The following is a 57,671-nucleotide window of genomic DNA, read 5'->3' on the forward strand; positions in this document are numbered from 1 at the left end:
AACCGAAAGGAAGTAAGACCCCTTGAAGACGACAAGGTAGATAGGTTAGAGGTGGAAGTGCAGCAATGCATGGAGCTGACTAATACTAATCGGTCGAGGGCTTATCCAGAGAGGAAGAGGTTGGGAAAGGTTGCTTTTGTTCAATATGTGGTTTTCAGGGTATGTAGTTCTATAATTTAAGATATATGTTATGCGCGAGTGGCTCAGTGGTGGAGTATCGCCTTGCCAAGGCGAGGGTCGCGGGTTCGAATCCCGTCTCGCGCTTTTTTTTATTTCCCGGAATTTTTTGGTTTTACAAGGAATTTCGGGCTTTCGTGTATTTGGAAATCTGTATACAGCTGTAGACAGGCATTTTTATAGGCCAGAGCCAGTTATATAGTGCCTTTTCATACGTGCTTGTATCCTGATTTTGGACTTCCTCACCTACAATATGCAGGTGGTTCAAATCGGAATAATCTTCTCATTTGACGGCAATAAGCTCTGATAGGAAAAAGTCCTGATTTTCGTTCTTAAAAATGACTTTAGAGGAATTGTGGCAGTTGTTTCCTATCTTTTTGGCAGAACATCAGACTTGTTGGGGAAAACGGTATTTAGAGGAAGAAGCTTTTTTGAAAAGCCTACTTTCTTATCTTATGGAGTATCCTGATGTCGCAAAGGAATATGAGAAAAACCGGAAAATTTAATGCTGTATTATAATAATAAAGTATTTTTTTGGTGGAAAAGAAAGAAAAGAGTAAAATATGCACATTTTTAATAGACATAGGCTGTTTTTATATGATATAATTTCGAATGTGTCCTGACCCTGTATCCAAAGGTTCAGAATCAGAACTAAGAGTACATGGTTGGATAAGAAAAAATGTTGTAAAAGGAGAGAGCGAATGAGAAAAAGATTATTGAGCATTACTCTGGCAGCTGCTATGCTCCTGTCGTTAGCAGGGTGCCGCAGTGCTGCGCCAACAGCAACCCAAGCTCCGGCAACCGCCGCACCGGCGGCAGATGAATCCCCGGCAGAAGGCGGCGGGACAGAGACGAAAGCAGAGGGAGAGACAACAGCTTCAGCAGCTGACTTTAAAATCGGAATTATTACAGGTACTGCTTCTCAGGGTGACGAGGAGATTACTCAGGCGAATACAATGAAGGAGAAGTATGGTGACATGATTGTTACCTCCACCTATCCTGACAATTTTTCTACTGAGACTGAGACTGTTATTTCAAACGCGGTAGCGATGGCTTCTGACCCGTCTGTTAAGGCAATCATATGGTGCCAGGCAGTTCCAGGTACAGCGGCAGCGATTGATAAGGTACGTGAGACACGCCCGGATATGATATTCATTGCAGGTACTCCGGGTGAGGACCCAGGTGTTATTAATCCAAAGGCTGATATTGTATTACAGGTAGATGAGCCGGGATGCGGCATTGTAATTCCTCCTCAGGCTAAGGCACAGGGCGCTAAGACAATGATCCATTACTCCTTTCCGCGTCATATGAGCTATGCGCTGATTGTTGAACGCCATGAGAATCTGAAGAAGTATTGTGCAGAGAATGGCATTGAGTTAGTTGACGTTACTGCTCCTGATCCCACAGGCGATTCCGGTATTACTGGAGCGCAGCAGTTTATTCTTGAGGATGTTCCGCGTCAGATTGAGAAGTACGGCAAGGATACCGTATTTTTTACAACAAACTGCGGTATGCAGGAGCCATTAATCCGCTCCGTATTTGAGCAGGGCGCTATTTACTCCTTACAGTGCTGTCCCTCTCCCTTCCATGCATTTCCAGCAGCTCTGAATATTGATATGGCCGGCCATGAGGCTGATGTTGATTACATGTTAGAGCAGCTCCAGGCGAAAGTTACTGAGGCTGATATGGGCGGAAGAGTGTCTACATGGGGCGTTCCATGTAATATGCTGTTCGTTGAGGCTGGTGTGGAGTACGCAAAGAAGGTATTAGAGGGACAGACCAACGGTGTTCTGGATGACGCGGTTCTGCGTGATACCCTTCAGGAGTGCGCAGGAGATGTTAAGATGACCATTAATAACTATGTAGATGATAATGGAAATAAAAAGGACAATCATTATCTTGTAATGGCAGACTTCGTAACATTCGAGTAATTTATACAGATTGCAGGGATTCTTGTATATGTGGTTTCGCCGTCCTGCTTAGTGCGGACGGCGAAATTTTTTTAAGGAGAAGTGTCAGCACAAAGCGCTAAGGAAAGAGGTTATGAACTTGGATAAAACACAGTATGTTCTGGAAATGGATAATATTACAAAGGACTATTCCGGCAACCAGGTGCTTAAAGGCGTAAACCTGCATATTAAGCCAGGTGAAATCCATGCGTTGATGGGAGAAAATGGAGCCGGAAAATCTACGTTGATGAATATTTTGTTTGGTATGCCTGTAATTCATTCTACCGGAGGCTTCGGCGGTAGTGTAACGATGGCAGGGGAATCGGTTAATATTGATAATCCCTTAAAAGCAATGGAAATGGGAATCGGTATGGTACACCAGGAATTTATGCTGATTCCTGGCTTTACTGTAACGGAAAATATAAAAATTGGACGCGAAATCACTACCCCGAATTTGGTCAGCCGTATCTTCGGCAAGTCCATGGAAACACTGGACTTTGATGCAATGGCAAAGGATGCCCGGAAGGCGCTTAAGACCATTGGGTTGCAGATAGAGGATTATGTGAAGGTTGCCGGCCTTCCTGTAGGTTATATGCAGTTTATAGAGATTGCGAGAGAGATTGACAAGACGGGGCTCCGACTTTTAGTCTTTGACGAACCTACGGCTGTGCTTACGGAGTCGGAGGCGGGGCGCCTGCTGGAAGTGATGCGTGTAATTGCCTCCCAGGGAATCGCTATCATTTTCATTACGCATCGATTGGATGAGGTTATGGCTGTGGCGGACAGCATGACCATCCTTCGTGACGGCGAGTTTGTAGCCCGAAGAGAGATTAAGGATACAAATGTGGTTGAGATTGCGGAGCTGATGATTGGCCGTAAGGTGGAGAAGCTGGTAGACGACAGCTTTAAGGATACCCGTGCCCTCAGTTATGATTCGATTGCTGTACGTCTGAGAAACTATCACGTAGAGATGCCTGGAGAGCGAGTAAAGGGGATTGATCTGGATATACGCAAGGGAGAGATCTTTGGGATCGGCGGACTTGCGGGACAGGGTAAGCTGGGTATTCCAAATGGTATTATGGGTCTGTATGAAGCTACCGGAGAAGTTGCAATCAACGGAAAGCCCTTAAGGCTGGAGAAGCTGGGAGATGCGCTGAATCACAAAGTTGCTTTTGTGTCGGAGGATCGTAAAGGTGTGGGACTTTTGTTGAACGAAAGCATTGAACATAATATTATGTTTTCCGCTATGGAGACGAATAATAAGTTCCTTAAAGGCTTCGCATGGATGAGGCTTTTTGACAGCAAGGCGGCTAAGGCGCATGCACAGGATATGGTAAAGAGGCTGGATATTCGCTGTACTGGCGTACGTCAGGCGGCAGGAAGCCTTTCTGGAGGAAATCAGCAAAAGGTTTGCCTGGCGAGAGCCCTGACTTTGGAGCCGGATATTCTCTTTGTATCAGAGCCTACAAGGGGTATCGACATTGGGGCTAAAAAGCTGGTTTTAGAATATCTTACCAAGCTGAACAGGGAGCAGGGGATGACGGTCATTGTAGTATCCTCTGAATTAGTGGAGCTTCGTTCTGTGTCTGACAGAATTGCCATTATCTCAGATGGAAGAGTTTCAAAAATATTAAGTCCTGATGCTTCGGATGCGGACTTCGGTCTGGCTATGTCGGGTACAAGGGTGAAAGGAGGGGAGGACCATGAGTAATAATCCGGTAAAGTATATGGTAAAGAAGTTTGGTTTGCCTCGTATTATTATCGTAGGCTTTTTTCTGTTTCTGGTGGCTGCGGCCGGCGGCTTCAAAATGGATTTAATGCAGCTTTTGAGCGATTGTGTGCGCAGATGGGGTATGTTTGGTATTCTAACTCTTGCCATGGTGCCGGCAGTGCAGTGCGGCATTGGTCTGAACTTTGGTATTTCTATGGGGATCGTGGGAGGACTTTTAGGGGGTCTGATTGTAATTGAGCTAAATATTGCCCAGAGCCCTGCTCTGGTAGCTGTAAGTCCTTTATTTGCTATGTGGGTGTCTATCTTGATTGCGATCCTGATCGGAGTTGTTCTAGCTGCTGGAATCGGCTATCTCTATGGCTTGTTGCTGAATCGCGTAAAAGGTTCTGAGATGACGGTTACTACTTATGTCGGCTTTTCTATCATCGCGTTTATGAATATGGGGTGGATGCTTCTTCCTTTCCAAAATGGGGAATTGAAATGGCCAAATGCGGGAAAGGGACTTCGCAATACGATTTCCCTGGCCACCTCCTTTAGCAATGTGATGAATGATACCCTGTCTTTTAAGCTTGGCGGATTTGTAGTGCCCACAGGCCTGCTGCTGTTCCTGTTTTTTATGTGCTTCCTTGTGTGGCTGTTTATGAGATCCAAAACAGGTATGGCTATGTCTGCAGCTGGTTCCAACCCTATGTTTGCCAAGGCGGCAGGTATCAATGTTAATAAAATGAGGCTGATTGGCACCACTCTTTCTACGGTACTGGCAGCCGTGGGCATTATCGTATATGCTCAGGGCTTTGGGTTTATGCAGCTCTATAACGGGCCTATGATGATGGGGTTTAATTCGGTAGCAGCCGTTTTAATTGGCGGAGCCTCACCGAAGCGGGCCAGCATTTCCCATGTACTGCTGGGAACCTTTTTGTTCCAGGGAATTCTAGCGCTGGGGCTTCCCGTTGCCAACCAGTTTATCCCGGAGAGCAATCTGTCAGAGGTCATGCGTCTGATAATTTCCAATGGTATCATCATCTATGCATTAGCACAGACGAAAGAAGGTGGCGGCCGTGAGTAGTAAGAAATTATGTGATATTTTATTTAAGAATAAGGTAGGGATTCTGTTTGTCTTTTTGTGTATAGGAGGCACCATTGCTTCCAAACAGCCTCTTACCTTTGTTATACCGGAGCTGTTTACACGTATTGCTCGCAATTCCTTTTTAGTGCTTTCCCTGATTATACCGGTGCTAGCAGGTATGGGCCTGAACTTTGGTATCGTTATCGGAGCTATGGCAGCCCAGGTGGCAATTTTTTTGACTACCTACTGGGGATTTACAGGTATTGCAGGCTTTATGCTGACCGCAGTGCTGGCTACCCCTATCGCGGTTTTCTTCGGCTTCCTGGTTGGTAAGCTGTTTAATCATATGAAGGGGGCGGAGATGATAGGAGGTCTGGTGCTTTCCTATTTTGCGGAGGGCCTGTATCAGCTGCTGTTTCTGTTTATCTTCGGCGGTGTGATTCCTCTGTATAACCCTACCCTTATGATAGCTACCGGAGTAGGCGTAAAAAACACCATTGACCTTAAGGATACGGTTAAATATGCCCTGGATACCGTTCCTATGCTTACGATTATTGAGATTGGCTTTTACGCCTATGTGGCGGTTGCTGTCATTTCTGTGTGTGTAAAGATGATTAAGAAGCAGGAAATTAAATGGAGCGTAGTTATCACGAAGCTGATCGCTGCTGCGGCAGTTTACGGCCTGACCTATGTGCCTGCGGTTGAAGCCTTTCTCTCTGCCGATCGCCTTCTGCTTTTAAGGGCGGTGGAGCTTGGCTGTGCAGGTACCCTGCTTTTGCAGCTTTGGAAGCTGCTTGCGGCCAGATTGATCTGCAAGAAGAGCTTCGATGGCAGGAAAGCTGCTGTAAACTGTGTGCTGGCAGCGATGGTGTACGGTCTTACCTATATTCCAGCTATTTTTAAGGTTTTAGTTATGGTTCAGCTTCCTGTTCTTACCTATCTGTGCATCGCTGCCCTGTGCTTTTTTAACAATGCTCTTATGCGTACCCGTTTGGGACAGAATATGCGTACAGTGGGGCAAAGCAGAACGGTTGCCAATGCGGCTGGCATCAATGTAGACAGAACCCGTATCATTGCCATGATTTTCTCTACCGTACTGGCCAGCTGGGGCCAGCTGATCTTCCTCCAGAACGTGGGAACCTTCTCTACCTACGGCGCACACACCCAGGTTGGACAGTTTGCCATAGCGGCTCTTCTGGTAGGAGGCGCTTCTGTACAGAAGGCGAATAATAAGCAGGCAATCCTTGGAATTACCCTGTTTCATACCCTGTTTATTGTAGCGCCTTTGGCGGGCAAGGAGCTTTTTGGAGATCCGGTTATCGGTGAGTATTTCCGCGTCTTTGTTTCTTATGGAGTAATCGCCATGGCTTTGGCTATGCATGCATGGAAGAAAGTGGTGAAGCCATCTGCGCTTCCAGCATCTCCAGCGGAGGCTTTAAGCGGCAGAGGGGGAAATCCAAGCTCTGGCGCCGGGGCTTCAGAATAATGCTGCTGCTTAGGAATGTCGTAAAGTGTAAGATAGGCATTCACGAACATGTTGCATAATCAAGGGGCGGTTGAAATTAGAAATCAGATAGCTCATGGAACAAAAATCAGCCTCTCTGAAATAAAAGAACACGGTTCTAAGTAACTTTTATAGCTGCTGGAACCGTGCTTTTTGTAGCTGATTTTCTTAACACGCTGCTTTGTAACAGCTCTGTTATGCTTAGAGAGGCTGATTGGGTTTAATCTGCTATCGCCTTTACCGTTCAGAACCTCTCTGCTGTTGAATACTGACCGGCCAATACGGAGGGTTTCCACGTCTCTGGCAGGTAATCCGCCTTTTTTGCTGGCTTGTCATATTCAGAAAAATGTACTATAATAGGCGAAATGAATCATTGGCCAATAAAAGAGGGAGAGTGAGGAGGGAGAATTTTGAAATTTGCAAAGAGGATGGATCATTTTGGAGAAGGAATTTTTTCAAAGCTGGCAGAGCTTAAAAAAGAAAAAATGGCAAGAGGCGAGGAGGTAATTGATCTAAGCATCGGGACTCCCAATATTCCTCCCGCCCCCCACATTGTAGAGGCCTTATGCCGTGGGGCTTCCAGGCCGGAGAACTATGTATATGCTATCAGTGACAGGAGGGAACTGCTTGAGGCAGCGGCCCAGTGGTATCAGAGACGCTACAATGTAAAGCTGAACCCTGAGACGGAGATCTGTTCCCTGTTAGGTTCCCAGGAGGGACTGTCCCATATCGCCTTCACCATAGTTGATGAGGGGGATACGGTACTGGTTCCTGACCCCTGTTATCCGGTATTTGGGGATGGGCCGCAGCTTGCAGGAGCCAGCCTTTATTATATGCCTCAGAAGAAGGAGCACAATTATGTGCTCCAGCTTGATGAGATACCGGAGGAAGTGGCAGAGAAGGCAAGGCTGTTGGTGGTTTCCTACCCTAACAATCCAACAGCGGCGATAGCTCCTGATTCCTTCTATGAGGAGCTGATTGCATTTGCAAAGAAATACGATATAATCGTTCTGCATGATAACGCATATAGTGAATTGGTGTTTGACGGGAGGACAGGGGGGAGTTTTCTTAGGTTTCCGGGAGCTAGGGAGGTGGGAGTGGAATTTAACTCTTTATCTAAAACCTATGGACTGGCAGGAGCGAGAATTGGCTTCTGTCTGGGCAATGAGGCAGTTGTGTCAAAATTGAGGCTTTTGAAGTCCAATATGGACTATGGCATGTTCCTTCCTATCCAGGAAGCTGCGATAGCGGCGATTACGGGTACCCAGGACTGTGTAACAGCTACCAGGGAAATTTATGAGAAGCGCAGAAATTTGCTGTGCGACGGTTTTACCTCCATCGGATGGAGGATGGATCGCCCCTGTGCGACTATGTTTGTGTGGGCTTCTATTCCAAAGAATTATGGCAGCTCTGAGAAATTTGCCATGGAAATGGTGGAGAAGGCCGGTGTTTTGGTAACTCCGGGTAGTGCCTTCGGGCCCTCAGGGGAGGGCTTTGTCCGCCTTGCTCTTGTGCAGAATGAGGCGGCTCTTAACAGGGCGATAGAGGCAGTTAGAAAAAGTAAAATCCTTAAAGCAGGTATAGATACGTAGAAATGAAACGTATTATGAAATAGTTTGAAGCATGGAAGTATGAGCCTTTGAGGAAGGCTTCACAGATGAGGGAGCAATGAATATTGTAATATGGCTGTCCTATGACGGCACACGGTATGACGGATGGCAGAAACAGGAGAATACGGACAAAACCATTCAGGGAAAATTGGAAGCTGTGCTGGAGCGTCTTTCAGGAGCTTCGGTTAAGGTGCATGGTTCCGGGCGGACAGACTCAGGCGTTCATGCCTTGGGACAGGTGGCGAATTTTCATCTGGAGCAGGAGCTGGAGGCCGGGAAGGTAATGGAATATCTGAACCGGTATTTGCCGGAGGATATTATGGTGTGGAACGCGCAGGAAGCTCCTGAGCGGTTTCACAGCCGTCTGAATGCAGTGAGAAAAACCTACCGATATCAGATTGAAATGGGGCCTAAGAAGGATGTGTTTCAGCGGCGCTACTATTACGGCCTGGGTCAGCGGCTGGATATTGAGAAGATGAAAGCGGCAGCGGTTCTTTTGACAGGAACTCATGATTTTAAAAGCTTCTGCGGCAGCCGGAGGATGAAAAAATCCACGGTTCGCACCATCGAAGAGATCCAGTTTATTCAACCGGAAGCTTTGCGGCTTCATATTTCCTTTACAGGCAACGGTTTTTTACAGCAGATGGTGCGGATACTGGCAGGCACGCTCATGGAAGTGGGGCTGGGGAAACGCAGACCGGAGGAGATGTCCCGGATTCTGAAGGCAAGGAATCGTCGGGAAGCAGGCTTTACAGCTCCCTCTGAGGGATTATTTCTGGAACAGGTAGAATACGGGGATTTTTTATGACAGAATTTTTAGTAAAACGGTTTATAAATAATTTTGAAAGAATCGAGGATATACAGGTAAGGACGGCTTATGGAACGCTCAGCAGCCTGGTAGGAATCTGCTGCAATTTTCTGCTCTTCGGATCGAAGCTAATGATTGGGATGCTGGTAAACAGTATTTCTGTCATGGCGGATGCGTTTAATAACCTGTCAGATATGGCGTCGGCCCTGATCGGTCTTGTGGGCGCTAAGATGGCGGAGAAGCCGGCGGATGACAACCACCCCTTTGGTCATGGAAGAATAGAGTACATTGCGGCCTTTGTGGTAGCATTCCTGATCATTCAGGTTGGATTTTCTCTGTTTAAGACATCGGTGGGAAAAATATTTCACCCGGAGGAGATGACTTTTAAGGGAATTTCTCTTGTGATTTTATTGCTGTCTGTAGGGGTGAAGCTGTGGCTGTCCCTCTTTAATAAAAAACTGGGGAAACGCATTAACTCTAAGGTAATGCTGGCTACTTCGGCAGATGCTATGGGGGATGTGGCGACTACCTCTGCCACAATATGCTCCATTGGAATATACGGAGCCTTTGGATATAATGTGGATGGGATTGTGGGAGTAGTTGTTTCTATCGTGGTAATGGTTGCTGGCTTGAATATTGCCAAGGATACACTTGCTCCTCTCATTGGGGAGGGGATTGACCCGGAGATCTATGAGCAGATTACAAATTTTGTGGAGAGCTTCGAGGGAATCGTGGGAACCCACGATCTGATCGTACATAATTACGGTCCCTCCAGAAGCATGGCTTCCATTCACGCTGAGGTGCCTAATAACTGCAGTGTAGAGATTACCCATGAGGTAGTGGATCGTATTGAGCGGGAGGCCATGAGACGGTTTAATCTTCTGCTGGTAATTCATATGGATCCGGTGGAAACGCATAATGAACGGGTGGAAGAGTTTAAGGATATGGTTGCGGATATCCTTATGGGCATTGACAGCCGGCTTACATTCCATGATTTCAGGATGGTAGACGGAGAGGAGCGCATCAACCTGATTTTTGATTTGGTTGTACCAAGAGAATATAAGCAGGCAGTTCTGGGCAAGCTAAAGGCAAGGATTAGCGACGAGGTGAGAAATCGGGACAGCCGGTGCGTCTGCGTTATTACTGTAGAAAACAGCTTTATGTCTACTGGGGGCTAGAGCGCGTTTTAAGTCTCCCTTCCTCCTGGGTGGATGGAGCAAACGGTAATAAGAAAGGCTTTACACTGGCTGATTCCCGCAAGGGGGGAATGTAAATGTCGCAGGAAGAGATGCTTCAGAAAATGGGAACAGGAGATCGCGAGGCTTTTCGGGAGTTTTACCAGGAAACGGCCCGTTCGGTCTACAGCTTTATCCTGTCCCTGACAAAAAGCCCTACAGAGGCCGAGGATTTGATGCAGGAAACCTATCTGAGCATTTGGAGCAAAGCAGGTTCCTATGTGCCACAGGGAAAGCCTATGGCCTGGGTCTTTACGATTGCTAGAAATCTTTGCTATATGCGGTTTCGTGAGCAGCGCCAAAGGGCAGATGTGACATGGGAGGAGCTGGAAGGACTGGAGGAAGGCAGGACCTTCTGCGATTCGTTGGAACAGGCAGCTGACCGGAAAGTGCTTTTGGATGCTTTAAGCAAAATAAGCCGAGAAGAGAGACAGATTGTGCTTCTTCATGCGGCGGCTGGTATGAAGCACAGAGAGGTGGCAGAGGCCCTGGAAATTCCCCTAGCTACGGAGCTATCCAAGTATAACCGTTCTATGAAGAAGCTACAGAATATTCTTCAAAGCAGATAAGTTTTAAAATAATTAAAAAACTATTGACGAAAAACTGTTTATATATTATAATGACTTTCGTTGTGTTAATGGGCTATCGCCAAATGGTAAGGCAACGGACTCTGACTCCGTCATTTCAAGGTTCGAATCCTTGTAGCCCAGTTTAAAGAAAGCCAGTAATTATGAGGAATGCCCTTATAGTTGCTGGCTTTTTAGCTTCTGTACGAATCCTTATATATAAGTTTCTGCGTTCTGATATTCCCCAATGCAACAAAACACAAGCTCTCAGCTTATGGAAAAAGAAGCGCTGGAGTTTTTTGCGCACATTGAATAAATTATTTCCTTAAAAAAGTGAAAAAATATGCTCTTTCGCCAGAATGAACGTCCGTTTATAATAATTATATTAAAAACACAGGGAAAGGAGAAGGAGAATGAAGATAAAAATTTTTGCAGACGGCGCAGACATGGCTGGGATATTAAAAGAATACAAGAAGGGAAAAGTGCAGGGCTTTACTACGAATCCTTCGTTGATGAAAAAGGCAGGTGTAACTGATTACAAGCATTTCGCGATGGAGATATTGTCTAACGTGAAAGACATGCCGATTTCCTTTGAGGTATTTTCTGACGAGCTGGAAGCGATGAAAAAAGAGGCTCTGGAAATTGCGTCGTGGGCAGATAATGTATATGTTAAGATTCCTGTAACCAATACCAAAGGTGAATTTACCGAACCGCTTCTAGCAGAGCTGGCAGAAAAGCATGTAAAGCTGAATGTAACGGCAGTATTTACCATGGAGCAGGTAAAGCAGGTAGCGGCTGCTTTGAGTGACACGGTACCGGCTATTATTTCTATTTTTGCAGGCCGTATTTCTGATACAGGAACAGATGCCACGAAGATAGTGAGAGAAAGCGTTCAGTATACAGTAGATAGAAAAAATATAGAAATTCTCTGGGCCAGCTGCCGTGATCTTTACAGTATCGTAGAGGCAGAAGCATGCGGCTGTCAGATTATTACAGTACCAAACGCCATTCTGGAAAAGCTGAAACTGTTTGGCAAGGACTTAACGGAATATTCCTTAGAGACAGTAAGGGAATTCTTCAGGGATGCAGCCAGTCTTGGATATAAAATTGTTTAAAAAGGAGATTTTTATGTTACGGGACTTGTTAAATGAACAGGTGGTTGCGATAAATCAAAAGGCAAAGAACTGGGAAGAAGCGATCCGGATTGCAGGCAGCATTCTTGTGAATACAGGAAAATGTAAAGAAAGCTATATTGAGGCTATGATAGATGTAGTAAAAACCTATGGGCCCTACATTGTAATTGAGGACGGCATCGCGATGCCCCACGCAAAAAGCAGCTTAGATGTAAATGAGGACGGCTTGGCTATTGTGACATTAAAAAAACCAGTGGATTTTCATAATAGGGATTTTGAAAATGTTTCTGTTTTATTTGCCATATGCGCTACAAATCCCGATGCTCATCTGAATTTTCTGCAGGAGCTGTCGGGAATATTTGAAACAGAGAATCTGGTGGAACAAATGTGCAGTTGTAAAGAAAAAAAAGAAATTATCAAAATTATAGAAGAAAATATTGCAAAATCAAAAGGAGAATCTGAATGCGTATTGTGACTATATGTGGAAATGGAATTGGAAGCAGCCTTATGCTTGCTACAAAAATAGAACAGATTTGTGAAGAAAACGGCATTGAGGTGGATGTAGAATCCTGTGATTTAAGCGCGGCAGGAAGTAAAAACTGTGATCTGTTTGTTACGGTAAAGGAACTTGCTCCACAGCTTGGCAAGGATAATGTAGTAATTGTCCGAAGCTATATTAACCGGAAGAAAATTGAGGAGGATGTGCTTCCGATTATTAAAAAGCTTTACGAAAAGATGAATTAGGGGAAAATGAGACAAAGAGGAGGATGTTATGGTAGCAGTATTAGATTTCTTTAAAAGCTTATTAAGTCAGCCTGCATGGATTATGGGTATTTTTGCCTTTGTAGGTCTGGTTGCTTTGAAAAGGCCTGGTCATAAGATTATGACAGGTACATTAAAACCAATCTTAGGGTACTTAATGTTAAGCGCCGGAGCTGATTTTATTACCGCCAACCTGACTCCTTTGGGAGAAATGATTCAGGAGGGATTCCATATTACTGGCGTGGTACCGAATAATGAGGTCATCACCTCTATGGCACAGACTGTTTTAGGTGTGGAAACCATGTCGATCCTGATTGTAGGTTACGTGATCAATATTCTTGTTGCCCGCTTTACAAAATTTAAATATATCTTTCTGACGGGACATCACAGCTTTTTTATGGCGTGCCTTTTATCTGCCGTATTACAAGCATCCGGATTGAAAGGCACCCAGTTAATTGTAATCGGAGGCTGGTTCCTGGGACTGGCAAGTGCGATTCTTCCAGCGATTGGACAGAAGTACACCTTGAAGGTAACAGGTGGTGATGATATAGCCATGGGACATTTCGGAAGTCTTGCTTACTATATTTCTGCCTGGGTAGGAAGCTTTTTTAAAGGAGGAGAGGAGAACAGTACCGAACATATCCAGGTGCCGGAAAAATGGAGCTTTCTCCGTGACACTACAATTTCAACAGCCCTTACCATGACAATATTCTATTTAATAGCAGCCATTGCGGCAGGTTCGGAATTTGTAGCGACCTTATCCAACGACAACTTTATTCTGTTTGCTGTTACCAGCGCCTTAAAGTTTTCTGTTGGTGTAGCGATTGTATATTCGGGTGTACGTATGATTTTAAGCGATCTGCTTCCTGCTTTTCAGGGAATTGCGACAAAAATAATTCCCAATAGTATTCCAGCAGTGGATTGCGCCGTATTTTTCACCTACGCCCCCACAGCGGTTGTGATTGGTTTTATTTCTAGCTTTATCGGCGGTTTGATCGGTATGTTCCTTGTAGGCGCTGCTTTTGGAGTGTTCATTATTCCTGGCATGGTTCCTCACTTCTTCTGCGGAGCAACTGCCGGTATTTATGGGAATGCAGCCGGAGGCAAGAAGGGCGCTGTTGTGGGAGCCTTTATCAACGGCCTGTTAATTACGGTTGCCCCGGCTCTTTTACTTCCTGTGCTGGATTCATTTGGCTTTGCAAATACTACCTTTGGTGATTTTGACTTTGCTGTTATCGGAATCCTCATTGGCAAGCTGTTTGAATACTTAGGAAGCGCTGGGGTCTATGGACTTCTTGCGGTTTTGAGCGCAGTTGTTATTGTGCCTAATTTAATTAAAACAAAAAGTGACGTTATCAATCATATAACACAGGAGTAAATGCCATATGTTAAATAAACGGATTGTAACGATACTTAGGGATATATGTATAGATGGAAAAGCTGCTGGTGTGGAAGCACTGGCAGCACAATATGGTATCAGCAATCGGATGGTTAGATATGACCTGAATCATATTAACGAGTTTCTGAAGGAAAACGGTTTTTCCACACAGCTTAAGGTAAAGAAATCAGAGGTGATGTTTGACACATCCGCGAAAGAAAGGGAAACAATCAAAGCATTGATTGACAGCTGGTATGATAGGGATTACATTCTGTCCCGGAAAGAACGCGCCGTATGGATTATTTTCAGGCTGCTGCATCCCAGCCTACAGGGAATCATTACATATGAAACTCTTTGCGAGGAATTAAAGATAAGCAGAAGCACCCTTATTTGCGATATTCGCTATGTAAGAAAACGGCTGGAAGGCTGGAATCTGAAAATGGTGAGTATTGGAAAGAAGGGTTTTTGCTGTATTGGAAAAGAAAAAGCGATCAGAAGCTGCATACGAAATTTTTTAACAGGAGAAAAAGCCTATGCGGCAGAGCAGCTTTTTGAATATCAGGTGAGGTTTCATTCGCCGGAAATGAATTTATACTCCTTTACAAAAGAAGAGATTGACTGGATCAAAGATGAGACAGATAGGATGCAAAAGAAGGTGGGAGTTATTCTTTCGGATATGGATCTCGTAAAATTTATATCGGTAATTTTAATTGCAGTTCGTAGAATAAGGATGGGCTGTCTGATTGATTCCTTTGAAGCTGTCCGGCCTGATATAAAGAACTGGAGAGAGTATGATTGCTGCCGTAGGCTCAGAGATCGTCTTTCAAAGCGTTATGATATTATGATTCCCGAAGATGAGATCATTTATCTGATGTCCTATTTTATCAGCGCCAGTAAAACCTATGGCTTGAAAGGAGAAAGGGAGGATTGCTTAAAGGAAGATTTGATTGCAAATAAAATTATTGCAAGATTTAATAAAATAACCGGAAAGCATATTTCTTTTTCTGAAGAAATGAATGAATATTTTATGAACCATGTGAAAAGTATGGTATTCCGAATGGAATTTGATATTTCTGTAACCAATCCCTTTCTGGATGAAATAAAACAGAAGTATCCTCAGATCTTTATCAGTATCCTGGATTCCTGCAGCTTTTTGGAGCAGTACTTTGGAAAACGGTTGTCTGAGCATGAAATAGGGTATATGGCGTTGTATTTTCAGATGGCTTTGGAGGATGAGGGAAAGGAAGAACATTTACAAGAAAAAAAAATAGTTATTACCTGTGCCTCTGGTGTTGTTACAGGAAAGGTGATAGCCAACAGGCTGAAAAAACGTTTTAAGTTTCACCTTCTGGGAACAACCTCCTGCCACCATATTCAGGAATTTCTGAAACAGGAGGAACCAGATCTGATTATCAGCTCCATTCCCCTCAAAGAGACTTTAGCAGTACCGGTAATCGTTGTATCTCCGATGCTTACAAAAGAGGATATAAATAACCTAAAGGATATGCTTCCGGCTGTGGAGAAGCAAAAAGATAACAAGCAACTGATGGAGGAAATCCTTTCTGTGGTAGAAGAACATGTTGAGCCTGTGCAGATGGAGAGAATCAAGAATATTTTGAAAATGAATTTTCATATAGAGCCAGTGACAGCCTACAAGGAAATTTCCAGAATCCTTTCGTTGGAAGATATTCTTTTAAATCTGCAGGTATCCGACTGGAGAGAAGGCATCCGCCTTTCAGCAGAGCCTATGCAGAAAAAAGGAATCATTGGTGACAGCTACATCACAAGGATGATTGAAACGGTAGAAAGGCTGGGAGCCTATATTGTCATAACAGATGATATCGCTATGCCCCATGCGGCTCCCGGTGACGATGTCTATTCTTTTGGAATTACTATGGCTGTTTTTAACGAGCCTATTGCTATTTTTAACCGCGACGGTATTAAAATGTTTATTGCCATTGCCATGAAAGAGGAGGAAAATTATCGAGATGTGATTATGGAAATTATGGAATTGGCAGAGGATAGGACATTTATTGAGCTAATGTATCATGCTAAATCACCAGAGAATATTTATCGATATATTGTATATGGGGATAGCGCTGAACAGTGACTATATAGCATATTTCTGCCTGGGGCGAAGCTGTGAAGGGTTCCGGGCGGATGTCTCTTAAAACAGTATCCCAGCTTTTTAAATATTCAATTATAACATATGTATTGTAATCTTACAAAGAGGAACATTCAGTTAAAAAAAGTGCTTGACTAAATATCATAATGTGGGTATAATGAAATCCGCAGCTGTAGTTCATGAGAATTTGCTGCGGTATTAATATTGCGGTGGGCTATCGCCAAATGGTAAGGCAACGGACTCTGACTCCGTCATTTCAAGGTTCGAATCCTTGTAGCCCAGCTTATCAAACCCTGCAGCCTGAGAGCTGTGGGATTTTTTGATTGTTTTAGATAATGAAAGCAAAAGCCTTGAAAGAAGGGCAGGTTTTAGCTTTGATACGGCAAAACCCAGTTAAACTGTTATATTAAGAAAATATTTGAAAAAAAGAGGCTATATGTATATATTTAACAGCAGGGTCCGGTACAGTGAGACGGACGAATTGGGACGGCTTTCAGTGACGGGAATGATTAATTATATGCAGGACTGCAGTACGTTCCAGTCGGAGGATGCCCAGGTAGGCGTAGTATATATGGAAAAGCGTCATAAAGCTTGGCTTCTGTCCTCATGGCAGATTATAATAGATCGGTATCCCAGGCTTGGAGAACGTCTTATGGTAGGAACCTGGCCCAATTCCTTTAAGGGGATTTATGGCTATCGCAATTTTGTTATAAGGGACGAGGCTGGCAACGATTGTGTGAGGGCGGAATCCGTATGGTTTCTCTATGACACAGAGAGAAACATCCCACTCCGGGTGCGGCCTGAGGATACGGCGCCCTACGGCACCCCAGAGCCAAGGCTGAGGATTAGTCCGGCTTCCAGGAAGATACCAGTGCCTGAAAGCTATGATACCGGCGAGTCCATTGTAGTTGCCCGGCATCATATTGATACCAATCATCACGTGAACAATGCGCAATATGTAGAGATAGCCAGGGAATCCATTCCACCGAGGCTTAAAATCAGAGAAATCCGGGCAGACTATAAAAAAGCAGCCTTGCTGGGAGATCGTATGATCCCCCATATCAGCCATGAGAACCAGGGAGAGAAGCAGGTGTGGACCGTTGCGCTGTCTGGGGAGAAGGGCGAACTATATGCAGTTATATGGCTGCAAACGGAGGAACGGTAGCTGCTGCTTGCGGAGGCCGGGCAAGGTAATAAATGCAAATTGATTACAGAGAAAGACCAGAGGAGACTAAAATGATTGAATTAGGAAAAGTACAGGAACTGGAAATCTTAAGAATAAAGGAATTCGGAGTGTATGTAGGTGAGAAGGACGGGGGTGAGGAATCTGTTCTCCTGCCTAAAAAGCAGGTGCCCCAGGGAGCGTCTGTGGGAGATAAGCTGACTGTATTTATTTACAAGGATTCTTCCGATCGTCTGATAGCTACGATAGGCACCCCTAAGCTTCAGGTGGGAGAAACGGCTATGCTGGACGTAAAGGATGTATCCAGAATCGGGGCGTTTCTGGACATGGGCCTGGAAAAGGATTTATTGTTGCCTTTTAAGGAGCAGACTCATCCGGTGAAAAAGGGGGAACGCTGCCTGGTCACTCTTTATGTGGATAAGAGCAGCCGCCTTGCAGCCACCATGCGTGTTTATACCCATATGAGTAACCAGTCGCCCTATAAGGCTGAGGATTGGGTGACGGGAACGATCTATGAGATAAATGACAGCATTGGTGCCTTTGTGGCTGTGGATCACAAGTATTACGGTCTTATCCCAAAGCGCGAGCTTTACGGCAAGTTCAAGGAGGGAGATACAGTACAGGCCCGTGTTACAAGAGTTCGGGAGGACGGAAAGCTGGATTTGTGCCTCCGTGAGCGGGCCCATGTGCAGATGGGAACGGACGCGGAGCTGGTGCTTAAGGTGCTTGATGAGTTTGATGGCATTTTGCCTTTTAATGACAGGGCGGCTCCAGAAGCTATCCTTCGGGAATTTAAGATGAGCAAGAATGCGTTTAAGAGGGCGGTTGGCCGCCTACTAAAAGAGGGTAAAATCCGAATCACAGATAAGACGATAGAAAAAATATAATGGATGCAGAGGATACATACTGTATGCAGAACATAGCTTAGACAGTATTGAGAGGACAGCACCATGCAGGGTGGCTGTCCTTTTGCGGCTTTACAGGCAGAAGGAATGGAGGGAGACAGGAGATGTTAAAGAGAAACCCGGCTCTAGAGTATGGATGTATGCTGACGGGTACCCTTTTGATTGGAACCGCTATCAAAAATATATATGATCCGGTAAGTATGGTAACAGGGGGAGTGTCGGGCATTGCCATTATCATAAAAGAACTGTGGGGCGTGCCTTTGTGGTTGACCAATGCTATATTGAATATTCCGTTGTTTACAGCAGCTGCCTTTATGATGGGATGGAAATTTATCAAGCGCACGCTGTTATCCACAGTGCTGCTGTCCGTGTCGTTGTATTTGCTGCCGGAGGCTTCCTTTGTGGGAGAGGATCGTTTGCTGGCCGCTCTGTTTGGAGGAATCCTAAGCGGCGTGGGTATGGGATTGGTGCTTCTTTCCGGCTGCACTACAGGAGGAACGGATATGCTGGCAGCCCTGATTAAGAAGAAGCTGAAATATTATACAATGGCCCAGATCATACAGGTACTAGACGGACTGATTGTTCTGGCAGGGGCTTCTGTATTTGGCATTCCCATTGCCCTCTATGCGCTGATTGCTATTTTTTGCGCGGCAAAGGTGACGGATGGTATGATTGAGGGACTTAAGTTTTCAAAACAGGCCTATATTATATCCGATCATTTTCAGGAAATAGCAGATGCGATTATGAAGGGGATGGGAAGAGGCGTTACCAGCCTGGAGGCCAGAGGAATGTATTCTAACCAGGAGAAAAAAATGCTGTTCTGCGTAGTTTCCAGAAAGGAAATTGTGACCTTGAGGGAAATTGTGGCTGAGTTTGACAAGAATGCTTTTTTGATTGTCAGCGATGCAAGGGAGGTGTTTGGGGAAGGATTTATTGAACATTGAAAGGATTAACACAATTAACAAAAAATTCAAGGGAAGTATTGGAATACTTTGTAATTTAGAGCATTTTTTTTCCCTCGTATACAAATTAGCTAAATCCTAAAATTGTATTTTGTTGATTTACAATATGGATTCTGACAATCGTTTCATGTATTATAATAGCAGTTGCCAGCAAGGCTTTCACTGAAAAAAATTGCAGTGAAAACCAGTATTTCATTATATGGTTATTAAATTGGATCAAGCGTATTTTAGGAGGAAAAAACAGGATGGCTAGTTTATCACTGAAGAATGTAACTAAGAAGTATCCCAACGGTTTTGTTGCGGTTAAGGACTTTAATCTGGAGATCCAGGATAAGGAATTTATTATTTTCGTAGGTCCCTCCGGATGCGGTAAGTCGACCACCCTCCGTATGATTGCAGGCCTGGAAGACATTTCCTCCGGTGAGCTTTCTATTGATGATAAGATCGTAAATGATGTGGAGCCAAAGGACAGGGATATTGCTATGGTATTCCAGAACTACGCTCTGTATCCCCATATGTCTGTATATGACAACATGGCTTTCGGACTAAAGCTGAGAAAGGTGCCAAAGGCTGAGATTGACAAAAAGGTTCGCGACGCAGCCAGGATACTTGACCTAGAGCATCTTCTGGATCGTAAGCCAAAGGCGCTTTCTGGCGGTCAGAGGCAGCGTGTTGCTATGGGACGTGCGATTGTCCGTAGCCCAAAGGTGTTCTTGATGGACGAGCCGCTGTCTAACCTGGATGCAAAGCTGAGAGGTCAGATGCGTGTGGAGATCTCCAAGCTTCATCAGAGACTGGAAACTACGATTATATATGTAACCCATGACCAGACAGAGGCAATGACTTTGGGAACCAGAATCGTTGTCATGAAGGACGGAGTGATCCAGCAGGTAGATACGCCTCAGAATTTGTACCACAAGCCCTGCAATAAGTTTGTGGCAGGCTTTATCGGCGCTCCTCAGATGAATATGATTGATGCTTTGGTTGGAAAGGACGGAGCGGACGTGACTCTGACCTTTGGCGAGCACACCATTGCCCTTCCGGAAGGCAAGGCAAGAAAGCTGGAGGAAGCCGGCTATGTAGGAAAGACAGTTACCCTGGGTATCCGTCCTGAAGATCTTCATGATGAAGAGTCCTTCCTGGCTATGTCTCCTAAGAGTATGTTTGACGCCACCATCCGTGTATATGAGATGCTGGGTTCAGAAGTTCTTTTGTATTTTGATGTAGTGGACTCCAACTTTACAGCAAAGGTAAATCCACGTACCACTGCAAGACCTGGCGATACGATCAAGCTGGCTATGGATCTGGAAAAGATTCATATTTTTGATAAGGATACAGAAGCTGTAATATTGAATTAACAGAGACTTTTTACAAAAAATATGGTAAAAAGAAGCAAGAGGGAATATAACTCTCTTGCTTTTTTTAAAATTATGAATTAAAATATGAAAATAGGGATATTAGCTACTCCGAATACGTTGAAAAGGAGAAAATAAAATGATTTCAAATCAAATACTGCAGACTACATTGGATGGGTTAAAGGCAATTACAAGAATTGATTTAGGTATTTGTGATACAGAAGGAAAAGTGCTGGCTTCTACATTTACAGATGCGGAAGAATCAGAGAGCTCAGTTCTGGTGTTCGTTGATTCTCCCGCTGACAGCCAGGTGATTCAGGGATATCAGTTCTTTAAGGTATTCGACGAGCACCAGCTGGAATACATTTTGCTTGCAAAGGGAGCCAGTGATGATGTGTATATGGTAGGAAAGCTAGCAGCTTTCCAGATACAGAATCTTTTGGTTGCCTATAAGGAACGTTTTGATAAGGATAATTTTATCAAGAACCTCCTGCTGGATAACCTGCTTTTGGTGGATATTTACAATAGAGCCAAAAAGCTGCATATTGATACTGATGTAAAGCGTGTGGTATACATCATTGAAACCCACAATGAGAAGGATATCAATGCCCTGGAGACTGTAAGAAGCCTGTTTGCGGCTAAGACAAAGGATTTCATTACGGCAGTGGATGAAAAGAACATTATTCTGGTAAAGGAAGTACGCCAGGGAGAGACCTACGGCGAGCTGGATAAGACGGCTAATACCATTCTGGACATGCTGAATACAGAGGTTATGACGAAGGTACGTGTGGCTTACGGAACCGTTATCAATGATATAAAGGAGGTTTCGCGTTCTTACAAGGAAGCTAAAATGGCTTTGGATGTAGGGAAGATTTTTTATTCCGGTAAGAATGTAATTGCATACAATAACCTGGGAATCGGCCGCCTCATTTATCAGCTGCCAATACCTCTGTGCAAAATGTTTATCAGGGAAGTGTTTGACGGCAAGTCACCGGATGATTTCGATGAAGAGACTCTGGCTACCATCAACAAGTTTTTTGAGAACAGCCTGAATGTGTCTGAGACCTCCAGACAGCTGTATATCCACCGGAATACTCTGGTATACCGTTTAGATAAGCTGCAAAAGAGCACTGGGCTTGATTTGCGTATCTTTGAGGATGCCATTACATTTAAGATTGCTTTGATGGTCGCCAAGTATATGAGGTATATGGAAAGCCTGGATTATTAAGCCGGAGTAACAGATGATTGAGATTAGCGATGTATTTAAGACCTATGAGACAGGCAGCAAGGCGGTAAGAGGCATCAGTTTTACCATAGGCGATGGGGAATTTGTATTTATCGTGGGAAGAAGCGGTTCTGGTAAAAGCACTTTGATAAAGCTGCTTTTAAAAGAGCTGGAACCTACACATGGGCGTATTGTAGTGAACGATATGGATCTGGGGAAAATGCCCAGAAGGTATATTCCCAAATACCGGAGAAGCTTAGGCGTGGTCTTTCAGGATTTCAGACTCCTGAAAGACCGCACTGTGTTTGAGAATGTGGCCTTTGCCCAGCGGGTAATCGGAGTGCCTTCCCGCATAATCCGGGAGACAGTACCGGAAATGCTAAGGCTGGTAGGCTTATCAGCCAAGTATAAAGCATATCCCCGTCAGCTTTCCGGCGGCGAGCAGCAGAGGGTAGCCATAGCCAGGGCTCTGATCAATGACCCCGAGGTTCTTCTGGCAGACGAGCCTACAGGAAATCTGGACAGCTTTAATGCCCACGAGATTATGAAGCTGCTGGAGGAGATTAACGGCAGGGGAAGGACAGTGATTGTGGTAACTCATAGTCAGGAGATGGTGGATGAGATGGGAAAGCGGGTTATCACCATGGAACGGGGGGAGATTATAAGAGATACAGGCGGACCCATCGGTCTTCCGGAAAGGCGCAGCTTCAAGCGATGAGAATTAGTACATTTTGGTATTGCCTGAAACAGGGCTTTGCGAATATATGCAGAAATATTTTGTTTTCTCTGGCTTCCATAGCTACTATTTCTGCGTGTATTTTTTTATTTTGCCTTTTTTTTGCCTTGGCGGCAAATGTTCAGAATGTGGTCAAGACAGCTGAGACGACCGTGGGAATTACCGTGTTTTTTGAGGAGGATTTACCGGATGCGGCCATTCAAAAGGCTGGGCAGGTGATAGGAAGCTGGCCTGAGGTGCGTCAGCTGCGGTTTATCTCAGCTGAGGAGGCCTGGGAGAGCTTTAAGCAGAACTATTTTGAAGGAGCGGAAGAACTGGCCGAAGGGTTTGCGGATGATAATCCCCTGGCAGGCTCTGCCTCCTATGAGATATTTTTAAATAATATCGAAGATCAGGAGGAGGTGGCTGAACGGCTTAAGTCTATGGAAGGAGTGCGCAGAGTGCGGTATGCCAGCGATGTAGCTGCAGGCTTTACCAGCGCAGGGAAGATGGTAGGGGCCTTGTCTGCGGTGATCATCGGCGTGCTGCTGGCAGTGGCTGTGTTTCTTATCAGCAATACGATCTCTGTAACTGCCGCCTTCAGGCGCCGGGAAAATGAGATTATGCGGTATATCGGAGCTGCCGGCTATGTGATCCGTGGGCCTTTTGTGGTGGAGGGAGTTATTCTGGGAGCCGCCGGGGCAGCGGTTCCTTTGGCGGGAATGTATTTCCTGTACCAGGAGGCGGTGGTTTATGTGAATGAGAACTATCAGATCTTGACAGTAATGTTTCAGCCCATTGCCGTAGAGGCGATTTTTCCCTATATAGCAATGGCAGCCGGTATCCTGGGGGTGGGAATCGGATTTTTTGTCAGCTTCTTTACCATTAACCGCCATTTAAGAGTGTAAGGAGGAATGATGAAAATAACAGGAAGATTACGGAGCAGAACCGCAGCCTTGGCATGTGGCCTGCTTCTGGGTGGAGGGGCTGTATTTTCCTCCTATGCCACCAGCGTGGAAATAGAGGATGCTAAGAAACAGGTATCTGCTTTGGAGGAAGAAAAAAAGCAGGTGGAGGATACCTTAAACCAGCTTGAGAGCTTGAAGACAGATACGGCGGCCTATGTGAAGGCTTTGGATGGCAACTTGGCAAAGCTGTCAGATGAGCTGAAACAGCTGGAGCAAAGAATAGGGGAGAAGGAGAATCAGATTGAGAGAACTCAGGCTCAGTTGGAAAAAGCCAGAGAGGCGGAAAAACAGCAGTACAGCGCCATGAAGCTTCGGATTAAATATATGTATGAGAATGGACAGACCAGCTTCGTCGAGATGATGATGGATTCAGGAAGCGTCTCGGAGCTTTTAAACCGTGGGGAGTATGTGAGCCAGATTGCAGAGTATGACAGGAGAAAGCTTAGGGAGTATGGAGAGATAAAGGATGAGGTGGCTGTAAAGGAGCAGGCCCTGAATGAGGAGCACGAAAGCCTTTTAGCCCTTCAGGATACAACCAGAGCCAAGCAGCAATCTGTGAAACGGCTGATGGCATCCAAGCAGGAGGAGCTGGCGGCTGTTCAGGCAAGGATAGCTACGGCTCAGAACGAGCTGGATCAGTACACAGCAGATATCAAGGCCCAGGAAGAGCAGATGAAACGGATTGAGGCTGAGATGAAGCGGCGGGAGGAGGAAGCCAGAAAAAAGGCAGAGGAAGCAGGAAAAACGTATACAGTATCAAATTTGGGGAATATTAATTTTAAGTGGCCCTGCCCATCCAGCAGCCGGATAACCTCTAATTTTGGAGACAGGGAATCGCCTACAGAGGGAGCTTCCGCTAATCATAAGGGAATGGATATCGGAGCCGGTACAGGCGCGGATATTATAGCGGCGGCGGCGGGCCAGGTAGTGATTTCTACATATAGCTATTCGGCTGGGAATTATATTATGATTGACCACGGAGGAGGAGTCAGCACTGTATATATGCATTGTTCTCAGCTTCTGGTCAGCGAGGGAGCTAATGTGACTCAGGGCCAGGTGATAGCAAAGGTAGGCTCTACCGGTTATTCTACGGGACCACACCTGCATTTTGGTATCCGATCAGGAGGAAATTATGTAGATCCCAGGAATTATGTGAGTCCATAGTTTCTTTGGATAAATTTGGTGGGCCTGTTATATATCATATCAGGAACGGGCAGATAGGAGATAGAAGTTGGAAAATCGTGATTTAAATCAACAGGAAAATACGAATCAGGAGATAAATCAGGGCAGACAGCATATGGATCGCCAGGGTAACGGAAGGAACCGGTTCTGGAGTGGAGCTTTGGTAGGTGCTCTTGTAACAGCCTTTGTAGGCTTGATCGTAGTGGGGATGTCAGCAGGCATCTACCTGTTTGGCATGAGAGTGATGCGCAGTCAGCCTAAGTTTCAGCCGGAAAAGGACGGAGCAGTGTCCATAACAGACGGCAAGGGTAAAAAGCAAGAGGGGCTGGACTATGATAAGGTAACGTCTAAGATGAACCTGATTGAGGACATTATAGGGCAGACCTTCTTGTATGATGAGGATGCGGAGGCTGTAGAGGATTATATCTACCGGGGCATGCTGGCTGGCCTGGATGACCCTTATTCCGTTTATTATTCAGCTGCGGATTACCAGTCTATGATGGAAACAACACAGGGAGAGTATTCGGGCATAGGAGCTATGATAAGCCAAAACAGAACCACCGGCCTGTGCACGATAGTAAAGGTGTTTGAGGGCTCGCCTGCTCTGGAGGCAGGGATGCAGCCGGGAGATATTATCTATAAGGTGGAGGATACGCTGGTTGCCAGTGAAAGCCTTGAGGTTTTGGTGAATAATTACATCAAGGGTAAGGAAGGAACAGACGTAAGGCTTACCGTGTACCGTTCAGACAAGGATCAGTATGTGGAGCTGACAATGAAGCGCCGCAAGATTGAGGTGCCAACTGTAGAGCACAGGATGCTGGACGACAATATCGGGTATGTTGCAGTCACTGAATTTGATGTGATTACGGTTAAGCAATTTGAGGAAGCTGTGGATGGACTGGCACAAAGCGGAATGAAGGGGCTTATCATCGACTTAAGGAACAATCCGGGGGGAATTTTGGATGGAGCTGTGAAAATGGTGGATTATTTGCTGCCTGATGATATTTCCAAATATGATAAGGGACAGGGGAAAACCCTTATTGTATATACAGCTGATAAGAATGAAAAAGGGGATGTGTTTACTGCCTCAGACAAACATCAGATGGATCTTCCTATCGTAATATTGATCAATGGAGATTCTGCCAGCGCTTCGGAGGTATTTACCGGAGCTATGAAGGATTACAACCGGGCTACGGTAGTAGGTACTACCAGCTATGGAAAGGGAATTGTACAAAATCTGATTCCTTTGGGAGACGGTTCTGCTATTAAGCTGACGACCGCTCATTACTATACTCCAAGCGGCTTTGATCTCCATGGAAAGGGAATTGAGCCAGATGTGGCAGTGGAACTGGACGAAGTCCTTAAGACCCAGGCTGTGGTGAAGCCTGAGGAGGATAATCAGATTCAGAAGGCAGTTGAGGTCATGAAGAATAAGCTGCGGTGACGAGAAGAAGGCTTATCTGGCTGCTCTTGTCCCATGACTAAAGGAATAGAGAGAGGAGCTGTGTAAAAACAGGTCTTTACGAAAATGCTGTACAAAAAGCAGGGTTTTAGTAGCTAAAATAGCCGCTTAGAACCTTGCTTTTGGTTTAATTTGCTATTGTGTTTCTATGCTGCGGCATTCCTTATCATTTTGCAGCGCTCTGGAGTGACACAAGAAATGTGGAGCCACAAAAGGAAAAGAACAAACATTCGGTTTTTCTGTACAAGATGACAGAAGTTTGATATAATAAATAAAACGTTAAGGTAAAGTAAGCGAAGGATGACAAGGGAGGAAATGATAGAGTTTAACGATACGGATAACCGAGTACAGCAGACAGCTATTGTCAATCATTTTATACAGGCAGTACAGGGAAGGGAAAAAATACTGTGTCCGGTGGAAGAGGCAGTGCAGTCACTGAATATCATCAATGGCGCCTATCTGTCCTCCTGGAACAATAAAGTGGTTAGTTTTCCTCTGGTTATGGCACTGTACAGAAAGGAATGGGAAAAGGCTGCTTTAAATCTAAAACATGGCATTTATACTTTTTAAGGAGATGGCTTCATGGATCAGTTTGAATTAGTATCAGAATATGCCCCTACCGGAGACCAGCCCCAGGCAATCTCTCAACTAGTGCAGGGCTTTAGGGAAGGAAATCAATTTCAGACGCTATTGGGCGTAACTGGCTCTGGAAAAACATTTACCATGGCTAACGTGATTCAGGCATTGAATAAGCCTACATTAATTCTTGCTCATAACAAGACGTTGGCTGCACAGCTATATGGGGAGTTTAAAGAGTTTTTCCCAAATAATGCGGTGGAGTACTTTGTGTCCTATTACGACTACTACCAGCCGGAAGCCTACGTTCCCTCCTCTGATACCTACATTGAGAAGGATTCCTCTATCAACGATGAGATTGATAAGCTCCGCCATTCCGCTACTGCCGCGCTTTCTGAGAGACGGGATGTAATTATTGTGGCATCGGTATCCTGTATCTACGGTCTGGGAAGTCCCATCGATTATCAGGAGATGGTTATCTCCCTCAGACCAGGTATGAGCAAAGACAGGGACGAGGTAATCCACAAGCTGATCGATATCCAGTATGATCGCAATGACATGGACTTTAAGCGAGGAACCTTTCGGGTGCGGGGGGATGTGCTGGAGGTGTATCCGGCCTATTCCGACGGGGATGCTTACCGCATTGAGTTCTTTGGGGATGAGGTGGATCGGATCACGGAGATCGATACGGTTACAGGGGAAATTAAGGCTCAGCTTGGACATATTGCTATTTTTCCGGCCTCTCATTATGTAGTGCCCAAGGAGAAAATGATGGAGGCCACGGAGCACATTCTGGAGGAAATGAAGGAGCGGGTAGCATTTTTCAAGAGTGAGGATAAGCTTCTGGAGGCGCAGAGGATCGCGGAGCGGACGAATTTTGATGTGGAAATGATGCGGGAAACCGGATTCTGTTCAGGAATTGAGAATTATTCCAGGCATCTTACCGGCTCTCTCACGGGAGAGCCGCCCTTTACATTGATTGATTACTTCCCTGATGATTTTTTGATGATAGTGGATGAGTCTCATATCACCCTTCCTCAGGTAAGGGGCATGTATGCAGGAGATCGCTCCCGAAAGACTACTCTGGTGGACTATGGCTTCCGTCTTCCCTCGGCTCTGGATAACCGGCCCTTGAATTTTGGGGAGTTTGAGGAAAAGATTAACCAAATGCTTTTTGTGTCTGCTACCCCTTCTGTGTACGAACAGGAGCATGAGCTGCTGAGGGTAGAGCAGATTATCCGGCCCACGGGACTTCTGGATCCTAAGATTAGCGTGCGGCCGGTTGAAGGGCAGATTGACGATTTGATTTCTGAGGTGAATCGGGAGGTGAAAAACCACCATAAGGTGCTGATCACCACCCTGACCAAGCGTATGGCTGAGGATTTGACGGATTATATGCGTGAGGCGGGCATCCGGGTAAAATACCTCCACTCGGATATAGATACCCTGGAGAGAGCCCAGATAATCCGGGACATGCGTTTGGATGTCTTTGATGTGCTGGTAGGTATTAACCTTTTAAGAGAGGGACTGGATATTCCGGAGATAACCCTGGTGGCTATTCTGGATGCTGACAAGGAAGGCTTCCTTCGCTCGGAAACCTCCCTGATTCAGACGATTGGACGTGCGGCAAGAAACTCAGAGGGACATGTAATCATGTATGCGGATACGATTACAGATTCTATGCGCGTAGCCATAGAGGAAACAAACCGCCGCCGCAAGCTTCAGCAAAAGTATAATGAGGAGCATGGAATTACGCCTACAACGGTTAAGAAGGCGGTACGGGATCTGATCTCTATTTCCAAGGCGGTTGAGGCGGATGACAAGCAGTTTAAGAAAGAACCGGAGTCTATGGATGAGAAGGAGCTGAAGAAGCTGTCTGGGGAGCTGGAGAGGAAGATGCACCAAGCTGCGGCGGAGCTTAACTTTGAGGAAGCGGCAAGGCTTCGAGACCGTATGGTCGTGATTAAGAAAATGCTTTTGGATCTGGAATAGAATGCAGGGTTCTCGTGTAGTAAAAATGTAATATTCTTTTAAGGAATAAGAAATTGTACAATTATAATATTTTTACTATAATAAAAGCAGGAAATAGTTGGTAGATAGCTTTGTTTACAGGAGGAGATTGTATGAAAATAAGACGGTGGCTATGCCTGACGGCGGCGGTAATAATGGTTTTTGGAGCCAGCTTTCCTGCTTTTGCGGCAGATAAAAAAATTGATACGGTGAAGCTTAAATTTTCTTATAATAAGGAACCGGAAAGCGGAGATGATATCGGTACGATCACAGTGACTTCCGGTGGAGCAGGCTATCGTGTGGAATCAGCAGAGTATACCAATGGGGACGACCAGGATGTCTGGACGGTAGGAGACATACCGAAGGTAAAGGTAGAGCTGTCGGCAGAGGATGGATATCGTTTTTCCTATACCTCCAAAAGCCATTTTTCTTTGTCAGGATGTAATGCGGAGTTTAAAAAGGCAAGTATCAGCGACGGCGGCAATTATATCGAAGTGTACGCAGAGTTAAAGCGTATCGGAGGAAAGCTGGAGGGAGCAACCGAGCTGGAGTGGGAAGGTACTACAGCGTATTGGGGTGAAATTGAGGGCGCTAAACGCTATGATGTGAAGCTGATGCGGGACGACAGAACGGTGACTACTGTGGAAGCTTCAGGAACCTCCTACAACTTTGCAGGATATTTTAACAAAGAGGGGGATTATACCTTCCGTGTAAGGGCTATTGCCAGCTATAACAGCAAGGCAGGTGAATGGTCTGAGGATTCCGACGCCCTTTATATCAGAGAGGAAGATTTAGGAAGATATTCCGGCAGCGGACGTTGGATACAGAATCAGAACGGCTGGTGGTACAGCTATGATACCGGCGGATATCCGGCATCCTGCTGGAAGCAGATTAATGGAGCATGGTATTACTTCAACAGCTCCGGTTATATGCTGACTGGCTGGCAGAAGCTGGATGGAGTGTGGTATTACTTGCTTCCAAACGGAGTGATGGCCACAGGGTGGAATCTGATTAACGGGGTATGGTATTATATGAACGGCAGCGGTGAAATGCAGACCGGTTGGCAGAATATGAATGGAAGAAGCTATTATCTGAACAACAGCGGAGCCATGCTGACTGGCTGGCAGAGGCTGGACGGCAGATGGTATTATCTGGATGGAAGCGGTGTCATGGCAACTGGCTGGCAGGCTCTGGACGGAAAGTGGTACTATTTCGGTTCGGATGGCTCCATGTATGCTAATACCTATACACCGGATGGCAGGTATGTAGACGGCTCCGGCGTTTGGATTCCATAAACATGACGGGAAGAAAGAAAAACAGTAAAGAGTTTAAAGCACGGCTCCAGGCAGTCCATTTATAGCAGCCTGGAGCCGTGTTTTTTTCTAGAGGATGATTTTGACTTGATTAACCAGAGTATTTTTATTTTGCAGCATTCCTTTTTTGCGTACGAATATTAGATAGCTTTGACAAATCCTTCTTGTTGACAATTAATTTCATTAAGCATACAATAAGTATGGCTTTTAAGTTGATTACAGGAGGATACAAGCAGAGATGCTAAAATTAAATGAGTGTGCTATCGGCGGACGCTATGTGGTTGACAGTGTCCAGGTGGACGAAGGAATTACCAGGAGACTGGAGGCATTAGGGGTGAATGAAGGAACGCCGGTGAATATATTAAACAAAAAAGGAAGCGGCAGCGTTATAATCAAGGTGAGGGGCACAAGACTGGCTCTGGGAAAACGCTTATCCGATGGAATTACAGTTAGGGAGGAGCATGGAGTATGAACCGAGAGATAAAAGGCTGCGGCAACGGCTCCTATGGAAGCGTTGTTCTGGGGCAACCAAAGGGAGGGGAGGCTGTAAGGCAGAGAAGAAGGGCAGAGCATAAGGAGGACAGCCGGCCCATCACCGTAGGCTTTGTAGGGAATCCTAACTGCGGTAAGACTACCCTTTTTAATGCGTTTACCGGAGCAAAGCTTAAGGTTGCTAACTGGCCCGGCGTAACGGTAGAGCGCGTAGAGGGCTCTGCCAGCTATAAAGGACGGCCCATAAAGGTTATTGATCTTCCGGGAATCTACAGCCTTACCTCCTATACCATAGAGGAAAAGGTGACTCGAAAATGTATTGAGGACGGAGAGGTTGACGTTATTATTAATGTAGTGGACGCCTCATCTCTGGAGAGGAATCTTTATCTGACTATGCAGTTGATAGAGCTTAAGAAGCCTGTAATTCTGGCTCTTAACATGATGGATATAGTGGAGGAGAGGGGGATGGAGATTGATATGCACCGCCTGCCTGAGATGCTGGGAGAAATTCCGGTAGTGCAGGTATCTGCCAGAAAGCGCACAGGGCTGGACGCGCTGATGCATGCAGTGGTTCACCACTATGAGGAGGGCCCTCACGGCGTTGTGATTCACTACAGCTCTGAGGTGGAGGAAAAAATTGCGGCTGTTGAGCAAGCTCTTAAAGGCAAGTACGGAGAGATGGATAATATGCGCTGGCATGCCATCAAGTTTTTGGAGTTCGACCAGCTAGTGGTGAACGACCATCCGCTGGAGCATATGGAGAAGATTCTTACCCATAATTATGAGAAGCAGATTATAAATGAAAAATACGATTACATAGAGTATATAATTGAGGAATGTCTTTTCAACAAGGATATAAAGGCAGCAACTACGGACCGGGTGGATCGGTTAATGACCCATCCTATATGGGGAATCCCGGCATTTCTGGGAATTATGGCCCTGGTTTTTTTCCTGACCTTTACGGTAGGAGATTTTCTGAAGGGATATTTTCAGATGGGGCTGGATATGCTTTCTAAAGGCACATTAGAGCTTCTTACCAGTATCCAGGCCTCCCAGTGGATGATATCCTTGATTGTAGACGGAATCATCGCAGGCGTAGGTGGTATTCTCACCTTCCTGCCTAATATTTTTATATTGTTTCTGGCGCTGGCTTTTCTGGAGGACAGCGGCTATATGGCACGGGTGGCCTATGTAATGAATGAGACCATGGGAATGGTAGGACTTTCAGGTAAGGCGTTTTTGCCCATGCTTTTGGGCTTTGGCTGTACAGTTCCGGCTGTGATGGCTACCAGAGCCTTGGAGAGTGTTAGGGATAGGCGGAGAACGATACTGATTACTCCCTTTATGTCCTGCTCCGCAAGACTTCCCATCTATGTGCTGTTTGCTGAGATGTTCTTTCCGGACAGGGCCTTGCTGGTAGCCTATTCCCTGTATTTGATAGGACTATTTGTGGCGATTATGGTGGCATTTATTGTTCATTTTCATGACAAAAATAGGCGTCAGGGAAATTCTCTTCTTATAGAGCTCCCCGAATATAAAACTCCCAACTCCCGGACAGTGGCTATCTATGTGTGGGATAAGGTAAAGGATTATCTCTCTAAGGCTGGAACCACCATATTTTTGGCCTCGATCGCTTTATGGTTTATAATGAACCTGGGTCCTCAGGGATTTGTAGCTGATGTATCTGATAGCTTTGCGGCTATTGTGGGACACAGCCTGGCGCCCTTCCTTCGCCCTGCGGGCCTGGGCCAGTGGCAGGTTGCAGTGGCCCTTATATCTGGACTGTCTGCAAAAGAAGTGGTGGTTTCCAGTTTCAGTGTGCTTTACGGGATCAATAACGTAAATTCCAGCGCAGGCATGGCCGGGCTGTCGGGTATCCTGGCAGAGGCGGGCTTTGGATGGATGAATGCCTACGCTTTGATGGTGTTTTGCCTGCTGTACTCACCCTGTATCGCGGCGGTAGCCACGATTAAGCGTGAGACCGGCTCTTGGAAATGGACCCTTGGGATGGTGCTCTTTCAGCTGGCAGTAGCCTGGATGGGAGCGGTGCTGGTGTTCCAGCTTGGCAGCTTCATATTCGGTTAGGGCTGAACCTGTAAGGGTCTAAGGGGCAGGCCAGGGGACTGCTGCATCCGGCTTAGAAGCCATGGAGATAGAATCCAGCTTTCTGGAATATATGTAAACCTCATTGGACAGCTGATCGGTCTTTGGCACCTCCGTATTGTTGATATGTGTAACCAAACGTGTCATTTCCCCATAGGAAATATTCCCGGTATCGGCCAGGAGAAGAACTTCGTGAATACTGGAGGGCAGGATAATTATGTCCTGCTCTATGGTATCTGCGAAGTTTTTTATTACGTTGCTGTAAACAAGGCAGCCAGCCCCATAAACACCTGAGGAATTGCTGAGTATGGAAAAGGGGGCTGGGTCCCCGGCCATTGTATCCTCCTGATTCAGATGCTCAAGTAGGGATGCCATGCTTGTAACAGTGTAAGGGAAAAGCCTGGGTGTATTTGTAAAGGCCTGCTTTACTAAATCCTCCTTAGAAATGTTCCAGATATTCAAATGTTCGTTGCAGATCGCTGCGGTTATCATGCCGCTGTTGTCCTGGCTAATGCAGAGAAAAAATACCACCGCTAAGTCCAGCCAGCAGATATGGGGAACCTTGTTCAGGATATTCCTGTTAGCTTTGGCATGAACCAGCCTGAAGGCAATACGGTCTTTGACTGCTTCGTATAAGGTAAGCTCCTGAAGGTCTAAGCCGGGCGGTGTACGGCTGCTGTTATACAGCTCTAAAAGCTCATACACAATATCCTCCAGAGGCATGCCGGACAGGAACTGCTGGTAACAGGTATTTAAGTAGATAGAAGGAGCAATACTGGAATCCTTTTTCATGATACACAGCCCGTCTAGCATAAGGCCGTTATTTCTTGGAATCCTGTGAAGGGCCAGCTTATATTCCGGTCCAAGAGCACATTCCATGCGTTCCTTTAAAGCAGTCAAAAATTGTTCGTATACCATATGTGTACCCCCTTGTATATTTTTATGTAAACTGATTAAACAGTTTCATATAGATTCTATTCTCACAATTAAGGGGGAACTGAACAGGAACCGCCTTAGAATGAATGAGATAATAGGTGATGCTTGAATTACATCGGAATGATCACAGATTACCCTATGAGAGAAGATTTGTCAATAGAAAAGAGGATTGTTTATGAAACATTTTGCAGGACAGATGTCTTGTTTGGTTCTGTGATGGAATCAAAGGGGCATAACCATCAAAAATAGGAAAGATATATCTTATTTTTTAGTATAAGTAGTCGATTATAGTATATATAGGCCCTATTTCTTTTGGGGAATAATACTTTTGTCAGTGAGGCGTTAGCAGTTTGTGCCAGCGCCTGCTTCATTGTCGGGCAGATCGCATCCCATATTTCCCTGATGGTGTATTGACAACGGATTAACAGGAAGGAGGATTGTAGATGGATGAGATAGAAGAATGATCAGGGGGGGGGGGGTCATTGAAATGCTTTTTTCGGTCTGGAGGTATGTTTATTGTGGCTTTAAAATAGATTGATTTTTTTATCAGTAAATGATGCATTCAGACATAACCTAGAGGTGTTGGTTTTTCAAAGACTGAGGAGCGGTCTTTTATAAGCTGCTGAAAGCCTGTGGCACCCGCGTATTTCCTTTTATGGTTAAAACAGATGAACATACATCTGTGACGATAATGGAATGTCTTCATATGCAAGGCAATAAAATGTCAGACGGCATGGATGAAAATTTTCGGATACCAACACAGGAAGGGGCAAATGCGCTTAAGATTGACACAGATGACATATCCTTGCTTCCACTTAAGGAAAGGTCATGGATATACGTCCTTTGAATGAGCAATCCTGTTATATATTATGTAGAGTGAAAATAGCAATTTGAACAGCTTTTCTTATAGGAAATAGATGGGACAGATTTCAGTTGGCTGTTTACGGAATATCGGTATCGTGCGGCTGTCTCCTTTCGAAGGAAGGAACTGCTGGCTGAAGGAAGCTTCTTCATGGACGTAGGATTAAGGATTTAATTAAATTGGATTGAATTTAAAGAACAACACAATCAAGATAAATGAGGCAGTGAACGTAATGCTCTCAGCCTAAGCTTAAGGGGGATTCGGAAGCAAAATAGCTGTTTTTCAGGCGGCCGAATATGTTTACTGCTTAAATGAAAGCGAGAATATTGATATGAAAAATTTAAAGGTTAAAATAAAGCTGTCGGTTGGATTTGGAATTATTATCTTCTTTACGTTGGCAATATCAATTCTGGCTATTTATGGGATGCGGTTTATCAATCAGAAAAGGGAGATTTTGGTTGAAAAAACGCTGGCAAATACAGGGTATGTTTGGGAGATGAGAAGAAATCTGGTTTCCATGGAACGATACCTGCTGTTGGCTGCCCATTCGGAGGATGGGAATGAAATTAATGCATGCTTAAAAATAAAAGCCCAGGATTGGGAACGGCTGAATGAGGTCTACAGCAGCTTCCTGAAGAATTACAGAGTAAGTAAAGAGAAGGTAGAAAAATTATCGAATATTCTTCAGGCTGTGGCAGAAGTAGAAAAGGAGATTACAGAACTGATTCGGTTAAATACAGAGGCGGAATATGAAAAAGCGATTTTGGTTTTCACAGATAAGTATAAACCGATGTCGGATGAATGCGCAAGTATATTAACTGACATAGGGAATGAGCAGGCTGAATTGTCCAAACGTGAAATTCAAAAGTCAGTGGCAATCTACAGGAGGATGATCGTTTATGCTGTATGCAGTGTCATTTTGGCCTTAGCAGGAAGTATGATTGTCAGCAGGAAATTGATGAATGCAATCACAAAGCCTTTGGATGAAATTGAACATGCGGCATACGCCCTTTCCCAGGGAGATTTCAGCACCCAAATCACTTACGAAAGCAAGGATGAGTTTGGAAAAACATGCAAAAGCATGCAGAAAAGTTTTGGGGAGCTGAAACGGATTATAACTGAAATCTCTGCTAAGCTGGGATCGTTGAGCGCAGGTAATCTGGCTATTAGCGTGTCAAGAACCTTTCCTGGAGAATTGAGAGAAATCGAGGTTTCCATTGATAGCCTGGTTAAAAAGCTAAATGCCTCCTTTAGAGAGATAGAGGCGTCTGCAAGTCAAATCAATGCAGGGGCCGATCAGGTTTCCAGCGGTTCACAGGCACTGGCTCAGGGAGCGGCTGAGCAGGCCAGCAGTGTAGAGGAATTGTCAGCCTCTCTTACGGAGGTATCAGAGCAGGTTCATCAAAATTCTGAGAACGCCAAAAAGGCAAGCGTCCTTGCCACAGATTCTGGTACAGTGGCTCAGTCAACCCTTGGAGATATGAAACAGATGATTGCCTCTATGAACGAAATTTCCTCTACCTCTGAAAATATCAGAAAGGTTATCAAAGTAATTGATGATATAGCGTTTCAGACGAATATCCTTGCTCTGAATGCAGCCGTAGAGGCTGCCAGAGCCGGAACTGCTGGAAAAGGCTTCGCTGTTGTAGCTGACGAGGTAAGAAATCTTGCTGGAAAATCAGCAGAAGCGGCAAAAAATACCACGGCCTTGATTGAAAGTGAAACTGCCGCAGTCGCCCGCGGCGAGGCGATTGCAAATAAAACTCAGGAAGCCTTTGAAAGCTTAGCAGAAAAGGTAAAGGAAGTGACTGCCACCATAAGTGAAATTGCGGAAGCATCAGAAGAGCAAGCCGGAATCATCAGGCAGATCACAGCTGGCATAGAGCAGATTTCCTCTGTTGTTCAGACGAATTCAGCAACAAGTCAGGAAAGCGCGGCTGCCAGTGAGGAGCTGTCCGGGCAGGCTGGTATGCTGAACCGGTTGGTAGAACAGTTTAAATTGGCTGATGCAGAAACCAAGGGAGCTTGGCCTAACAGCAAAGAGCTGCCGGAAAGCCCAAAAGGGGCTGGCTATGAGGAAGATTCTGGGGACATATATTAAAACTGGATAAAGCAAGGTGGTAGCTGCTGCCATATAATTAATTAAAGATATGACAGCAGCTTAAAGCCTCTCTCTAAAATGGGAAACACGGTTCCAAGTGCTTTTATAGCGAATGGAACCGTGTTTTATAAATGGCTTTTACAGCCATAAAGTTTGGTTATGGTTTTAGCCAGCCGGTGAGCCGCAGATATCATATTCTTAAGCAGGGTATGGCTTGTTGGGAGGAGGTCAGAATTGTCCGGGGCTTGTAAAGGGATATGATGCATCCCCCTTACTGGCATTGTGATACAAAGCCCTTTATCCCTGGTCATAGGAAACCTCTAAGAAGCCCTCCAAAATAGCCAGAGCCGAACCTCCGATGGATCCGTCCTGTACGCCGCAGGGAAGGATTTCTATGCTTTCCACATGGGAGCTTTCCACAAAGGAGAGCTGCTGGCGGATGATGTTCATCAATTCAACCTGAATCTCTGGATAGGTGAAGATCGCACCGTGGAGAAAAATTTTCCCTGGGTTCATCAGTATGGCAATGTTGGAGGTAGAGATACCCAGATAACGCAGCCCATGGGTAACGCAGGCAGTTACCGCCTCATCTCCCATGGAATAGGCGGCCGCAATGGTATCCATTGTGATCGCCTCAGGGGAGGCTACAAGATGGCGCAAAATTCCGTCAGGCTCGGTTTTATAAAGCTTTTGGGCATTATGAATAAACCGCTGCTCGCTGGCGATGGTCTGGAGACAGCCCTGCTTGCCGCACTCGCAGCGCAGTCCATTGGGATTGACGATGGTATGGCCGATCTCACCGGATACGTATGAATTTCCCAGAAAAAGATGACCATCCATCATATTTGCGCAAAACATGCCAAGCCCCACATGAAAGAACGCAAAGCTGTCGGGAGTGATTTCCGGGTGAAAGAGATATTGGCTGAGGGCCATACAACGGACATTGTTCTCAAACAGAACCGGAACTGAAAAGGAGCTGCGTATTTTGGCTATATCCAAGCTGTCCCACGTGTTATTATTGCTGGCAAGCTTTGACGAGGCTGCGTTTATATGCCCTGGGATAGCAATGCCGATACCGGCAAGCCGATCTTCGGTAATGCCGCAGGAATGAAGCGCGGCGTCAATCTGCTCCAATATGGCTTCGGTAATGCGTTTTCCGAGAGCCGGCGTATGGGGCTGGCTGTAAAAATAGAGACTTTTTCCCTTCATATCAGTGACGCTCAGGGACAAAGCCTTTTGGTTAAATTCAACTCCCAGAGATAAGAGAAAGTCTGGGCAGATGTCAAGGGAGATGCGTCTGCGGCCTGCGCAGGAGGGGTCTGCTGATTCTTCCAGACCCAGCTCGCATACAATGCCCTCGTCCAGCAGCTCGGCAATGGTGAGTGTCGTGGTGGCTGGAGTGATGCCGGTCAGCTTTGCAATGCTGGTTCGGGAAATAGGGGCATTCCGGTAGATACATTCTAAAATTTTATTCCGGTTGGAGGACTTTCGTTTTACCAATTTGTACATAATAGCTGATTCCTTCTTATATCAGGCCTCCGGCAAACAAAAGCCTGTATATTTTGCGGAGACCTCGATAATGCGGTAAACATCCAGATAAGGCTGCATGGAGGCTTCTTGCTTGCGAATAAAATTACAAAATTCAGCAAACAGAAGGTTAGCCTCAGCCTCGTTCCCGGCAGCCAGTGCGGTCAACGCTTTCCCTAAGCGTACACCATAGCCTGCATGGTAGTCAAGCAGTTTAAAGAAAAATAACTCAAATTCAGAAGAAGCTTCCCCTACCGCCTGTTGGATGGAAGGAAGAAAATGCTGTATCTGTTTACAGAGCATATGGTAATTGCGCTCCATCGCAGAGGAAACCCGTTTTCCTTTTCCGTTGAAATAATCACAGTCGGATAGCTGAGACAGCGTATTCAGATAATTATGTACGCTTTGCCAGTGGCGTCCATAGGCAGCCTGGAAATATTCCTGCTCCAGCTCCTCACAGCTTTGCTTATGGTCAAAAAGCAGATGGCCCATAAGATAATTTGGAAATGTATTGGGCAGAGCGACGCGCAGCTCCTGACAGCTGATATATCCATTCATGCCAAGAGAAGGAAGGCTTTTAATATCTCCGGCGATGACGCGGCTGAGCTTTAGGTAGCCGAGATCTCCGTAATGCGCCCGGCCAAGGGGGTAATCGTAGACAAAGCTGTCCCCGTAAAACTCCCGCTGCCATTCTTTCAGATAGGAAAGATTTTCAATAATGTCGGTAGGCAGTGTCATCTGGTTTCTCCGATAGGTGGGCAGAGGAACCGTAGTGACGTTTGAGGGATAGGAAATAGCAAAGCTTCGGCTGATTGGCGCAAACATAAGAGTAAAATGTTCTGGGTGCAGGAGCTTTTCCTTTACCGGCGGGTATAAAAGCTCCTGGTAGAGCAGGAATACCAGATGACAGCTTAAGCCATGCTCCTCCATCCTGCGGTCGATCCGGTTCAAAAGCTGGATGTATTGATCGGTCGGAGAAAGATCTTTACAGGCTTCACATTCGCACACATGGTTTGGTTCGTCGGCAAGCCAGATATGAAGAAAATCCACCTGGGTGTGTTCCTCCAGATAGCGTATCACTGAATCGGTAAAACGCTCAGCAGCTGTATCGTTTGCGTAGCAAAGATTGGTGTTCATCGGAATCCCTCCAATGAAGGCACGCTTTTTATTTACCTCCGCCAGCAGTTCAGCCGTTTGTCTTTCAGGCTCCCTGGGGGCGGTAAGCCAGCCGCCTGAGGGGTATCCGATGGCCTCGCAGGTCCAGCCGTGGCCTACTGTGTGAAGCAGGAGGGAGCGTTGCTTCACTGCCGCCTCCAGCTTCTGGTAGCAGTCCTGATAGAAGTCTGGTTCTTTCTTTTGCGGCGGATACAATGGATTGTTGATGTGATCATACCAGCGGTTTAGAAAGATAAAGGGTTCCGTGAATTGCAGGAAAAAGCTGTTAAAGCCTACCTTGGGAAGCCAGTCAATAAAATCCAGTATATTTTCAAGGGAATTGGCGCCCTCAATGCAGACGCCGCGGTGGCGGAGGGAGGCAGTCCTTTCAATATCCATATAGAAGTCCTCAGCTACTGGAGCAGCAGGAATAAGGGTTCCCTGGGAACCAGGGGCAAGAAAACGGAAGCCCAGCTCCTTTAAAAAGGCATAGACGCCAAGCAGGATACTGCGCGGATTACTGCCGGTGATGCTTCCCTCTGAAGGAGAGATGCAAATATGATAGGAATCATCCAATGGAGAGGGACGGGCCTCTGCAAGGCAGAGGCGAAGGGTTAAGGTATCAGGCTCCTTACAGGCGAAGCCAGGCTGATTGTGGCGGAAGGAAATGGAACTTCCTGTTGCTGAGAGATGAAGGCAGAGTTCCTTGGCGGCAAAGGCAATGGTTTCATGCTCTGATTGATATATAAGATGTATATTCATTGTTAAGTAGTGCTCCCTTCTTTCAGGAATTTTATAGTTTGCTTGCACAACCTTTGCAAACAATTAATTATATTATATAAAAAATAATAAAATCATACAAGTGTGTAAAAATGCATAAAAAACAAAAGAAAAGATAAGTACAATTCACAAATAAATTTAAAAAAATAAATATTAGTTGAAACAAACGGGAAAATATGCTAATGTAAAAAACATATAAAAACAAAAAATAAATTATATAGTATAAATAAAGCTGAAATTGTGTAAGTTTGAATTCTGTATCGGCTTTATGGCCGAAGGGGGAGGATTGCTCTTTTGTGGTGCTCCTTTCGATATGGTAAGTCAATCAGCATGCCGGTCTGAGAGGAGCCAGGATGGAGCATTAGAAAGGAGGAATACAATGGCGTCTAAAATAGGGATAGAGAAAAAACGAAGGCTGAAGGGGTGGCTGTTTATTTTGCCCGGGGCGGGTATTATTCTTTTAGTTCGATTTTACCCCATGGTGAAGGCTTTTTTGCTGTCGCTTACTTCAGGGATTGGAGGAGACCAAAGTCTGGTAGGGCTGCAGAATTACATAAGGTTAACGAAGGATTCCCTGTTTCACACTTCAATGTTTAATACGGTGATTTATCTGATCCAGATTCCGGTGATGCTGATCCTGGCGCTCATTCTGGCAAGCATTTTGAACCGGCCGAATCTGAAATGGAAAGGTTTGTACAGAACCATGGTATTTTTGCCCTGCATTACCGCAGGCGTTTCGTATTCGATGGTATTTCGCTCCATGTTTGCGGCCAATGGCCTCGTAAATCAGATATTAATCAAGCTTGGATTGATTGAAGCTGGAATTCAGTGGCTGGCGGAGCCATGGCTGGCCCGGATGGTTATCCTGCTGGCTATGACATGGAGGTGGACGGGATATAATGCAGTGTTTTACTTATCAGGTCTGCAAAGTATCGATCGCTCACTGTACGAGGCGGCGGAAATTGATGGAGCCGGCAAGCTAAAGCAGCTTACTAAGATAACCATTCCTGTCCTGAAACCGGTGATTTTGCTGACGGTAATCAATTCTATTAATGGTACCCTTCAGTTATTTACGGAAACTAAGACAATTACTTCATATGGTCCGGGAAATGCCACGATTACCCTTTCGAACTACATTTATAAGCTATCCTTTGAGTATTTGCCCCAGTATGGATATTCGGCCGCGATTTCCTATATCGTATTTTTGATGGTGGCGGTACTTGCTTTGATTCAAATGAAGGTGGGTGATAAACGATGAAAGAAAAACGGTATTCTAGAAATAGAAGCGGAAATGATATAGTGTCCCATGGGTTTTTGATCCTGGTATCCGTCGTTTCGGTTTTTCCTCTTTATTATATGATCGTGTCCAGTACGAATACCAGTGTGGATGTTCTTAAGGCCAGGCTTCTGCCAGGTGGGGCGTTATTGGATAATCTGAAGACCCTGGCGGCTACTGCGGATTTTTTTACCGGATTAAAAAACTCGCTTTTGGTTTCCCTGGCAGGAACCTTGCTGGCGATATGTATTACTTCTCTGGCTGGATATGCCTTTGAGATCTACCATGACAAAGGTAAGGACATAACCATGTCCGTCCTTATGCTGTCCATCATGGTGCCTCAGGCAGTTACGCTGATTCCTATGTATCTTCTGTTTGCTAAGCTGAATCTGTTAAACAGTGTTACTGGCTATATACTTCCATTTGTATCTTCGGCGTTTTTGATCATGCTGTTTCGTCAGAATACCAGAACATTTCCCTATGAGATTGTGGAAGCGGCTAGAATTGACGGATTGGGAGAGGTGGAAATCTTTTTGAAAATATTTCTTCCCATTATGCGGCCTGTTTTTTCTACCGCTACTATAGTAGCCTTTATGAATATATGGAATGAATATCTCTGGGCCTTGATCGTGATGCAGAGTCCGGGCAGTAAGACTCTACAAATAGTGCTTGCGGGGATGACGGCGGGCTACACGGTGGATTATGGTATGATGATGCTTTTGGCTCTTATTTCTACCATTCCGCTGGCGCTGATGTTTTTCTGCCTTCAGAAAAGCTTTACAGAAGGAATTGCAGGGTCTGTGAAGTCTTAAGAACGCTTGTGAATGAATCGCGGTCACGGCCAGCGTGGGGATGTCAGACCTGGGAGGAGGCAGATATACTGATTGCCTGCACGTTCTAATCACTTAATATGATAGATAACAGTCTGACTGGCTGTTAGATATATGAATCATAAAGATAGTAAAGGAGGAAGAAAGGTGAAAAAAATAATTGTATGGCTGCTGGCGGCAGCGGCAGCAGGAAGTTTAGCGGCCTGCGCTGGCCAGGAGGGTGGCGCGCAGCAGAATGCTGCGGCAGAGGCCAAGGGAAAGGCGGAAGCTGATGATGGGGAAAGCGTCAGTATCTGGTGCTGGGATGAGACGTTCAATATTCCGGCGGCTGAGGCTGCGGCTGACATATACCGGGAAAAAGCGCCGGATTTTCAGGTGGAAATTACGAATTTAAGTTTTGATGATATAGTAACAAGGCTGACTACTGCGGCAGCTGGAGGGCAGGAGGATACCTTTCCTGATATTATGCTGATGTCAGATACGAATATTAAAAAGTTTGTTACCCTTTATCCGGAGTATTTTGCGGATCTGACGGAATCTGGAATTGATTTTTCGCAGTTTGCCGACTATAAGGTAGAAGCAGGCACTGTAAATGGAAGGGTTTATGGGGTTCCTTTTGATAATGGGGCTTCAATTGCTGTTTACCGGACGGACCTTTTGGAAAAAGCCGGATTGACTGTGGAGGAGCTGGCGGATCTGACCTGGGATGAATATATTGAAAAAGCCGCTCCTGTTGTGGAGAAAACAGGCCTCCCCATGCTGATAACCGCAGACAATAACCAGTTGATTAACTGCATGCTTCAGAGTAGCGGCTATTGGTATTTTGAGGAGGATGGAACCCTTAACTTGAAAAATAATGAAGGCCTGAGAGCTGTGTTCGAAACATATAAAAAGCTCATGGATACAGGAATTCTTCAGATAAGGGCGGATATGGAGTCCTACTATAGCTCGTTCTTTGACGGCAGCGCAGTAGGAATGATGAATGCATGCTGGATTATGAATACCCTGAAAAAGGATGAAAGCCTTTCTGGAAAATGGGCAATCGCTAATATGCCCCGTTTTTCCGATATAGAAGGAGCGAGCAATTCGGGTAATACCGGCGGCTCCAGCTGGATTGTCATGAATACAGAAAATAAAGAACTGGCAATCGACTACTTGAACCATACATTTGCGGGGAGTCCGGAGCTTTACAATGAGTTATTGAAGGAGATTTCAGCGGTGGCAACTTATCTCCCGGCAAAGGATCAGCCTAACTATCAGGAAAGCCAGCCCTTTTATGGAGGCCAGCCTGTATTTAAAATGATTCTGGAGTATTCGGATACGGTACCGAGGGTGAATTACGGAATCTATACGGCGGAGGCTGCGGATGCGGTGAAGACAGCATTGACAGAGTACAGAACAGGGGCGGCTGACCTGGACGCCGCTTTGGAACAGGCGGAACAGAATGTTTCTTTCCTGATGCAGTAATGAAATGAATCGGTCTTAATATATTTGCTATAGAAGATGGTTGTACAAGAGAGAAACGCCAGAGATAAATGGTTCGGAAAGAATGGTTTATCTCTGGCGTTTTTTATAGGTGGGATGCATACAATCATTTATTGCAAAAAACTACATCGTGAGGCAAGGAAAGCGGGATGGCAGGCAAAAAAGGGAAGCTGTGTCAGATATATGCTTGTCTAATAATTATAGTATATAAAAATATATAAAGATTTTAAAAACGTAAATATGCATAAAAATTGAGAAATAAAATAGATAAAAATAACAAATTATTCGAAATAGATAAAAAATAAGGTTGAAAAACCTGGGGAGATATGCTAGGATAAAAATAATGAAGAAGAAACATAAATTATAAAATAAAATTAATTAGGAGACTGACATGAACAAAGAAGCGTCACAATTAAAAAAGAGGAATAATAGACGGATCAATCTATGGTGCTGGGTTTTTATGATGCCTGCGCTGATTTCGTATCTTCTTTTTCAGGGATACCCGATTTTGGCGGGGGCGTTCTACGCTACTCTGGACTGGTCAGGTTTGAGCTCACGGGCAGTATTTATTGGGTTTGATAATTTCAGAGAGCTGATGGGCGATCCGCTGTTTTTTAATGCGGTGAAGAACACCTTTTGCTATATGCTTCTGACCGTGCCTATGCTTCTCTCGATTTCACTTGGCTTGGCGTATCTGTTTAATTCTATTATAAAAAAGGGGGCTGCCTGCTTTAGAACCGTGTTTTTCCTGCCAGTGATTACCACCACATCCATTGTTGGTATTATTATGATGTTTATTTTTGGAGGCACCGGGGCGCTGAACCAGTTTCTCGGAATGTTCGGTGTTCATGGAGTGAACTGGCTGGGAAATAAGACGACAGCTCTGCTTATGGTGGCTCTGGTGGGCTGCTGGAAGGATGTAGGAACCTATATGATCTACTGGCTGGCAGCTTTGCAGAGCGTTCCCCAGGACATGTACGAGGCTGCTAAAATCGACGGAGCGGGGAAATGGAAAACATTTTCCAAGGTAGTGTTTCCCATGATCCTGCCAATCGGCGGTGTGATAGCGACCCTTTGTATTATCGGCTCTATGAAGGTTTTTGATTTGGTGCAGACGATGACAGCAGGGGGCCCCTTTTATGCTACTGATGTGGCGGCCACCTTTGTCTACCGCACTGCATATGCAGGCAGCAATGGTATGCCCCGTCTGGGTTATGCCAGCGCAGCGGCCATGGTTTTTGGCCTGATCGTGATTGTTCTTGGAGCGGCTGGAAATACCTTAAAGTCTGTATTTAATAAGAAGAGAGGGGAACAGATGTGATGAGAAATAGATGTTCAATCGGAAGGCTGCTTTTATATGGAATCCTTACAGTGGTTGCCTTTTTCTGGATTTACCCATTTTTGTGGATGCTATCTGCTTCATTTAAGACGCAGAATGAGTTTTTTGCCAGCAGCGTAAGTCTTTTTCCTAAGTCAGTTACTTTGGAGAATCTGGTTCGAGCCTGGAATAATGCTAATTTTGGCGTTTATTTTAAAAATTCGGTACTGGTTACGGTGTCGGTCGTATTGATTGTATTGTTCACTACGGCATTGGCAGGTTATGTGATGGGGCGCTATAATTTTGCAGGAAAAAAGGTGGTTCTTAGCATTTTAATGGCCAGCATCACCATTCCCCTGGTCTTTACTATAATTCCGGTCTATGAGCTGTTGAAGGGAATGGGGTTGTCAAAAAATCTGCTGGGCCTGATCCTGGCGGAGTCTGGCGGTGGACACGTTATTTTTCTGATGTTGTTTTCCGGCTTTTTTGCGTCTATTCCTAAGGAGATGGAGGAAGCGTCTTTGATTGACGGATGCAGCTTTCCTCAGCTATTTATACATATTATGTTTCCGCTTTCTAAGCCAATTATGGTTACAGTGGTGATTATGCAGTTTATATGGACCTGGAATTCCTTCCTGCTTCCTCTTACGCTTACTCTAAATAATCCTAACATTCGCACGCTGGCGGTTGGACTGTATGCTTTGCGTGGGGAGAATGTGGTGGATTGGACGGGCATTGCGGCGGGGGCCAGCATTGCGGTTGTACCTGTAATCATTATCTTCATAGCGTGTCAAAAATATTTTGTTGATGGTATCGCTGGCGCTGTGAAGAGTTGATAATAAAAGATAGAAGAGAGGAGAATGGAAATGGTATTAAGAAGATTAGGAGCAGCGGGCATTGCGGCGGCTGCGGCTTTTTCTCTAGCTGCCTGTGGTCTTTCAGTTAGTACACGGGATCAGGTGACGGAGGCTGGAACGGAGACGACAGCTGTGGAACAGGAGAAGATTAAGACTAAGGAGGGAGAAAAGGTAACTCTTAGAGTAGTGGACTGGAGCGACAGCACAAAAGCGAGAAGAGAAGCGTTTAATAAGAAGTTTATGGAGGAAAATCCTGGCGTTACCGTGGAATATACGGTTCTTACAGCGGATCAGTTTAAGGAAAGTGTGATTTCTTCGATTAAAAGCGGTGACGCTCCGGATCTGTTTCCTCTTCCTTCCGGGGTGAATATCAATACTGCAGTTGAGGAAAACTGGTTTGTTCCCCTGACAGATTATCTGGGAGAGGATTTTTTTGCCCAGTTTGCAGAGGGCTCCTTTAACGAGGGCGTGACCAATGTTGATGGGAAGGTGTACGGTGTGCCGGAGGCAGCCAATATTGTTAATACACTGATCTTCTATAATAAGACGGTTCTTGAGGATGCAGGCGTGACCGAGCTGCCGGCTACCTGGAGTGAATTTAAGGAAGCCTGCGAGACGGTTACAAAGGCAGGGGGAGGGAAATATTATGGACTGATTGACAGCGGCGCCCAGACGAACCGTTTAGAGCTTTTTATCCGTTCACTGGCAAGCACAGCCGGTGCAAAGTGCGGAGATATGTCCCAGATTATTCTGGTAGACGGTAAAAGCCCGTTAAATTCCGACGCTATGCGCTCCGCCTTTGCTTTTTATGATTCTCTGGTGAAGGGAGGATGCATCCACCCGGATTCTATCACCTTAAAGGCTCCGGAGGCAAGAGCGCTTTTTGCGCAAAACCAAGCGGCCTTTATTTGCCAGGGAGCATGGTGTATTTCTACCTGGAAAACGGAAAATCCGGATCTTGATTTTGGCGTAATGGCTATGCCGGTACCAGATAGCGGAGCGAAAGGCAAGCTGCCGCATATCAGCGCCACCGCCTGGATGGGAATTTCTGCTAACAGCAAGCACCCGGATGTAGCGGCACGATATCTGGAGGGACTGTACTCTGAAGACTATCAGTCTGGTCTTGTGGAGGATGGAGGATTTGTATCTGTAATTAATTCTGTCAATGAAAAATATATGACGGATGAGCAGATGCTGGAATATTACAAATTAAATGATGAGGCGGCGGTTCTTGTACCGGACCCGATTATAGGAAATCCCCAGGCAGCAACTGTGTATGCGGCGGCGGCTACTGTTTCACCAGGACTTGGAGAGATTTTGCAGGGAGTTCTGGCGCAGTCAGTTGATTACGAGGCCCAGCTTGCAGATCTAGCTGAAAAAACACAGGCAGAGTGGGAGGGAGCCATTCAGAAGGCAGCGGATGCAGGGGCTGATGTGGGGCCGGAGGATTTTAGCTTTGCTAACTGGGAGCCGATGACCGATTATACCTCTGATATGTATGAGAGCAGATAGAGTACATAACCTGAGAGAGACAGAAGGGGACTGCCGCGAAATAGAAATGTGATGGCAATGAATGCCCCCCTCTTTGAAACATAAAATACGGTTCCAAGCGGCTTTTATGCAGCTGGAACCGTGTTTTATGTGCGCCTGACGGCTACGCTTCTAAGGAGCGCAAGCTCCGAATCTACCTGGCGGTGGGAAGGATATAGCCGAAGGCAAGGGGGAGGGCTGTGAGCTGTAATCGGAAGAAAAATAAAATTAGAGGAGTAAAAAATGGAGCATGATTTTTATTACTATACAAAGGAGGAGCTGCTAAGCAGTCCTAAAATCCCTCTGATCGTGATGAAGGATAATCAATCCGTGTTCAAGGCTATGGCACAGGAGATGACAGAGGAGATTAAGCGTAAAAATGCTTTGGGAGAGAATACCCTATTGATTTGTCCGGTAGGCCCTGTAGGACAGTATCCTTATTTTGTGGAGGCAGTGAATCAGCAGAATATCAGCCTGAAAAATGTATGGTTTATCAATATGGATGAATATCTCACAGAGGACAAGAGGTGGATTCCCCAGGAGCACCGGCTGAGCTTTCGGGGATTTATGAACCGCGCCGTGTATGGGAAACTCAAGCCGGAACTGGTTATGCCAAAGGAGCAGCGTATTTTCCCGGATCCTGAGAATCTGGCCTGCGTTCAGGAAACGATCCAACGTCTGGGAGGAGTTGACATATGCTTTGGAGGTATCGGCATCAACGGTCATGTAGCTTTCAACGAAGCTCAGGATGACCTGAGTGAAAAGGAATTTTTAGAGCTTCGCACAAGAGTGCTTAAGATTTCCAGTGAGACGCGGGCGGTTAATTCCATTGGTGATTTAAATGGTGCTTTGGATGATATGCCCTATGATTGCGTAACCATTGGCTTTAACGAAATTTTCCAGGCGAGAAAAATCCGGCTTGGCTGCTTTCGGGATTGGCACAGAAGCGTCGTAAGACATGCGGCTTACGGTGAGCGGAGCCCTCATTTTCCTGTGAGCCTGCTGCAGGCCCATAAGGATGTCAATATCCGGCTTACGGAGTTTGTGGCGGAACTGCCAGAGTAAAGGGCAGCTAAGAGGATGGGGCATCAATCCTGTATCCTTGCTGGTTAAGCCGGTATTTGCAGAACGGCCGCCCAAGCCTGGCCCTTTGGAAGAGGATGGACTGGCTTGGGGCAGATAAGATGAAGGATCGCGGCAGAGGCTGTGAGGGCCTGTGAAGGCTCAGGTTCTTTTATAGATGATTGGCGTGTCATAGCCAAATGTCCTTTTGCCGTTGACTTCCATAGTTTCTGTAACCTCAAGACAATCCTGGGAAAAGCGTTCCCATAATGTGAATTTTAATATAGGAGAAAACATACTGACGCTTCCTCCTTCCCATACTCCATCTTTAAGAAAATACATTGCTGGTGTGAAGGCTTCCGAAGGTTTCAAGGCATTAAAATCCACTTCGGTTAAATTGTTGTAGGTAAAGGTGTCCTTGCTGTATCCGTTTGGTATTTCGTATGAGGTAAGCCTGATTCCTTCAGCTTCTTCGGTGAACAGGAATAAATGTGGAGCCCCATGTGTTGTTCCCTTCAACGTGTAATAGCTTTCCTCCAGCATGAATATGCCCTTAAAGCCATTTGGCAAATTGACTATTTTATGATTGCAGACAGTATTTACATGCTCAGCATATGGAACATTCACCTTGCTTTTCCTGCTCAGTTCATTATATTGTTCTATGTTGCTAAATTTTCCTGTTAAAAGGTTGATAAAATGAGTTAAGCTTGTCATATTAAGATCCTCCCGTTTTTGCGTATATGTTAAAATGACTGTTAAGTGGGATTTATATTACTTTTGCTGAATACTATCTTTTTTACCAGTTTCAGCAGCTCCTGGCGTTCAGCGGCTGAAAGAGGCGCTAAAGCCCCTTCATCCCACTGATAGAATAAGTTATGGCTCATTTCAAATACTTGTTTTCCTTTGTCTGTTAAGCTAAGAATATTTGCCCTTCTGTCCTGCTGATTTTTTTCCTGAATCAGGAAACCGTTCTTTGTCAGAGTAAGGATTGTCCTGTTTAGCTGGCCTGCGTCCAGCTTTAATATAGTGGACAGAGTCTTAGGTGAGCATTTTTCCTTTTTACCCACAAATATTAAGATAAATAGCTGCCCATAAGTTACATTTAGTTCTGAAAGCGTTTCAGAACAGTATTTTGTAAATTCCTTTCGAAGAACTGATATATAAAAAGCAAAGGTTTCCGTCATAAGTTTCCTCCATTCATTTGATTAAGTCAACTATATGACATTTATTTGATGTTGTCAAGTAATGGTGCGCACAAGAAAAGCAGCTTAAGCGTTGCTGCACAGAGTTTCCTGCCGGAAAAGAAAAAATTAGGGCTTGCAGTTTTTGGAAAACTATAGTATCATAGTGGAGATGCATCTGTAGCTCAGTGGATAGAGCAGTGGCCTCCGGAGCCGCGTGCGTAGGTTCGATTCCTATCAGATGCATTTTTTTGTTGCCTGTTTTCAAGAAAATTTTTATCAAGAATCTTAATGATTTTGTAAGCTGTATTTTTCGCTATGGATTGCATTTTTAACTGCTTTTTGTTAGAATAGAGCGGAGATACTTGTGCAAAGCGGATAGATGCATCCGGGTCTTACCGGCCGGGAGTGGAGGACAGTATAGATGAGACAAAGCAGAAGACGGACAAGCAGAAGAACGGCTGATGAAAGGATAAAATATATTCGGATGGCGGCAATTCCTCTGGTTATAGTAATGATTTTGGTTATTATAATCGTAGTAATGGATAGAAGGACGGGAGTCCGGGAGGAAGGGGCTTCCTCTGAGGGGGAGACAACCTGGCTGGAGGAGAACGATGGACAGAGTGAAGCAGGCTTTGGAGAGAAGGCGGAGGAACCAGATAATAATCAGTATATTGCAGATTTTTCACAGTATGAGCTTCAGAAGGACGCAATTCCTCAGGTGAATCTGCTTATCAGTGATTATTTCCAGGCAAAGGTAGATCAGGATGTGGAAAAGCTCTTTGCTCTTTTTGGAAAAGCCGTTGATGAAGAAAGCCTTAAGGAACGAAAGGAGGAGCTTCAGAATGAAGCTGTCTATATCCAGGATTACGAGGACATAACCTGCTATACAAAGCCGGGGCTTACAGAGGATTCCTATGTGGTTTACGTAACCTATGATGTAAAGTTTAAGCGAGTGGAGACTGCTGCTCCCGGACTTATGTGGTGCTATGTGCTGAAGGATGAGAATGGCAGCTTTATGATACGGGAACATGTGATTGGAGAGGAAGCGGATTATGTGGCAAAGCAGAACCAGACGGAGGATGTACGCCTTCTGTCGAATCAGGTGAATGAGCAGTTGAGACAGGCCCTTGAATCTGACACGCTTCTGGCCGGCATTTATAAGAATTTGAGAAATGGGGCGGTGGTGTCTGGAGAGGATGGAGAGGCTGAGGATGGAGAGGACAGCATGATCTCTCTGGACGAAGGAAAGAACGTTCAGTCGGAAGAAGGAACTCAGGACAGCAGCAAAGAGACGGCTGCCTCCAGTGAGGCTGACAGAGCCGGAGAAGGCCAAAGCTTTGCAGAAACCTCCCCGGCTTCGGGGGAGAGCTCTATCGTAACCCTTCAATAGCGGGAGGAGAAAGCAGTTATGGATGTGAAGGATTTTTATTTTGAACTGCCTCAGGAGTTGATTGCCCAGGATCCCCTGGAGGATCGATCCTCCTCCAGGCTTTTGGTGCTGGATAAAGATACGGGAGCTGTACAGCACCGGATTTTTAAAAATATAACAGAGTACTTAAGACCTGGCGACTGTCTGGTGATTAATGACACCAGGGTTATTCCTGCCAGGCTTTTTGGCGTTAAAAGGGATACCGGAGCTAAGGTGGAGATATTGCTTTTAAAGCGCCGTGAAGCTGATGTGTGGGAAACCTTGGTTAAACCTGGGAAAAAAGTAAGGCCCGGAACGGAGCTGTCCTTTGGAGGCGGGCAGCTGACGGCCTCTGTGCTGGAGACAGTGGAGGATGGAAACCGATTGATTCAGTTTCATTACGAAGGAATCTTTGAGGAAATATTGGATCAGTTGGGGCAAATGCCTCTTCCTCCCTATATTACTCATAGTCTAAAGGACAAAAACCGCTATCAGACCGTATACGCAAGGCATGATGGCTCTGCGGCTGCCCCTACGGCAGGACTGCATTTTACAGAGGAGCTCCTGAAGCAGATAGAGGAAATGGGGGTAAGGATTGCCCATGTGACCCTGCACGTGGGATTGGGAACCTTCCGCCCTGTGAAGGTGGAACATGTGCTGGATCACCATATGCATTCAGAGTTTTATATGGTGGAGGAGGCGGAGGCGAAGAAGGTCAATGAAGCCAAGGAAGCCGGAGGGCGGGTTATCTGTGTGGGAACCACCAGCTGCAGGACGGTGGAGTCAGCTTCTACAGAGGATGGAATCTTAAAGGCAGGAACGGGATGGACAGATATATTTATATACCCCGGATACCGTTTTAAGGTACTGGATGCCTTGATTACGAATTTCCATCTGCCGGAGTCAACGCTGGTAATGCTGGTCAGCGCGCTGGCCGGACGGGAGCATATTTTAGATGCCTACAAAGAGGCAGTGAAGGAGCGGTATCGTTTCTTTTCCTTTGGGGATGCTATGCTGATCGCCTCTCATCCAGAGGCAAAAGGGCAATAGAAGGTTGAAAGAATGGAAGAACGTTTGAATAAATGGCTGAGCCGGATGGGCCTCTGCTCCAGACGTGAGGCAGATCGGCTTATAGAAGCGGGAAAGGTTCTGGTAGATGGTCATAAGGCAGTCGTGGGACAGAAGGTGCTGCCTGGACAGCGTATTATCTGTGAGGGTAAGACTGTTGGGGAAGGACGAAGTTCAAAGCCTGCTCCTGTGCTTCTGGCCGTAAATAAGCCAAAGGGGATCGTGTGTACTACCTCGGACAAGGATCGGGCGGAGAATATTGTGGAATATTTGAAATACCCGGAGCGTATTTATCCTGTGGGGAGGCTGGACAAGGATTCAGAGGGACTTTTGCTAATGACGAACCAGGGTGACCTGGTGAATAAAATAATGCGCGGAAGCAATGGGCATGAAAAGGAATACATTGTTACAGTCAACAGGGAGATAACAGCGGAATTTTTGGATAAAATGTCCGGCGGCGTGGAGCTTAAGGAGCTAGGGCAGGTTACAAGGCCCTGCAGGACGGAAAAGGTGGATGAGAAAACATTTTCTATCGTTCTTACCCAAGGGCTGAACCGGCAGATTCGGAGGATGTGCAAGGCCTGCGGCTTTGAGGTGCAGAGCCTGAAACGGGTGCGCATCATGAATATATGCCTGGGAGGTCTGCCAAAAGGAGCATACCGTAAGATAAATGGGGCAGAATATAAGGAGCTTTTAAACCTTCTTAAGGACTCCTCCAGCCTGTCAAGAAAGGAGCGGCTGGCTGGCGAAGGTACGGGGGAGACAAACGGCTGGACAGAGGGCAAGGGCCGGAAGGGCCGGGTTCATAACTTTGGAAGAACAAATTAAAAATAGGAGAGTCATATGGATCATAACATTCAGAGAATGAAGGAGCTGGTTTCCATTCTGTCAAAGGCAGGGCGGGTCTACTATCAGGAAAGCCGGGAGATCATGAGTAATTTTGAATATGATAAGCTTTACGACGAGCTTTGTTCTCTGGAGCAGGAGACTGGGGTTATATTGTCGGGAAGTCCTACTCAGAATGTGGGATATGAAATTTTAAGCGAGCTTCCCAAGGAGGCTCATGAGATCCCTATGCTGTCTTTGGATAAGACGAAGAGCGTGGAGGAGCTTTGTGACTGGCTTGGAGATAAGGCTGGAATTTTGTCTTGGAAAATGGACGGCCTTACCATAGTGCTGACTTATAAGGGGGGAGAGCTTGTAAAAGCCGTTACCAGGGGAAATGGTGAGATTGGAGAGGTGATCACTTCTAATGCAAGGGTATTTGCTAATCTTCCCTTGAATATTTCTTATGAAGGGCAGCTGGTGCTAAGAGGCGAGGCTGTGATTACCTATTCTGATTTTGAACGGATTAATGATGAGATAGAGGATGTAGACGCGAGGTATAAAAACCCGAGAAATCTGTGCAGCGGCTCTGTGCGTCAGCTAAACAGCCAGATTACGGCGGAGCGAAACGTGCGGTTTGTAGCCTTTGCCCTGGTGAGAGCAGAGGGGGTGGAGTTTGGAAACTCCCGAAGGGAGCAGCTGGAGTGGCTAAAGAGCCAGGGCTTTGAAACGGTTTACTATAAGGAGGTTCTGGCGGATAATCTTGTGAGGGCGGTGGAGGATTTTTCAAGGGCTGTAAAGACCAATGACATTCCCTCTGACGGTCTGGTGATGACCTTTGATGATATTGCCTATGGGGAAGCCCTGGGACGTACGGCCAAGTTTCCCAGAAATTCCATTGCCTTTAAATGGAAGGATGAGATCCGCGAGACGAGGCTGTCCTATATTGAGTGGAGCGCTTCCAGGACGGGGCTTATTAATCCGGTGGCTGTATTTGAGCCGGTGGAGCTGGAGGGGACTACGGTAAGCCGTGCCAGCGTTCACAATCTCAGCATTATGGAGGGCCTGGAGCTGGGAGAAGGAGATACTATTACCGTATATAAAGCTAATATGATTATTCCCCAGATTGAGGATAATCTGACCCGAAGCGGAGTGAAGCATATACCAAAAGTCTGTCCGGTATGCGGCGGCGGTACGGAGATACGTCAGTTAAATGATGTAAAGAGCCTCTACTGCACCAATCCTGAATGTCAGGCAAAGAAGATCAAGAGCTTCACTCTTTTTGTCAGCCGGGATGCTTTGAATATAGACGGTTTGTCCGAGGCTTCCCTTGAGAAGTTTATTCAGGCCGGATTTATTCACGAGTATGCAGATATTTTTCATCTGAACCGGCATAAGGATGAAATTGTTGAAATGGAAGGCTTTGGCCGGAAATCCTGCGACAATCTGCTTGAATCAATTCAGGCCGCTTCTACTACAACCCTTCCGAGACTGGTATATGGTCTGGGAATCGCTGGGATCGGCCTGGCTAATGCCAAGATGCTGTGCAGGAAGTTTGGGTTTGATTTTGATAAGATGCGCCATGCGGATTTGGACGCTCTGACTGCGGTAGACGGAATTGGCAGCGTGCTGGCCCAGGCATGGGTGGACTACTTTTCTTTGGAGAAGAATAATACAGCGGTGGATCACCTTCTGACAGAGCTGACGGTTCAGAAAGAGCAGCCAGAGGAGGGAGAGGCGGTTTTTCAAGGGATGACCTTCGTAATTACCGGATCAGTGGAGCAGTTTGCTAACCGCAAGGAGCTTCAGGAGCTGATTGAGCGTAAAGGAGGAAAGGCTGTGAGTTCTGTTACGGCTAAGACAACTTATCTGATTAACAATAATGTGAACTCTAATTCTTCTAAAAATAAGAAGGCCAAGGAGCTTGGCGTTCCAATTATTTCTGAGAAGGACTTCCTGCGAATGCTGTAGCACAGTTTCCGGCGCGGGAGCAGAAGGCGCTGCTATCCGGTTAATATCCCGCATTCAGGAGCCGCGGCCAGCTGATGGCTGAGTCAGAACAGGTTCTTGCCGGGACACTGTGCGGTTTTAGAAGAAGCAGTCTACATTTGGAAGGGAGAATGATGTTATGCCGATAAAAGTGCAAAAGGAGCTGCCAGCTAGAGCCATTCTGGAGACAGAGAACATATTTATCATGGATGAGGACAGAGCCATGAGCCAGGATATACGTCCTCTGGAAATTTTGATATTAAATCTGATGCCAATTAAGGAGGAGACGGAAACCCAGCTTTTAAGGGCGTTGTCTAATACGCCTTTGCAGGTGGACTGTACCTTTCTCATGCTGTCTACCCATGTTTCAAAGAATACCTCCTCCAGCCATTTAAATAAGTTTTACATAAGATTTAAGGAAGTTCGCAGGAGAAAGTTTGATGGAATGATTATTACGGGAGCTCCGGTAGAAAATATGGAGTTTGAGGAGGTGAATTACTGGCAGGAGCTTTCCGAAATTATGGAGTGGAGCAAGACGCATGTAACCTCTACCTTTCATATATGCTGGGGTGCGCAGGCAGGGCTGTATTATCATTATGGAATCAGGAAATATCCAAGAAGGACGAAGCTGTCAGGGATTTATAATCATAAGGTTCTGGACAGGAAGGCGCCTCTTGTAAGAAGCTTGAATGATTATTTTCTGGCCCCTCATTCCAGGTATACAGAGGTTCGCAGGGAGGATATTGAAAAGGTGCCTGAGCTTGTTCTTCTGGCAGAATCAAAGGAGGCGGGCGTGTTTCTGGCAATGAGCCGGGACGGCCGTCAGATATTTGTCCAGGGGCACCCGGAGTATGACAGGATGACCTTGAATAATGAATATCACAGGGATTTAAAAAAGGGCCTGAATCCAGAGGTGCCTTATAATTATTATGAAAATGATGACCCCTTTGAGATCCCGGTGCTTACATGGCGGAATACTTCTAATACATTGTATACAAATTGGCTGAATTACTACGTATATCAGGTAACGCCGTATCTGCTTAATGTGGAGGAGTAAAACCAGCGCGATTGCTTTCTTTCAGGCTTCGACGCTTCCTGACGGCCGATTAGTGAACCGGCTGAAAGATAGATGGATACAGGAGAGTAAATTAGGAGGAGGTATTATTAAATTATGACTATTTATCCATGGTGTATAAGCTTAATGAAATATAGAGCAGTTCAGGCGATAGTAGAAAGATACTACCGGTTCAGAATCAAAAAGTATTGTTTTATCATGTGTCAGAACGGCAGGTGGACATTAGTGACGATGGAGCGGTAGGAAAATGCTGGCACAAAGCTGATGATTGGCTTGCCAAGGGTGTGAAAAACGAATGAGAGAAGAAAAAAACCGCTGTGTCCGGGCCGCTAGTATCAGAGACACAGCGGTTTTTAGGATTGCATTAACCATCATGTCTTAAAAAAGCTTCGTTGTTGGAAAGGGAGCCGGTTATCGTCGCCTGAGGCTGAAATCAATAGGGAACGTATGCACAGACCGATGAAGAAGGGAGGGGCCGGTCAGGAGTTCTCCCGTCGGCCAAGTATTATGAAAAAAAGTCTTATAAGCATTAGCACTTTACGTAACTTAGTATATCCGGTAAATATGAGCAATTTATATATTAAATGTGAACGGTTTGTAAGTAGTTTGTGAAAATTTAAGTCATAAAAAAGTTAATAGCCATGCTGAAAAATAAAATATACAGCGCTTGTAAATTGCATCTTCCTGCTATATAATTTATTAAACGCCTGACAAGAGAGCTTCCGGCGAAGGGGTGTGTGGATACTGAAAGCATCAGGCTGGAGTAGGAAATTGAGATAGTCCAAGAAGAACGTCTGGAAAGATAAGGGGGAGTCAGAGGAATGAAAAGGGTAAGAAAGCACATACGATTCCGAGGACGGGTTCAGGGGGTAGGATTTAGGTATACAGCCTGCTATATAGCTCGTTCCCTGGGACTTACAGGCTGGGTGAGAAACCTCTGGGATGGCGATGTGGAGATGGAGGTTCAGGGCCAACCGGAGGTGATTGACAGGCTGATCGCGGGCCTGAATCAGGGGAGGTTTATACAGATTGAATCAATGGATTCGGAGGATATCCCTGTGGTTGAGGAGAGCGGTTTCCGGGAACTTTATTGAAAGAAAACAACATGCAGGGAGAGGCTATGTGGGGATTAATTGTTGAGGGAAAGAAAATATATGATAAATTTGCAGAGGATGAAATGACCGTATATGCAGCTCAGGTATCATTTTTTATCATATTGTCTGTAGTGCCTTTTATCATGCTTCTGATTACAGCTGTACAGATGATACCCAGCATCAGCAACGCTATGTTTACAGAGCTGATTGTAGGGCTGGTGCCTGTGGACTACAAATCCCTGGCCTTCCGTCTGGTGAATGACCTGTCCTTAAAATCTCCGGCTACCATGGTTTCCGTTACAGCCGTCACAGCCCTGTGGTCTGCCGGACGGGGCATGTTCAGCGTGGCCAGGGGGCTGAACCGGGTAAACGGATATGGAGAAAAGCGGTGGTATGTACTGAACCGTTTGATTTGCTCTGGGTATACCATTGTGTTTGTTCTTGTCTGCATTTTGTCTCTGGGACTTCTTGTTTTCGGAGATATGCTTCAGAGCTTAATGTTGAAACGGTTCCCCATAGTAGCAGAGGTGACTATGAAGCTTATAAGCTTCAGGGCTTTGTGGTTTTTGATGATTCTCATGGTATTTTTTCTCGGAATCTATACATTTGTACCGGATAAGAAGCTGCGTCTTAGAGATCAGATTCCGGGAGCCGTGTTCTCCACCGTCGGATGGATGGGCTTTTCCTTTGCTTTTTCCCTGTATTTTGACCATATTGGAGGAAAAAACTACTCTTATATGTATGGAAGCCTGACTGCCATTGTGCTTCTGCTGCTTTGGCTGTATATGTGTATGTGTATACTGTTTTTAGGAG

Annotated in this window: 47 protein-coding genes, 4 tRNA genes and 1 rRNA gene (1 of these 52 running past the window's edge); 47 read left to right on the plus strand and 5 right to left on the minus strand. The window is 45.6% G+C overall.

Annotation, left to right across the window (positions count from 1 at the left end):
- The 31 genes from FYJ39_RS20530 to feoB all read left to right on the plus strand — a co-directional run.
- Positions 1-109 (plus strand): 23S ribosomal RNA (locus FYJ39_RS20530); the annotation flags it as partial.
- 83 nt (positions 110-192) lie between these two features.
- Positions 193-264 (plus strand) — tRNA-Gly (locus FYJ39_RS12715).
- A gap of 614 nt (positions 265-878) precedes the next feature.
- Positions 879-2,108 (plus strand): DUF3798 domain-containing protein, encoded by a 1,230-nt coding sequence (locus FYJ39_RS12720; protein WP_154472854.1) that lies wholly within the window; start codon positions 879-881, stop codon positions 2,106-2,108.
- A 112-nt stretch (positions 2,109-2,220) separates the two neighbouring features.
- On the plus strand, positions 2,221-3,837 hold the full coding sequence (locus tag FYJ39_RS12725; RefSeq protein WP_235919834.1) for a sugar ABC transporter ATP-binding protein: 1,617 nt from the start codon (positions 2,221-2,223) through the stop codon (positions 3,835-3,837).
- Positions 3,830-4,924, plus strand: a complete 1,095-nt coding sequence (locus FYJ39_RS12730; protein ID WP_154472855.1) for an ABC transporter permease subunit — start codon at positions 3,830-3,832, stop codon at positions 4,922-4,924. The genes FYJ39_RS12725 and FYJ39_RS12730 overlap by 8 nt, the downstream gene beginning before the upstream one ends.
- Entirely contained in the window at positions 4,917-6,410 is a 1,494-nt protein-coding gene (locus FYJ39_RS12735) for an ABC transporter permease (protein WP_287846864.1), read from the plus strand. The genes FYJ39_RS12730 and FYJ39_RS12735 overlap by 8 nt, the downstream gene beginning before the upstream one ends.
- A gap of 428 nt (positions 6,411-6,838) precedes the next feature.
- Complete coding sequence (locus FYJ39_RS12740; RefSeq protein ID WP_195840434.1) at positions 6,839-8,020, plus strand: aminotransferase class I/II-fold pyridoxal phosphate-dependent enzyme; 1,182 nt, start codon at positions 6,839-6,841, stop codon at positions 8,018-8,020.
- Between the two features lie 76 nt (positions 8,021-8,096).
- A complete protein-coding gene (gene truA / locus FYJ39_RS12745) occupies positions 8,097-8,846 on the plus strand; it encodes a tRNA pseudouridine(38-40) synthase TruA (protein ID WP_154472856.1) in 750 nt (249 codons plus the stop codon).
- Positions 8,843-10,024, plus strand: coding sequence for a cation diffusion facilitator family transporter (locus tag FYJ39_RS12750; RefSeq protein ID WP_154472857.1), 1,182 nt, complete (start codon positions 8,843-8,845; stop codon positions 10,022-10,024). The genes truA and FYJ39_RS12750 overlap by 4 nt, the downstream gene beginning before the upstream one ends.
- Before the next feature lie 95 nt (positions 10,025-10,119).
- Positions 10,120-10,650: an RNA polymerase sigma factor gene (locus tag FYJ39_RS12755; protein ID WP_154472858.1), complete on the plus strand. Its 531-nt coding sequence runs from the start codon at positions 10,120-10,122 to the stop codon at positions 10,648-10,650.
- A 69-nt stretch (positions 10,651-10,719) separates the two neighbouring features.
- Positions 10,720-10,791 (plus strand) — tRNA-Gln (locus FYJ39_RS12760).
- 269 nt (positions 10,792-11,060) lie between these two features.
- Complete coding sequence (locus FYJ39_RS12765) at positions 11,061-11,762, plus strand: transaldolase (protein ID WP_154472859.1); 702 nt, start codon at positions 11,061-11,063, stop codon at positions 11,760-11,762.
- A gap of 13 nt (positions 11,763-11,775) precedes the next feature.
- Positions 11,776-12,255: a PTS sugar transporter subunit IIA gene (locus FYJ39_RS12770; protein WP_195840435.1), complete on the plus strand. Its 480-nt coding sequence runs from the start codon at positions 11,776-11,778 to the stop codon at positions 12,253-12,255.
- The gene (locus tag FYJ39_RS12775; protein ID WP_154472861.1) at positions 12,243-12,524 is read left to right on the plus strand and encodes a PTS sugar transporter subunit IIB; all 282 of its coding nucleotides are present in this window, start codon (positions 12,243-12,245) and stop codon (positions 12,522-12,524) included. Before FYJ39_RS12770 ends, FYJ39_RS12775 begins: the two co-directional genes overlap by 13 nt.
- Positions 12,525-12,552: 28 nt before the next feature.
- A complete protein-coding gene (locus tag FYJ39_RS12780) occupies positions 12,553-13,920 on the plus strand; it encodes a PTS ascorbate transporter subunit IIC (RefSeq protein ID WP_154472862.1) in 1,368 nt (455 codons plus the stop codon).
- 7 nt (positions 13,921-13,927) lie between these two features.
- Positions 13,928-16,030 carry a BglG family transcription antiterminator gene (locus tag FYJ39_RS12785; RefSeq protein WP_154472863.1) on the plus strand — a complete coding sequence of 701 codons (2,103 nt, stop codon included), beginning with the start codon at positions 13,928-13,930 and terminating at the stop codon, positions 16,028-16,030.
- A gap of 225 nt (positions 16,031-16,255) precedes the next feature.
- Positions 16,256-16,327 (plus strand) — tRNA-Gln (locus FYJ39_RS12790).
- A gap of 154 nt (positions 16,328-16,481) precedes the next feature.
- Complete coding sequence (locus FYJ39_RS12795; protein ID WP_154472864.1) at positions 16,482-17,210, plus strand: acyl-[acyl-carrier-protein] thioesterase; 729 nt, start codon at positions 16,482-16,484, stop codon at positions 17,208-17,210.
- Positions 17,211-17,281: 71 nt separating this feature from the next.
- Positions 17,282-18,115, plus strand: coding sequence for a CvfB family protein (locus tag FYJ39_RS12800; protein ID WP_154472865.1), 834 nt, complete (start codon positions 17,282-17,284; stop codon positions 18,113-18,115).
- A 122-nt stretch (positions 18,116-18,237) separates the two neighbouring features.
- The gene (locus FYJ39_RS12805; protein WP_154472866.1) at positions 18,238-19,077 is read left to right on the plus strand and encodes a YitT family protein; all 840 of its coding nucleotides are present in this window, start codon (positions 18,238-18,240) and stop codon (positions 19,075-19,077) included.
- 263 nt (positions 19,078-19,340) lie between these two features.
- Positions 19,341-20,453, plus strand: coding sequence for an ABC transporter ATP-binding protein (locus tag FYJ39_RS12810; RefSeq protein WP_154472867.1), 1,113 nt, complete (start codon positions 19,341-19,343; stop codon positions 20,451-20,453).
- A gap of 136 nt (positions 20,454-20,589) precedes the next feature.
- The gene (locus tag FYJ39_RS12815) at positions 20,590-21,678 is read left to right on the plus strand and encodes a PucR family transcriptional regulator (RefSeq protein WP_154472868.1); all 1,089 of its coding nucleotides are present in this window, start codon (positions 20,590-20,592) and stop codon (positions 21,676-21,678) included.
- Positions 21,679-21,691: 13 nt separating this feature from the next.
- A complete protein-coding gene (ftsE, locus tag FYJ39_RS12820) occupies positions 21,692-22,393 on the plus strand; it encodes a cell division ATP-binding protein FtsE (RefSeq protein ID WP_154472869.1) in 702 nt (233 codons plus the stop codon).
- Entirely contained in the window at positions 22,390-23,298 is a 909-nt protein-coding gene (locus tag FYJ39_RS12825) for a cell division protein FtsX (protein WP_154472870.1), read from the plus strand. Before ftsE ends, FYJ39_RS12825 begins: the two co-directional genes overlap by 4 nt.
- A 6-nt stretch (positions 23,299-23,304) precedes the next feature.
- Positions 23,305-24,522: a murein hydrolase activator EnvC family protein gene (locus FYJ39_RS12830; protein WP_353847236.1), complete on the plus strand. Its 1,218-nt coding sequence runs from the start codon at positions 23,305-23,307 to the stop codon at positions 24,520-24,522.
- A gap of 67 nt (positions 24,523-24,589) precedes the next feature.
- Positions 24,590-25,984: a S41 family peptidase gene (locus tag FYJ39_RS12835; RefSeq protein ID WP_353847235.1), complete on the plus strand. Its 1,395-nt coding sequence runs from the start codon at positions 24,590-24,592 to the stop codon at positions 25,982-25,984.
- A 333-nt stretch (positions 25,985-26,317) separates the two neighbouring features.
- On the plus strand, positions 26,318-26,572 hold the full coding sequence (locus FYJ39_RS12840; RefSeq protein ID WP_154472871.1) for a hypothetical protein: 255 nt from the start codon (positions 26,318-26,320) through the stop codon (positions 26,570-26,572).
- Positions 26,573-26,584: 12 nt separating this feature from the next.
- Entirely contained in the window at positions 26,585-28,570 is a 1,986-nt protein-coding gene (gene uvrB / locus FYJ39_RS12845; protein WP_154472872.1) for an excinuclease ABC subunit UvrB, read from the plus strand.
- Positions 28,571-28,701: 131 nt separating this feature from the next.
- Positions 28,702-29,883 (plus strand): N-acetylmuramoyl-L-alanine amidase family protein, encoded by a 1,182-nt coding sequence (locus FYJ39_RS12850; protein ID WP_154472873.1) that lies wholly within the window; start codon positions 28,702-28,704, stop codon positions 29,881-29,883.
- Positions 29,884-30,139: 256 nt separating this feature from the next.
- A complete protein-coding gene (locus FYJ39_RS12855) occupies positions 30,140-30,373 on the plus strand; it encodes a FeoA family protein (protein ID WP_154472874.1) in 234 nt (77 codons plus the stop codon).
- Complete coding sequence (gene feoB / locus FYJ39_RS12860) at positions 30,370-32,478, plus strand: ferrous iron transport protein B (protein WP_154472875.1); 2,109 nt, start codon at positions 30,370-30,372, stop codon at positions 32,476-32,478. The genes FYJ39_RS12855 and feoB overlap by 4 nt, the downstream gene beginning before the upstream one ends.
- A gap of 18 nt (positions 32,479-32,496) precedes the next feature.
- Here the strand turns inward: feoB and FYJ39_RS12865 are convergent, their stop codons facing one another.
- Positions 32,497-33,414: a DUF5688 family protein gene (locus FYJ39_RS12865; protein WP_154472876.1), complete on the minus strand. Its 918-nt coding sequence runs from the start codon at positions 33,412-33,414 to the stop codon at positions 32,497-32,499.
- Positions 33,415-34,625: 1,211 nt separating this feature from the next.
- On the opposite strand from FYJ39_RS12865, the gene FYJ39_RS12870 reads away from it, so the two are divergent.
- Entirely contained in the window at positions 34,626-36,395 is a 1,770-nt protein-coding gene (locus FYJ39_RS12870) for a methyl-accepting chemotaxis protein (RefSeq protein WP_154472877.1), read from the plus strand.
- Positions 36,396-36,692: 297 nt separating this feature from the next.
- Here the strand turns inward: FYJ39_RS12870 and FYJ39_RS12875 are convergent, their stop codons facing one another.
- A complete protein-coding gene (locus FYJ39_RS12875) occupies positions 36,693-37,904 on the minus strand; it encodes an ROK family transcriptional regulator (RefSeq protein WP_154472878.1) in 1,212 nt (403 codons plus the stop codon).
- A gap of 21 nt (positions 37,905-37,925) precedes the next feature.
- Complete coding sequence (locus FYJ39_RS12880) at positions 37,926-39,839, minus strand: DUF4838 domain-containing protein (protein WP_154472879.1); 1,914 nt, start codon at positions 39,837-39,839, stop codon at positions 37,926-37,928.
- 397 nt (positions 39,840-40,236) lie between these two features.
- Here FYJ39_RS12880 and FYJ39_RS12885 point away from each other — a divergent pair, with 397 nt between their 5' ends.
- The 7 genes from FYJ39_RS12885 (at position 40,237) to FYJ39_RS12915 (ending at position 48,218) form a co-directional block, all read left to right on the plus strand.
- Entirely contained in the window at positions 40,237-41,115 is an 879-nt protein-coding gene (locus FYJ39_RS12885; protein WP_154472880.1) for a carbohydrate ABC transporter permease, read from the plus strand.
- Entirely contained in the window at positions 41,112-41,945 is an 834-nt protein-coding gene (locus FYJ39_RS12890) for a carbohydrate ABC transporter permease (RefSeq protein WP_154472881.1), read from the plus strand. Before FYJ39_RS12885 ends, FYJ39_RS12890 begins: the two co-directional genes overlap by 4 nt.
- A 165-nt stretch (positions 41,946-42,110) precedes the next feature.
- Positions 42,111-43,430, plus strand: coding sequence for an ABC transporter substrate-binding protein (locus tag FYJ39_RS12895; protein ID WP_195840436.1), 1,320 nt, complete (start codon positions 42,111-42,113; stop codon positions 43,428-43,430).
- A 409-nt stretch (positions 43,431-43,839) separates the two neighbouring features.
- Complete coding sequence (locus FYJ39_RS12900) at positions 43,840-44,769, plus strand: carbohydrate ABC transporter permease (RefSeq protein WP_154472883.1); 930 nt, start codon at positions 43,840-43,842, stop codon at positions 44,767-44,769.
- On the plus strand, positions 44,769-45,602 hold the full coding sequence (locus tag FYJ39_RS12905) for a carbohydrate ABC transporter permease (protein WP_154472884.1): 834 nt from the start codon (positions 44,769-44,771) through the stop codon (positions 45,600-45,602). The genes FYJ39_RS12900 and FYJ39_RS12905 overlap by 1 nt, the downstream gene beginning before the upstream one ends.
- Positions 45,603-45,632: 30 nt before the next feature.
- Positions 45,633-47,135 (plus strand): ABC transporter substrate-binding protein, encoded by a 1,503-nt coding sequence (locus FYJ39_RS12910; RefSeq protein WP_235919835.1) that lies wholly within the window; start codon positions 45,633-45,635, stop codon positions 47,133-47,135.
- Between the two features lie 261 nt (positions 47,136-47,396).
- Positions 47,397-48,218, plus strand: a complete 822-nt coding sequence (locus FYJ39_RS12915) for a 6-phosphogluconolactonase (RefSeq protein ID WP_154472886.1) — start codon at positions 47,397-47,399, stop codon at positions 48,216-48,218.
- A 159-nt stretch (positions 48,219-48,377) separates the two neighbouring features.
- Here FYJ39_RS12915 and FYJ39_RS12920 read toward each other — a convergent pair whose 3' ends face one another.
- Complete coding sequence (locus FYJ39_RS12920; RefSeq protein WP_154472887.1) at positions 48,378-48,929, minus strand: hypothetical protein; 552 nt, start codon at positions 48,927-48,929, stop codon at positions 48,378-48,380.
- 41 nt (positions 48,930-48,970) lie between these two features.
- Positions 48,971-49,399, minus strand: coding sequence for a bilirubin utilization transcriptional regulator BilQ (gene bilQ, locus FYJ39_RS12925; protein ID WP_154472888.1), 429 nt, complete (start codon positions 49,397-49,399; stop codon positions 48,971-48,973).
- A gap of 171 nt (positions 49,400-49,570) precedes the next feature.
- Here bilQ and FYJ39_RS12930 point away from each other — a divergent pair.
- The 8 genes from FYJ39_RS12930 to FYJ39_RS12965 all read left to right on the plus strand — a co-directional run.
- A tRNA-Arg gene (locus FYJ39_RS12930) sits at positions 49,571-49,642 on the plus strand.
- 178 nt (positions 49,643-49,820) lie between these two features.
- Positions 49,821-50,789 carry a hypothetical protein gene (locus FYJ39_RS12935; RefSeq protein WP_235919836.1) on the plus strand — a complete coding sequence of 323 codons (969 nt, stop codon included), beginning with the start codon at positions 49,821-49,823 and terminating at the stop codon, positions 50,787-50,789.
- An 18-nt stretch (positions 50,790-50,807) separates the two neighbouring features.
- A complete protein-coding gene (queA, locus tag FYJ39_RS12940; RefSeq protein WP_154472889.1) occupies positions 50,808-51,857 on the plus strand; it encodes a tRNA preQ1(34) S-adenosylmethionine ribosyltransferase-isomerase QueA in 1,050 nt (349 codons plus the stop codon).
- Between the two features lie 12 nt (positions 51,858-51,869).
- Positions 51,870-52,703 (plus strand): pseudouridine synthase, encoded by an 834-nt coding sequence (locus tag FYJ39_RS12945; RefSeq protein WP_154472890.1) that lies wholly within the window; start codon positions 51,870-51,872, stop codon positions 52,701-52,703.
- A gap of 15 nt (positions 52,704-52,718) precedes the next feature.
- Entirely contained in the window at positions 52,719-54,671 is a 1,953-nt protein-coding gene (gene ligA / locus FYJ39_RS12950; protein WP_154472891.1) for an NAD-dependent DNA ligase LigA, read from the plus strand.
- Positions 54,672-54,828: 157 nt separating this feature from the next.
- On the plus strand, positions 54,829-55,746 hold the full coding sequence (gene metA / locus FYJ39_RS12955) for a homoserine O-acetyltransferase MetA (protein ID WP_154472892.1): 918 nt from the start codon (positions 54,829-54,831) through the stop codon (positions 55,744-55,746).
- An 839-nt stretch (positions 55,747-56,585) separates the two neighbouring features.
- Positions 56,586-56,858 (plus strand): acylphosphatase, encoded by a 273-nt coding sequence (locus FYJ39_RS12960; protein WP_154472893.1) that lies wholly within the window; start codon positions 56,586-56,588, stop codon positions 56,856-56,858.
- Positions 56,859-56,884: 26 nt separating this feature from the next.
- A protein-coding gene (locus FYJ39_RS12965) for a YihY/virulence factor BrkB family protein (protein WP_154472894.1) crosses the window boundary here: on the plus strand, positions 56,885-57,671 show its 5' portion. The gene runs 65 nt beyond the window's last position; only the first 787 of its 852 coding nucleotides appear in the window; the start codon lies at positions 56,885-56,887; its stop codon lies beyond the right edge, outside the window.

The sequence above is a fragment of the Clostridium porci genome, assembly GCF_009696375.1.
Lineage (GTDB): Bacteria > Bacillota > Clostridia > Lachnospirales > Lachnospiraceae > Enterocloster > Enterocloster porci.

Excerpts from the sequence above, each read along its gene's own strand:
- FYJ39_RS12720 (WP_154472854.1), top strand. The coding sequence starts at position 879 with ATGAGAAAAAGATTATTGAGCATTACTCTGGCAGCTGCTATGCTCCTG.
- FYJ39_RS12725 (WP_235919834.1), top strand. The coding sequence starts at position 2,221 with ATGAACTTGGATAAAACACAGTATGTTCTGGAAATGGATAATATTACA.
- FYJ39_RS12730 (WP_154472855.1), top strand. The coding sequence starts at position 3,830 with ATGAGTAATAATCCGGTAAAGTATATGGTAAAGAAGTTTGGTTTGCCT.
- truA (WP_154472856.1), top strand. The coding sequence starts at position 8,097 with ATGAATATTGTAATATGGCTGTCCTATGACGGCACACGGTATGACGGA.
- FYJ39_RS12750 (WP_154472857.1), top strand. The coding sequence starts at position 8,843 with ATGACAGAATTTTTAGTAAAACGGTTTATAAATAATTTTGAAAGAATC.
- FYJ39_RS12755 (WP_154472858.1), top strand. The coding sequence starts at position 10,120 with ATGTCGCAGGAAGAGATGCTTCAGAAAATGGGAACAGGAGATCGCGAG.
- FYJ39_RS12765 (WP_154472859.1), top strand. The coding sequence starts at position 11,061 with ATGAAGATAAAAATTTTTGCAGACGGCGCAGACATGGCTGGGATATTA.
- FYJ39_RS12770 (WP_195840435.1), top strand. The coding sequence starts at position 11,776 with ATGTTACGGGACTTGTTAAATGAACAGGTGGTTGCGATAAATCAAAAG.
- FYJ39_RS12775 (WP_154472861.1), top strand. The coding sequence starts at position 12,243 with ATGCGTATTGTGACTATATGTGGAAATGGAATTGGAAGCAGCCTTATG.
- FYJ39_RS12780 (WP_154472862.1), top strand. The coding sequence starts at position 12,553 with ATGGTAGCAGTATTAGATTTCTTTAAAAGCTTATTAAGTCAGCCTGCA.
- FYJ39_RS12785 (WP_154472863.1), top strand. The coding sequence starts at position 13,928 with ATGTTAAATAAACGGATTGTAACGATACTTAGGGATATATGTATAGAT.
- FYJ39_RS12795 (WP_154472864.1), top strand. The coding sequence starts at position 16,482 with ATGTATATATTTAACAGCAGGGTCCGGTACAGTGAGACGGACGAATTG.
- FYJ39_RS12800 (WP_154472865.1), top strand. The coding sequence starts at position 17,282 with ATGATTGAATTAGGAAAAGTACAGGAACTGGAAATCTTAAGAATAAAG.
- FYJ39_RS12805 (WP_154472866.1), top strand. The coding sequence starts at position 18,238 with ATGTTAAAGAGAAACCCGGCTCTAGAGTATGGATGTATGCTGACGGGT.
- FYJ39_RS12810 (WP_154472867.1), top strand. The coding sequence starts at position 19,341 with ATGGCTAGTTTATCACTGAAGAATGTAACTAAGAAGTATCCCAACGGT.
- FYJ39_RS12815 (WP_154472868.1), top strand. The coding sequence starts at position 20,590 with ATGATTTCAAATCAAATACTGCAGACTACATTGGATGGGTTAAAGGCA.
- ftsE (WP_154472869.1), top strand. The coding sequence starts at position 21,692 with ATGATTGAGATTAGCGATGTATTTAAGACCTATGAGACAGGCAGCAAG.
- FYJ39_RS12825 (WP_154472870.1), top strand. The coding sequence starts at position 22,390 with ATGAGAATTAGTACATTTTGGTATTGCCTGAAACAGGGCTTTGCGAAT.
- FYJ39_RS12830 (WP_353847236.1), top strand. The coding sequence starts at position 23,305 with ATGATGAAAATAACAGGAAGATTACGGAGCAGAACCGCAGCCTTGGCA.
- FYJ39_RS12840 (WP_154472871.1), top strand. The coding sequence starts at position 26,318 with ATGATAGAGTTTAACGATACGGATAACCGAGTACAGCAGACAGCTATT.
- uvrB (WP_154472872.1), top strand. The coding sequence starts at position 26,585 with ATGGATCAGTTTGAATTAGTATCAGAATATGCCCCTACCGGAGACCAG.
- FYJ39_RS12850 (WP_154472873.1), top strand. The coding sequence starts at position 28,702 with ATGAAAATAAGACGGTGGCTATGCCTGACGGCGGCGGTAATAATGGTT.
- FYJ39_RS12855 (WP_154472874.1), top strand. The coding sequence starts at position 30,140 with ATGCTAAAATTAAATGAGTGTGCTATCGGCGGACGCTATGTGGTTGAC.
- feoB (WP_154472875.1), top strand. The coding sequence starts at position 30,370 with ATGAACCGAGAGATAAAAGGCTGCGGCAACGGCTCCTATGGAAGCGTT.
- FYJ39_RS12865 (WP_154472876.1), bottom strand. The coding sequence starts at position 33,414 with ATGGTATACGAACAATTTTTGACTGCTTTAAAGGAACGCATGGAATGT.
- FYJ39_RS12870 (WP_154472877.1), top strand. The coding sequence starts at position 34,626 with ATGAAAAATTTAAAGGTTAAAATAAAGCTGTCGGTTGGATTTGGAATT.
- FYJ39_RS12875 (WP_154472878.1), bottom strand. The coding sequence starts at position 37,904 with ATGTACAAATTGGTAAAACGAAAGTCCTCCAACCGGAATAAAATTTTA.
- FYJ39_RS12880 (WP_154472879.1), bottom strand. The coding sequence starts at position 39,839 with ATGAATATACATCTTATATATCAATCAGAGCATGAAACCATTGCCTTT.
- FYJ39_RS12885 (WP_154472880.1), top strand. The coding sequence starts at position 40,237 with ATGGCGTCTAAAATAGGGATAGAGAAAAAACGAAGGCTGAAGGGGTGG.
- FYJ39_RS12890 (WP_154472881.1), top strand. The coding sequence starts at position 41,112 with ATGAAAGAAAAACGGTATTCTAGAAATAGAAGCGGAAATGATATAGTG.
- FYJ39_RS12900 (WP_154472883.1), top strand. The coding sequence starts at position 43,840 with ATGAACAAAGAAGCGTCACAATTAAAAAAGAGGAATAATAGACGGATC.
- FYJ39_RS12905 (WP_154472884.1), top strand. The coding sequence starts at position 44,769 with ATGAGAAATAGATGTTCAATCGGAAGGCTGCTTTTATATGGAATCCTT.
- FYJ39_RS12910 (WP_235919835.1), top strand. The coding sequence starts at position 45,633 with ATGGTATTAAGAAGATTAGGAGCAGCGGGCATTGCGGCGGCTGCGGCT.
- FYJ39_RS12915 (WP_154472886.1), top strand. The coding sequence starts at position 47,397 with ATGGAGCATGATTTTTATTACTATACAAAGGAGGAGCTGCTAAGCAGT.
- FYJ39_RS12920 (WP_154472887.1), bottom strand. The coding sequence starts at position 48,929 with ATGACAAGCTTAACTCATTTTATCAACCTTTTAACAGGAAAATTTAGC.
- bilQ (WP_154472888.1), bottom strand. The coding sequence starts at position 49,399 with ATGACGGAAACCTTTGCTTTTTATATATCAGTTCTTCGAAAGGAATTT.
- FYJ39_RS12935 (WP_235919836.1), top strand. The coding sequence starts at position 49,821 with ATGAGACAAAGCAGAAGACGGACAAGCAGAAGAACGGCTGATGAAAGG.
- queA (WP_154472889.1), top strand. The coding sequence starts at position 50,808 with ATGGATGTGAAGGATTTTTATTTTGAACTGCCTCAGGAGTTGATTGCC.
- FYJ39_RS12945 (WP_154472890.1), top strand. The coding sequence starts at position 51,870 with ATGGAAGAACGTTTGAATAAATGGCTGAGCCGGATGGGCCTCTGCTCC.
- ligA (WP_154472891.1), top strand. The coding sequence starts at position 52,719 with ATGGATCATAACATTCAGAGAATGAAGGAGCTGGTTTCCATTCTGTCA.
- metA (WP_154472892.1), top strand. The coding sequence starts at position 54,829 with ATGCCGATAAAAGTGCAAAAGGAGCTGCCAGCTAGAGCCATTCTGGAG.
- FYJ39_RS12960 (WP_154472893.1), top strand. The coding sequence starts at position 56,586 with ATGAAAAGGGTAAGAAAGCACATACGATTCCGAGGACGGGTTCAGGGG.